We start from the raw sequence: 57,671 nt of genomic DNA, 5'->3' as shown, positions 1-57,671 counted from the left end.
CTGCGAAGTTCTAAGACAGCACAATTTCTCCAATCTTCAGAAAACCGACCCCCAAAATCGCCTAAGTGATCAATCCGAACCTATTCCAGCCAAGTCGGAATAACCAAATCCACCATCTGAACACCGTCAATATCAGTAACATAAACCAGTCCCGCTCCCGGAACAGCCTCGGCCGCCGTGGCAAAAACCTCCGAACTCTTCGATGCAACAAATGGTTGCATTGGATCTTTCACATTTACAACCAAAAGCCCTTCGGGGCCACTGCTAAGGAAGGCATAACCCTCCGCAACAGATATGGAACGAACGTGTGCGCTCGGCATAAGCGATAACAACTCAAGTTCTCTCGAATTCGGAAGCGCGTAAATCGCCATTCCGAAATCGCCAGCGGCATAGAGCCGATTCTGATAAATATGTAAATCCTTGATACCCTCGAGTTTCAAGCGTTTCAATTCTGCGAGGTCTTTGATTCCGTAAACTCTGAATTCCTGATCATCGGCTACAACGGCGAATAATTCTCCAACAGACACCGCCTTCGCGCCCAAAAAAGGGATATCAATAGAATTTACCACATCCCCTTCGGAAATCTGCAACAGAACCGGATTCATTCCCTCAAAAGCCGCTATAACAACCGTACCATAAATATCAACATCCACCGCCGGACCAATAGAATCTTCCAAAATTGAATCGCCCCAACGATTATTTCGCGGCAAGCGATTGTAAACACTCAAACCGTCAACAGCATCAGCAACGGCGAGTAAATCGTTTGCAACCGCCACCTCCTTCGCAAAAGATGACTGAATTACCTGAAACGGCTCTCCAGCTTCACTATTGAAAATCTGAACTCCACCCCTATGGTCTGCAACCACCAATTCCTTCTTTGAAAGGGCCAAACCATACGAATGCCCCTGAGTTTTCCATCCCGAACTCACAAATGAATTCCCAACCAGATAGGTTTGAATCACGACTATCCCTTTGTCAGTACCGGCGTATACATAGTCGTTATTGAATTTCAGATGCTTCAGCCTATCGAGCGAAACGGTCCCAAAAAAGGTTGGTTCGCTTGGATTGTCCACATTGTAAAGATCTAACCCTCCATCTAACTTTGAAACAAGAATATAGTCGTTTCCAATGGTGAGATAACTTGCGCGCGCATTCGCTATCCTGGAGAAACTTCTAAGTGCCCGCGGATTCGAAATATCGAGCAACAGGATATCTCCGACAGAATCAATAAGACAGGCAAGATTATCCCTAACTTCGATAGATTGCACATCACCTGTTTGCACTGTGTTAAGTAGAACAGGGGTTTCGGGATTTTCCAAACTGATAATGCCTAGACCCTTTAAACCGGCAGGAACGAGCATTGTAGTGTCCACAATAGCTAAATCGTAAGCATTAAAACCCTCAAGAATATCAACTCGTTGTGGATTGCGCACATCCGACACATCATATGTACGTACACCGAGTTTTTCATCGGCGATGTACGCATACTCACCCCGAACACCAATCGCACTAGCTTGTCCAGCAAGTCTGGAACCGACAATGAAGGGTTTTGTGGGCGCAATGATATTGGCCACCAGAAGGCCTCTATTTCTATCGGAGATAAAGGCATAATCACCCTTGACAACAACTCCCATTGCTTCCTCGGATTCTATCGACCCAATGGCTACTGGCTTAATCGGATCGTTGATATCAATAATCCTAAGCCCATTGTGCCCGGCGGCTACAAAAGCGTAATCTCCTTGAATAAAAATATCCTCTGGTATCAAACCTTCATAGTCGGCAACCTTCTCCATTCTGAACTTAGGCGCTATTATAGTGCGCGCCGAGGTGGGGTTGCTCAGATTTTCCGGAAACTCCATCGGTGCAATTGCATAGGAATACTGAATTCCATAGCGTGCCATGCTGTCCACAAAGCTTACCTCGTTTATTGGAGGGCCAAGAAGTTCAAAATCACCGGTTCCTTCCGAGCGAAATATAAGATATTCCTGAGTTCCGGGTATGCTCGGCCAATTTAATTGAATCTGTCGATATCCACCCTTGGCAAGAGGCTTCAAAGTTTCCCCCGAAAGAGGGATAGCCCGTACCACATGGGAACTGAAATTACCGCGTTCGCTAATCACGCGCAGTTGAAATTCATATAGTTCGCCGTTAATCAGCGAATCCACCACCAGCTCGCCGTTATTCGCTGCGGCAACTTCTACTTCTGTTTTCTTGTTGTCATTAACTAACTCCACTACCATTCTATCAGCATCAGGAACTGAATCCCAACTAAGTCTGGCTGACTCATTCAAACCAAGAACTTCAAAACTGGGAACATCGCTCTTGCCTCGGGGTATAAGTAATACTGACTCGGCTATCTCGCCATTGCCGCCAGCAACCTTGACATGGAGTTCTACATCTCCCTCGAAAATTTGCATATAAAGCGGAATCGAGAAACTCCCGTCGCGCGCCAACTGAACCGAGCCATCGATTAACTGATCGGTTATTCTGACATCCGCAGGACGTACCGTCCAAGCCAAGTCTCCAATCCCACCATAATCAGAACTATCTTCATATGGATCTGTCACCGTACCCGAAACAAACATGCCAGCGGCCCCATATCTGGTATCCTCGATGGGAAAATCAAGTGTCAAAAGCGGAGGCAACCGGCCATCCCTAAGACGGAAGTTCAACCTGGTCTTATTGTTATTTTTATCTTCGGCTTCGAATTCCAAGGTGATCGAGCCTACTTCATCCGATAAATCTGTGATGAAAGAGAATGCTCCTTCATCATCAAAAAATATCGTCCGACGGTTTTCAGACTTGGAGGCAAGCCACCAACTGAGCGTTTTAATTTCAGAAACTCTGTCTTCCCCATTTGGATTCCTTCCTATCACACCAGTAATTTCTACCTGATCCAGGTAGAAACCACCATCTATAAGGTTTTTCACATCTAAATATGGGCCATCTCCGGCATTTTCCAAACTTATCGAAGTGCTATCCATCCAATTCTCGTATATCGCCCTAATCTCCACAACGATGAGTTCCGAGAATCCCAAGGTTGAAAACGCAAAGTTGAACGTTCCATCAGGATGCAACTTAGCGGGTCCCTGCAAATTCAGGGCATCCACCAGCCATTCAATTCTCAGCGGCGTGCCTCCAAAACTGCCTGTCACTTCAACCGTGGAACCGTAGAACGAACCATCCGCGGGAGATTTGATTCTGATGGGAGCCAGTTCAGACTCAGGCTCGGGTCCAGGCTCAGGTATCAGGACGGGAGGGGGAATCTCGGGTTTAGGCAACTTGGGGTTCATCGAAAAAGTCCATTCATCGATTTTTCCCATTTTATTGGTTAATCGAAGCTTAAGCGTAAGCGGGCCATCATCCTCAGCAATTGGTATCGATTGGACAAAAAAACCAGAGCGATGGAACATGATATATGCCATCTTATCAAGCTCAAGGATATTCCAGGTAAGTGTATCCACGCGTACGTCGCCGACACCAATATCGGGCGAAGGATGTACCCTGCCATGTATCCGCAGAGAATCCCCGTAGCCCACGGTGCCCATCGGCTCAAATATCTCCAGCCACGGGGCAGTCTCCAACGGCCCACCGGTCTCCTCAGCGTAAATCCCAATCATACCCGTGGCAACTAAGAGGGCCAAAACGATGACGCGGGCTAATTCACCTCTTGAGCATTCACACATCAAGGAGCAGGACGGAGTTTAAACGACGAAGTACCGGTGTCAGGATTCCCAACATTCCCCGCCATGTCCGTGAAATTTATGGTATACTCTACTGGCTTTCGCTTACTACCGCTTATATCGTCAGAAACTATAGTATAGGTATATCGATAATCTGGATGACTAACCGTTCCATCCTTGGTTACACTCAAAGCATTGCCACTCAATGTAAGCTCAACAGTCGGTTCGGCTTGTAGCACTCGGTCATTTACAACGCTGAACTCCAGAGCCACTTTGTCTCCAACTTCCGGATCTTTGCCTGAGTTACCAACTCCCTTACTCAAACTTATCTGAGCATTTAGAGTCGGCCTACCAGGATAATACCATGCATTGAGTTGCTCATCTCTTATCCGGTTACGTTGAGAAATTCCGACAACATTTGAGGCTCCTGAGATGCTTATGGCGATTCTGGCGTCGCTGCTTCCTGTAAACGAATTAACAACCACCGTAAACGAGCGACGATCTTGAGCGAATGCTATTGTAGAGCTGTTAGTCGGAGTAATAATGACAGTGGGCTGAGTATCACTTAAGGGTTGATTGGAAGTAACAGACAGAGAGAAACTATTCCCTCTTTGGATGTAAGCCTTATCGACTCTATTTACTTGGCCAATCGTGAGATACGGTCCTTCCGTATACAAAATTACTGATGAACCATCGGTGGTACTGCTAATCGGCGCAGTTCCGGCAGTGCCTATCGCATTACTAAATGCAGTAATCTCAAAGGGTATCGGAGAGGTAGAGTAAGTTGTCGGTATTGTTACCCTGGCGGTTAGAACTTTGGCAGGACTACTCTGATCTACAGAGGCAGCCACGCCCGCGATAGTCGCTTCAAATTGATTCGGATCCAACGGCTGAGTGGAGTTAACACTCAGGATAACAGTATCGTTCCTCTTGGCGATACTGGTGCTGACAGTATTGTTTGATGCTATCCCTATACTGGTTAGCGTGGGTGGTCCCTGAAGGAATTGAACTCTGTCAAAGCTACCCGCATCTATACTCCTGGTATTCCCTATCTTGTCACTCACACTAATACTTATTGATAAATCCTCAATCGATGAGGAGATTGCAGTTGCATCAGTTAAAGAAACTGCCACGCTGCAAACACCCGTATTTCGAGTTATCTGGAAGTGGCGGCTCTCAAGATTGATACCGGCAACCGTTCCGCTTAACTTGGAGAAGTCAACACCAGTTTTCACATCTCGTACCGTAAAACCAAGGGTGACAGTGCTGCTATGTCCAACATACAGATGATTAGTACTGGCAGAAATAGAGAAATTGCTAAACACCGGCGGTGCTGAATCCTCTTGTACGAGCCAAACTTTTTCACTCGTACGGTTAGCGTTGTCCTTTGCAAAAAGGGTAATCGTAGTATCTCCGGCACCGGAGTTCAAATTGTTACTTCCCAAATTGACAGAATGAGCAAAGGAGGAGCTTCTTATAGTAGGATCAGGATTAGTAGGAAGAGATACAACTTGCGTACCTAGAGTATTTGCGAATTCCAACTTGAGCTCGGAGATCCTCTCGGCTCCCGTATTAGCTGTGGCGAGCCCATTAAGCGAAAGAGTATCCACGCGCATCTCAGAAGAAGTATCAGACGTGGCCGGAGCGTAGAATGGTTTGGCGGGACCTCCTGAAGTTGGGGAAAGTGCCGAGAAGTAATAGTCTCTTACAAGGAGATCGGAATGAATTGTGGGATCGAGATTGGATTTCCTGGTTAGTGATTTGTTCAGATAGGTAGTATTACCGCTCTTATCTTCAGCGCTAATACTTATGTTCAAAATTGCTGTCTCTTTCTGAGTTGCAAATAACAGAAGATGAAACGCGAATTTGCGCTTACTGACATCGTAATTCAGATACGATCCCGCTTTGAAGCCTTCCAGAGGACTTTTTTGGATGAGGTCACCATTTCTAGTTCCACCCTCTATATCAAGCTTCGCTTCATTTCCAAGAATTTGCAGAGTAAGCGATTTCAGTTCATCGTAACTATCTTTCTGACTATTCGAATTGGCCAACTTCCCACTTATATCAATCGCTCTATCAATCAAATAATATTTATAATCCTCATCTAACTCCATGAAAGGCCCTTCACTGCGCTGCAATCGGAGGGTTTCCTTAGTTTCATTATCATTTCTATCAATAGCCGTAATGACAATGAACATGGTTTGGGACCAATCGTTGGTATCAATTTTTATTGTAAATCCCTTATTCGCGTGATTATAAATGAAATTATCTCTGGTAATTCCCCCAAAATCAGTATCTACTGTATAGCTACCATCTGAATCAATCTTTATTCTGCCTCGATGGTCTGGGTTGCTGGCGGCCTCTACTGAAAGGGAACTGAGAGCACCCTTGTTATCTCCGGATTCCTGGGAATCATCTTTTACATACCCCTTTATGGTTACCGTGGACATATATATACTGTCCCTCTTCGGAGAGGAGATAACAATTTGCGGATTTCTATTGTCCTCGACAGCAAAAACTATTTCATCATTTATCGGCATGAAGCAAGATATCAGAGCAATGGCCGTAAACACCAGAATAACGCTAAGTTTCTTCATGTCAGTTTTCCTTTAGATATTGTACTTTTGCAGGCTCCAGCAGCTCTTCGGACTCATCATCCTTTATCACGCCCAAATAGTCAAAACGAGCCGCCATGGCAGGATTAATCTCGGCTAGAACTTGGCTGTACTCGGCAGCCAAATCAAAATTTTCAAGCTCGTAGTAGGTTCTTGCGATGTTCAACAACAAACGGGTATATTCTGAAGAGCTGCTATCGCCTTTCTCTTCAAATACTCTCTCGGCATCATGGAAAAGCCTTAATGCATTTTGATATTCCTCTCTCAAATAGTAGACATTCGCGAGGTTTACCTTGGACGAGATATAGTTTCTATCCTGAGCCAGCGCGTTATTGAATGCCTTCTCGGCACGATCAAAGGCTCCGAAACGAGCACTCACAATCCCATAGGTGTTGTAACTGCTTTTATCACCCCTGGTTTTGGCATCATTCTCGAAACTTGTCATTATCAAATTCGTAATCTTACTCAAGTCATTTTCGAAATCTGTGAAAATGCGAGTTCTGTCACCGTATTGAATACCAAGATCGCGTTCCCGGAAACCCACTGGGCGATATACTCTCTGTGCCTCGTCAGTGAAGTACAAACCGAGTGAATCTGAATCGTCTATGTATCGATGGAATTCCTCCGCGCCGGATTTCCACGCTGAGATGAAATCGTTTTCTCCAATGTAAGTTACTTCCAGGGGCACCCAGAGAACACCGTTTATGGGTATGGTCATATCCTTATCTGGATGCACCAGCCGGTAATCCCGTGAAGGAACGCCAGTCGAGAATATCGAGTAGATGTGTCCCGGCGCGGTAATGAATCCGGTTGGGATTCCTGCGGATTCGAGCATGGCATTGAATAGCACTGTAAGATCGTCGCAATCACCGGCCAATTTGATAAGTGTTTCCCTGGGAAGGTTAACCGTATCCACAAAGCTGGTATTCCCCTTGGCATCTTCATAGGAAAGAGTGGGATCTTTCTGGTATACAGAACCGAGTTCGGTTAGGCCATAAAACACTTGTATAGCGGTTTGAACCACCTCACTGTAACCCGAATTTATCGTGTCCTTGGTGGTTTGTCTTAGAAAACTATTATAATTGGCAAGAGCGCTGTCGCCCGAGGTGATGAAAGCGGCTACCTTTCTGTCATCATCCCAAATAAGGGAATTTTTGTCATGGAGATCGTACACTGCTGGCGTTGTCTGGGAAGCCCTGCGGGATCTTAGCGTGTAATCCACCTTTATCTCGCCAGTTAGGGGGGTGACACCCTCCAATGAAAAAATGTTCTGATCGAATGATGCAATCAGAGGTACTGTTTTCGATACGCCCGGTGCAAGTTCGTCAAAACTGGCGACTGCTGTCGCTATATTCATGTAATCCGGCTGAAAGAAGGATATTTCCAGATTTCTAAGCGGATATTTTTCAGTATTCGTTATCGTTATTTCCCCTATCGGGTTTTTCACATAATAGCTCTGCATCGCTGCAAACAAGTTGTCTATATGCGGATTGCTGAATTGTATCGACTCGATTTGTTTTTGAGGATCGTCCGGGTCTAATCCTGCTCTATAATCCAATGTCAAACCTAAGCCCGCCGAAAGGCCATTGAATCTAGCAAGTGGAGAAAATGAGCGGGTATATCTCAAATTCGGATGAAGACTCACCGAGATGTTATACGTGGGGTTAAACACCAATCGTCCGCCTAAGGACACTTGAAAATCCCAAGCTCCGGATGGTTTATCTGAAAACTGGTCCAATTTGGGGAATAGTGAGAGTCCACTTCCCACTTCAATATCGGCTCCCACCTCAAATTGTTTGTTAATCTTGTGCAGATAGCCAAAACCACCTGCTAAATAGATGCGAGTGTTATCAAATCTATACAATGTTTCGTTTCCCGTACCGTATTCTGCTTTAGTTACGACGAAGCCCAGTCGAGTCAGTGGTTGAAGCACGGGGACTTTTACCAGGGGAAACCTTCCTAGAAGCGAAATGTCCACTACCGAAAACTTGCCCTTGTAATCCGTTCCAAACAGAATCAAAGGCGAGACGAACTGAACTTCCGCCCCCAGCGAAGCTGGAAACCGATACACCTGATTATAGTTAATCGACGATTCTTGAGCGAAACCAATTTTGGATAACATGGTGATAAAAGCCGCATAATGCAAAATTTTAACAGATAAAAGCCTTGACACTGATTCTCCCAGTTTCATAGAGGTTTAGACTATTTACAGTATACACCTAAAATCAGATATTGGCAGATGTTTTGGCAGATATAATACTATTGACCCAGATTGCGTTTTGTTTTCCGGCGGTCGATAAGATAACCACGCAATCTTTCGACACAGCGGAATAATCGATATAGAACTGCCCCATATGGATAATCCCAGGCACCCAGATAATGAAGAATAGTGCCGCCAAATCCCATCTTGAAACGCCACAAGCCGTGCATCGGGTGATTTGGACTATTTGAGCGGGGGATTCCAAAAAAGTCGTACTCTGTTGCCCCCTCCGTTTTCGCATCACGAATAGCGGTCCACTGGAGTAAATGGTTGGGCATCATCTCGCGTTTCAACGCGCCTGATGCACCGTACATGTATGTTACACTGCCTCCGAAACGAGCAACGATAATACCGGCCACTGTGTCTCCGTGATGCTCGGCAATATATAACGAAAATTGTGGCTGTGCCGTGATTTCACTAATTTCGAAGAGCCTCTTGTAGTAGACTATGTCGCGTACAGAAATCCTATCTCGAGAGGCGGTTTCCTGGTATAGCCGATACCACTGGCTTAGCCGAGCAATTGCTGACTGGCCAGCATAGCGTGATACCACTACACCCTTTCTAGCTGCAAGCCCAATGTTATACCGGGTTTTTCTGTGCATATTCGTAAGCAGTTGTTTTTCGTCAACGCCTAGATTCAATATCACCGTGCTTTGAGGCTGTACGCGATGGGAGGCACGGCGCAGTGGGCAATTCAATTGAACTACATGGCGATGAAAATCCCTATCTGAACCCATCGGGCGAGGGAGCAATTCGGAATTCTTCCCTGGAATTTGATTGTCCTCTTCAGCCAAATCGAAACGAAGAAAAAAACAGGCTATGCCAAGATAAGCCTTTAACTCAGCGGCCAGCTCACATAAGAAGCGACTTAACACTTCACTTCTCAGATTATCTGGAATTTTGGGGCCGTAGGGTATGTAGGCAAATTTCAGTCCAAGTTGAAAACGACGGAGCAACAAGAGAAATCGACCGCTTGAGGCTTGAAATTCCCAATGAAAAGCGAGAGGAGTCCAATGGGGACCAGCTCGAAATTTGCCCCAAAATTCACTTTGCAGTATGTTTCCTGAGTCCTCTAGTTCCGAAATCGCTATGGTCCTAAGCGACAGGGAATGTGCCCTCCCGGCGCCAGAGGTCATTTAGGCATCAACCATTCCAAAAACATCGAGGGATGAAGTTTGAACGGCAGAATTCATGAGCTTCTGTATCATTATCCAATGTATCCAGATGAGCATCATTACCCAACTCTTCCCCACAACACCTTGCCAGTCCGTAATGGCCTGCCAGCCAACAACAGTTTCTGATTTCCCACATAGAGTTGTCCCGCTTCCACGTGAATCGTGGTTTGGGAGAAGCGATTGATGGAAATCTTTTTAGAGGGAGGAGGGGTTTCCAAACTGCCCTCGAGAAAAACGCGGTCGCCAGGAGTGGCCTGTGGCATCAAAACTTCAAGATTTTTTTTCTCGTCTTCGACCGCCAAGAGCATCCCCTCGCTCATTATTCCCCGCAGCTTGACGGATTTCAAATTGTAAACAAGCATAATTGTTTTACCTTCGAGTTCTTCGGGCCGATAGTAATCCACCAGGCCCGAACAGATTGTGCGCGAATTGCCCGAGCCGTCGTCGAGCGAAATAACATAAAGCTTGTCGGCATTTGGATGGGGGTTAACCGTCAGAATCGTCGCCGCACGCAAATCGATATTCTCGAAATCTTGTCCGTCCGCATCCTCTATGTTTTTGCGCCTGGAACCCTCCGCTTGTTCCATTCCTCCTGCACCACCACGTATTCTCTCATCGTGCCCGGTCTGCGAACCGCGGAAACGCTCCCGAAGATCCCAAATCCTCGCGTCCTCCAGTCTCTCGAAAAGTATCGAGGGTTCGAGAATCTCGAATTCTCCTTCAACGTTACCCAATATATCCCACGAATCAGTTGCCAGGCCAAGCCAATGCCCAATCTTCCGGCCCACCCCCGGCATATAGGGTTTCACAAGAATGGCCAAATCCCGCACTAGGAAACATAGGGTTCTCAGCAATAATTCAGCTTTCCTGGGATTCTCACTGCGTGTGCGCCACGGTGCGCCGGTTTGGAAGGCCCTGTTCCCCAAATCACACAGGGAAAAAATATCGCGAAACGCGCCTCGAATCTCCGCCCGGTTCAGTTTATAACCAATCCGAAGCTCAAAATCCTTCACCTCATCCCAAATTGTCTCATCCACGGCTCCGGGGGGCAGTTTCCCATCGAAAAATCTCCACACAAAAGTAAGAATCCGATTCACGAAATTTCCAAGGTTTCCAATAAGCTCCCCGTTAACTTTCTCCTGGAAATCCAACCAAGTAAATTGGTAATCCGAGTTCTCAGGTCTGCTAAAGAATATATAAAAACGCCAAATTTCCGCTGGTATTCCCGTATCCATGCAATCATTCCCGAAAACCCCCACTCCCTTGCTTTTCGAAAATTTGCCATCCTCGTAATTCAAATACTCCGTTGAACTCATATGATGAAGCATAGTCCAGCGCTCGCCCGAAGCGATCAGAGTTGAAGGAAAGACTATCGTGTGAAAGGGAATATTGTCCTTCCCCACAAACTGAAATAGCTCCGTATTCTGCGGACTTCGCCACCAGCGTTCCCAGTCTTCCGTTAGGTCTGCCGTAATCGAAATATATCCGATGGGCGCATCAAACCAGACATAGAACACCTTATCGCGAAACCCATCTTTCGGAACTGGAATCCCCCATTTCAAGTCCCTGGTAATCGCTCGTTCCTTCAGGCCGTCTTTAATCCAGCCCTCAGTCATCCGTACCGCATTATTGGTCCAAAAACCAGCCTTCTTGATCCCTTTCATCCACTTCTCGAGGCGTGGCCGAATCCTGAGCAAATCAAGATATAGATGCTTCGTCTTCCGCAAAACCGGAACGTTGCCGCAGATTCCGCAGTGCGGCTCCACCAACTCCACCGGTTCTATCAGGGTTCCGCAATTTTCACACTGATCGCCCCGAGCATCCGCATTTCCACAATGTGGACACTCGCCAAATACATAGCGATCGGCCAGGAAACGTTCATCTTTCTCACAGAAGAGCTGTTCTATTGCCCGTTCATTGATGAAGCCGGCCTCGTCCACTTTCAGAAAGAGTCTCTGTACAATTTCAGTCTGGGTTGGCCTGCTCGTTCGGCCGAAGTGATCGAATTCAATTCTGAACCACTTATAGATATCAGCGTGAACTTGAAAATACCTGTCACAAAGTTCCTGAGGGGTTAGGCCCTCTTCAAGGGCCTTGGTTTCCGTGGCCGTGCCGTATTCATCGGTTCCACAGATATACAGGGTTTCATAGCCATATTGCCGGCAAAATCGCGCAAAAACATCGGCCGAAAGAACTTGGATTAAATTCCCCAGATGCGGGATGTTATTAACGTAGGGGAGAGCGGAGGTGATTAGCCGTTTTTTCATATTATGAGATATCTTAGGCTCATATTGCAGCTCGGGTCAACTTTGCCGAAGCGAAGATTAGAAACTATGCTGGAAATTTTTGAGATTTTGAGCCAGCATACCTCATTCACAAACAGCCGCTGTGAGGAGTGGGTTCTGCCGAATGACTGCCTCGCCTGAGCCTGGGAAACTCTATCTACAAAAAGGTGCCTCAAGAAGCCATCACTATGGGGGGAGTGTGTACTGGAAGCATTGCCTGACACTCATTTTCCCGAACCGAATATCTAAGAGCTTGACTCTCGAAAGCCTGCCATTGTATTCTAACTAAGTTGCATATAGTGGAAAGATGATTCTTCAGGAGGGTTTATGACGAAGGGTAAATTTACCCCGCAGGATTCTGGCAGCAGCAAAGTCAGTGGCAGCTTATTGATGACCATAGTCGTAATAGCAGTCGTGGTAATAGCGGCGCTTTCAAGTTTTTACACAGTCAACGCCAACGAGAGAGGGGTTGTTACACGCTTCGGGAAATTCAAGGCCACTGTTGAAGATGGTTTGCACTGGAAGCTCCCCCTGGGCATTGACAACGTTTCAAAGGTTCCCCAAACGGTTCAGGCAAAGCAATTCGGATTTAGAACCCTCCAAGCGGGAGTCTCAACCACTTACGATCAGAGTGATTGGTCGCACGAATCGGAAATGCTCACAGGCGATTTGAACATCGTAGATGTCACCTGGATTATCGAGTATCGAATTATCAATCCGAAAGCCTGGCTGTTCAACGTTGATAGCAGCCGTATTGCCAGAAGTCGAACAGAAGACAATCGAGACAAAACTCTTCGCGATGTAACTCAATCCGCCATCAACCAATTAGTTGGCGATAGGGCAATACTGGAGATAAGCTCCGAAAGGGTAAATATCGAATATGAAGCCAAGCAGATGATTCAAGACACGCTCGACTCTTACAATCTTGGAGTGAGTATAACCGAGGTGAAAATGCAGCAGGTGGTTCCACCAAAAGGCGAAGTTCAGGATGCCTTCGAAGATGTGAACAAGGCCATACAGGATCGTAATCGACTTATAAATGAAGGAGAAAAAGCGTACTACTCCGAAATTCCTAGAATAAAGGGCGAGGCGAAACAGTTGATTGCCGAGGCGGAGGGTTATAGACAAGCGCGCATCAATCGGGCACAGGCCGATGTGGCGCTGTTTAACGCCATCTATCAGGAATATATAAGGTCTCCCAGGGTTACAAGGGAGCGGATGTATTACGAAACTCTTTCCGAGATTTTCGCCGAGTCCGAAAAAACCGACCTTATTGACAAGGAACTTGACAACTTCTTGCCCCTGAAAAATCTAAGCAACGAGGGAGAGGCAACACAGTGAATACGAGATTGAAAGTTATTATAATATTGGTGGTAATCGGCATAGTGATAGCAATTTTCAACCCCTTCTTCGTGCTGCCTGAAGGTGAGCAGGCAGTAGTAACCAGATTCGGAACCATAAGAAATGTACATGTGAACGCCGGGTTGAAAACAAAACTGCCACTCGTTGATCAGGTTATCCGCTACTCCAAGAAAATTCTCTCCTGGGATGGCGATCCCCAACGTCTGCCAACTAGCGAGAATCAATTCATCTGGGTGGACACCACCGCTCGATGGAGGATACTAGACGCCAAAACCTTCTATGAGAGAGTTACCATAATGGATGAAGCATACTCCCGTTTGGACAATGTAATAGAATCGGCAGTAAGAACGGTCGTATCAAAATATCCTCTAAGTGAATCTGTTCGTTCAACCAACATCATATTGGAATCGAACAATGCCATACTGGATTTTCAGGCGGATGAAAGTGAAGAAGGAGAAGCTGCGAGTATAGACAGCGATGAGGAATCGGGTGTTGAGGATTTGCTTGCAACTGCCTTTACCCCTATTGAACTGGGGCGCGAGAGACTTTCAAACGAGATGGTTGAACGTTCGCAAAACTCGATGCCCGAATATGGTGTTGAACTTCTCGATGTCGTAATCCGGCAGATTCGTTATTCAGACGATCTAACCCAATCCGTCTACGACAGAATGATAAGTGAAAGGCAGAAGATAGCCACAGGCTACCGCTCTAACGGAAATGGTTTGAAGGCAGAATGGCTCGGTCGCCTCAATCGCGACAGTGATATCACTCTATCCGAGGCTAACCGTGAGGCCGCCTTCATTCGGGCCGACGGCGATGCACAGGCGGCAAGAATCTATGCCGATAACTACAACGCCGATCCGGAATTCTACAGCTTCTGGAAGGCGCTGGAATCCTACCGGGCCACCTTGCCGAAACAGAACAAAGTGCTCAGCACAGATATGGATTTCTTCAGATATTTATATCAAACTCAGTAGCTCTTAAGTCAAAGTTGCTTAAACCAGATGCTGGAGGGATTGACAAAACGCCTTCGTCCCGAAAGGAACAAATAGGCTACAAAGCAAGCCACAATGTAAAAAGCATAGAGCACCAGCACTTGATAGGTGGGCATCATGCTGCCTCTTAGCGCACCAAGCGCAGGCATGTTCGCAGTAAGAATGATAGGTATTGCAGCCATAAAGGTGATACCTGCCGAGAACATGAAATCCCTGCTGGCCGGAGTTTCGAACTTGGGATCGATAATTCGCAGCAAGGCCAGTCCTGTGGGCAGGGTTCCGGTAGCGGCGCCGTAAACCAAAATCGCCCGCTGAAAAACATGGCTCTGAAATACCCGGCTAGAGAGCCAAATATGACTGAAGGTAGTAGCCAGACCAGTCAATATGCCAACAATTAGAATCGGTATCCAATATTTCGCCACAATCGCCGCGCTAATTGCCGCAATCGAAGATGCAACCATGAAATCAACGCAGAAACCGCTGATTCTAGTCATCCTGTGATTGTCAACCACGAAATCCAGGCGCAAGGCATGCAGAATGCCCTTCACACACATCGCTGTAAGGCCACAGAAAATAAACATGATTCCCCATAGATTAGTGGCAAGCTGCGTACCGCTGCTACCCAGAAAACCCAGTAACCATGAGAGTGCGCTGAGTCCCAGGTAGGCTAGAAGATATGTAGCCAGCACCAAGCCGGAACTGAATGTGAAAGGATCGATTGCCTCAGGATCGGTAATATCAGTAACCTCAGAGGCGCTGGAGGATTCTCCGCGGTGAAGCACCCCCTGGCGCACTTTGCTCTCATCAATGCGAGCTTTTTCATTGCGCGTACCCCAGCCTTTGCTGATTCCATAGTTCACCAGAAAAACTCCACCAAAGCTGGCCCATACAAACCCCAGGGCTCCAAATGTCAGTCCGACGCTGCCAAGCCCTTCAAACCCCATTGCCTCCCAGCCAGACCCGATGGCAAAAGCCTGCCCCGGCCCTAGAGAAAAACCAAGGACGGCAAACAAGCCGAATCCAGGGAAAAGATTGGGGAGAAGGGTTTGTATCAGGATAATTGTAATTATTGTTCCAAGAAAACACTGAATGGCATATTGGCTTAAAACCATCGTGCTCGTCGCAAAAACATCTCGACTCGAATACCTTCTCTCCCTGCTCACTCTGAGTGTCATCGCGATAAAGGAAACATTGAGAAAATGATAGACGATGTTTTCAAGACTAATCGTATCCATACCGAAACGTGGAAACACCCAATTGTAGAGAGGGAATAGCAGAAAGCCAGCAGTAAGCGCATTTGGTATCAGGAATCGTTGGAAAAAACTAATCTTAGACCGCATCCACGTTGCAATCAGCAATGCGCTACCGAGTATGCCCAAATCAATCAAAAACTGCCAACTAAAAGACAACTAAAAACCTCTCTCTCTTATGGTAAGCTCAAAAAACTACTTCTTTCAAGTGCGGAATCAGGGCCTGTGCTTAGCGCGGGATGTGGAAGTCTATTCTGTTGCATCGCTAACTTCAGCTTCAATGCTCCTTCGCGCTTTCTCCTCGGCAGCTTTTCTAGCGGATTCCTCTTCGGCATTTCTTCTTTCCGCCATCCGTTCCTTTATCGCCTTATTCCTCGCATCCCCGGAACTTCTGGCTTTTTCGGATGGCTTCAAGTCTGCCCCCCGCCTGGTTTCAAAATCCTGCTTGCCAAGGTTGTCGGTTTTTATCAATTCCATCAGCTCATCACGCTCTATTGTTTCTTTGTCGAGTAGTCTTACCGTGATTTCATCCAATAGCTTCCGATGCCTTCCAAGTAAAGCCATTACGCGCTTATAAGCATCGCCGATGATTTGAGTTATCTCCTCATCTATGTAGCGCTGCGTTTCCTCTGCGTGTTCACGCCCCTGGCCATATGAATCAGGGCCCAGATACAACGCTGGGCGTTTATCGAGTGATACATGGGCGAATTTTTCACTCATACCGAATCTGGTTACCATCGACCGCGCAATATCAGTGGCTTGGGCGATATCGTTTCCCGCACCGGTAGACATTGTACCATAGATGATTTTCTCTGCCGCCCGTCCACCAAGAGTAACGTCAATGCGGCCAATAAGCTCCTCTCTAGTTTGGAAGGAGCGTTCTTCTTCGGGAACCGGCAGCATGTAGCCCATCACTCCATAACCCCTTGGCACTATCGTAATTTTCTTTACGAGATGCTGGTTTGGCGTGAAAACATTGACTAGAGCATGGCCCGTTTCGTGATAGGCAGTCACCTCCCTCTCATGTGGATTCAGGATCTTGTTCTTCTTCTGAAGTCCTATTGCCGCTTTTTCAATTGCCTCCAAAAAATCATCCCTGGTAACCTTCTCCCTGCCAAAACGAACCGCAAGCAGGGCCGCTTCGTTGACGATGTTTGCAAGATCGGCTCCCGCCAGGCCGGCCGTTGCCTTGGCCACATCGGTTAAATCCAAATCTTCTTCCAATTTCACTCCCACTGAATGAATGCGAAGTATAGCCTCCCGGCCTATCTGATCCGGCTTATCCACCACCACCTGCCTATCGAAGCGGCCCGGGCGTAAGAGCGCGGGGTCCAACACCTCAGGCCGGTTAGTCGCGGCTAGAATAATTACACCGCTGGTTGAATCAAACCCATCCATCTCCACAAGAAGTTGATTCAGGGTTTGCTCTCTTTCATCATTAGTGGTAACCGAACCGGCGCGGCTCTTGCCTATGGCATCCAGCTCATCAATAAAAATAATGCAAGGAGCCTTCGTTCTTGCCTGTTTAAAGAGATCGCGAACTCGAGCCGCGCCCACACCAACAAACATCTCGACAAAATCGGCACCAGACATCCTGAAAAAAATTACTCCCGCCTCACCGGCCACTGCCCGGGCCAGCAAGGTTTTTCCAGTTCCAGGGGATCCAACAAGAAGCGCTCCCTTGGGAATCTTGCCGCCGATACTCGTATATTTAGTGGGGCTTTTAAGAAAGTCAACAATTTCCACAAGCTCATCTTTGGCCTCGTCGCAACCGGCTACGTCCTTGAATCGGGTTGTAAGATCGTTTTCCGCAACAATCTTCGCATTGTTCTGACCAAAACTCATCACGTTCGACCCGCCAATACCTCCCATTCGTCGAGCTATAAAACGCCAGATGAATAGCATCAGAACTATCGGAATAACCATTCGCAATAGCAGATCCAGGAAATAATTGTTGGCCTCGGGAATAGCCTTATAAACCACTCCGCTGTCATCCATCAATGGAATTAGCGTGGGATCGTCCGTTATACGTTCAGATTTCCAGGTTTTCAGCGTACTCGATTCATCGCCCATAACCCCTTGTAGTACCGACTGAGCATCGCCGCGAGTTTCCTGCCTTATGTAGGAATAACCCACCAAAGAAGAACCTGAATAATGCACCTCCTTAATAGATCCGTTAGTAATCAACGCCTTGAATTCGCTATAGGGTATGCCCTGATCGTTGTTTCGGAGCGAAAACATATTGAAAGCAAACACCAGCGCCACTGCCAGAAGCAACGACCAGGGAGAAAACCGAAACTTCCTTTTTGGGTTTTTATCCCTATTGCTCATCTTTCTTTTCGAGTTTTTCAGTAGCTCTCGCCAGTCGCTTCCGTTATCTTCTTTTTCCTGCTCCTCGTTCATCCACTCCCCTATCAATCAGTACTTTAGCATAAGTTAAGAAAAACAGATATCCAAGGCAAAAAGGTTTATGCATAAATACCCAGATCATACAATTGGTTATACTGTATTCCATGAACCTGTTTAACAGGAAAACATGCCGGGACAGAGAAAACGGCGGGAAGAAACTTCGCGTACGAGGCAAATCAACTCCAAACCGATTGATTACCACTGGCGGAGGCGATATGGGCAAAACCAGCCTGGCGGATGGATCGAGACGCCGAAAAGACGATCTGGTAATCGAAGTTCTTGGGGAAATCGACGAGACTCACGCCTTTTTGGGACTCCTGAAGTCTGCCCTGGAAAATTCATCCAAAAGAAATGAGATTGAATGGATAGAACACTGCCTTCTAACGATAGGAGGCATGGTTGCCACGGCCCCAACCTATCCCGGTGCCGGCAAAAGTATACGAGTTCTGGGAGACGCGGAACTTGAAAAACTGGAAAAATGGCAGATGAAGCATATGAAGAAGACGGAAATTTCGGCCGCCTTTGTCATTTACGGCGACAGCGAAGCCGCTGCCCGGGCCGATGTTGCCCGGGCGGTATGCCGTCGAGCCGAACGTCGCCTTGTTACGCTGATAATGAACCGAGGGATGACCGATCTAGTGAGTTCTCAGGTATTCCTAAACCGTCTGTCTGACTATCTTTTTGTTCTCGCCAGAACTCTTTGAAGACTTCTCACCGTCGCATATCATCTCCATCCGATTCAGAGCATTTATATAGGCCAATGCGGATGCTTCGATGATATCTGTTGACGAAGCCTTGCCATCTGTGACGATTCCATCGAAATCCACCTGAATCTTAACCTGGCCCTGTGCATCCTTGCCGCTTCCAACCGCCTGAATTATAAACTCCGCCAAGCGCCCGCTCACTCCCGAACATTCATCTATCGATTTGAAAACTGCATCGATCGGACCATCCCCGGCTTGCGTTCCAAGTCGAACCTCATCACCCTTCCTTATCTGGACGGTGGCAGATGGAATCACTCGGTTGCCTGTCCAGGTTTGAAAGGTTTCCAAACACCAACCAGTTGGAAACTCGCCAAGGACAGAAGACACCAAAGCGAAGAGGTCTTCATCGAAAACCTCTTTTTTCTTGTCAGCAATGGCGATGAACTTCTGATAAAAGGTATCCATCTGGTTCCCATGGAGAACTATGTTATACTGTTTCAGTTTTCTCTTGAGGGCATGCTTGCCGGAGTGGCGCCCCATAACTAAAGTCTGCGTATTACGTCCAATATGGGCTGGATTCATTATCTCGTAGGTTTCGCGGTGCTTCAAAACCCCATGTTGGTGAATCCCAGATTCGTGACTGAAGACATTGTCCCCAAAAACCGGCTTATTCCTTGGGATTAGGAGGCCTGTGATGGTTTGTAAGAGTCTGCTTGTAGGATAGAGGAACTCCGTTCGCACATTGGTTTCCACATTCCAGATATCTTTCCGCACCCGCAAGGACATTACCAATTCCTCAAGCGCGGCGTTTCCTGCCCGTTCACCAATTCCATTTAGAGTTACCTCTATCTGATCGGCGCCGGCCTTCACCGCGGCAAGAGAGTTGGCAAGCGCAACACCGAGATCGTTATGACAGTGAGCGGAAAGCTTTACTCTCTGACTGAGCTCCGGAATGGCTTTTTTGATGTTTGCCATGAGCTCCCCGTACTCGTCGGGCATGGCGTATCCTACGGTATCAGGAATATTCAAGGTATTGGCACCGGCAGAAACAGCCGCCTTGAGCGCCCTGAGTAGGAAGTCCCACTCCGAGCGTGAGGCATCCTCGGGCGAAAATTCAATCTCTTCAAAACCCTGTGCGCGGGCATAAGTGATATGTTTCGCAATCGATTCGATTACCTCATCCTCACTCATTTGCAGTTTATACTTCATATGAAGCGGGCTTGTCGCAATGAATATATGAATCATCCTGTTAGGACAGTTGGCTAGAGAATCACGGACAGCATCTATATCCATTTTCTTGCACCTGGCCAGTCCAGCAACAGTCGCATTCTTAACCGCCTCGCCTATACTTTTTACTCCATTGAATTGCACAGGCGAAGACACTGGAAATCCAGCTTCGATACGATCCACCCCGAGTCTATCCAAAGCCTCCGCTATCTCAATCTTTTGCTCCACAATCATCGAGGCGCCCGGCGATTGTTCTCCGTCCCTCAGTGTTGTATCAAATATCACAATCTTGCGAGTCATTATCAAGCTTCCTTATGCTTCTTCAGTTTGAACTCAATCGATTCAACCAAGGCTCTCCACGAGGCCTCGATAATATTTTGGGAAACTCCAACAGTGCTCCAGCGCAAATGTCCATCGGTACTGCTTATCAATACCCTGGTAACAGCTTTGGTACCTGCTTCCTCGTCCAGAATCCTGACTTTGAAGTCTGTCAAACGAATATCCCGTATCGATGGATAAAAGTTTTCAAGAGCCTTATGCAGGGCCCGGTCCATGGCTTCCACAGGTCCGGATCCCTCCGCTGCGGTATGTTCAAAGGTTGAATTGTGACCACCCCCACCTGCAACCGCTTCGGGGACCGAGACTCTTATAGTGGCCTCAGACCAAATTTCCCCTTTGTCATTTTCCCAGGTATGCACTCTAAATCCATGAACCTTGAAAAATTCCCTACGTCTGCCGGTTAAATCGTCACTTAGAAGTTCAAACGAGGCATCGGCACCTTCGAAATGATAGCCCTGAGACTCTAGCTCCTTAACTTTCGCAACAATGGTTTTGGCGTGAGCATCCTCAATTTTCATACCCAAATCGCTCGCCTTTTGCAATACATTCGATTTACCCGCCTGATCGCTAACTGGTACTCTACGTTCGTTTCCGACTAGTTCCGGGTTAAGATGCTCGTAAAGCTTGGGATTTTTGCGCACGGCTGAAACATGGATTCCGCCCTTATGTGTGTAGGCTCTATCGCCAACATAGGGAAGGTTCTCTTGGTGCGGTTTATTCGACAGCTCCGATACCAACCAGCTGAGGCGCGTCAACTCCACAATTTTCTCTGGAGCCAGAGTTTCATATCCCAGTTTCAAACTGAGGGTTGGAATAATGCTGCACAGATTGGCATTCCCACAGCGCTCCCCGAGTCCATTAATGGTGCCCTGAACCATTTTTGCGCCGAGTTCAACTGCGACAAGCGTATTCGCTAGAGACAGGTCTCCGTCATCATGCGTATGGATGCCAATAGGCTTATCGACTGCAGCAAAAGCCGCCTTGGAGGCAAAGTGAATCTCCTCGGGGAGAGCACCGCCATTTGTATCAGCCAAAACAATCCAGTCCGCCCCCGCAGAAGCCGCGGCTTTGAGGGTTTGAATGGCGTACTTGGGATTGGCCTTGAAACCATCGAAAAAATGCTCGGCATCGTATACAATCTCGTCGCAGCGCGGTTTTAAAAACGCTATCGTGGAATGAATCATCTCCAAGTTCTCTTCGAGAGAGGTTTCCAGGGATTCCTTAACATGCAAATCCCAGGACTTGCCGAAAATCGTGAACACCGGAGTTTCAACACGCAGGAGTTCAGCTAGAATTTTGTCTTTCTCCGGCCTGGTATCCTTCAAACGAGTAGACGAAAACGAAGAAAGCTTTGAATGCTTCAGCTTCACCTTCTTCATCTCTTCGAAATAACGAATATCCTTTGGGTTCGATCCGGGCCAGCCTCCCTCAATGTATTCAAAACCCATTTCATCCAGCTCCCGGCTGAGTTTAATCTTGTCCTCTACCGAAAAATGCACACCGCCGGTTTGACCCCCGTCGCGAAGGGTTGTATCAAAAAGTATAATCTTCCCTTTCTTAGACATAAATAGCTCTTTCCATCTAACATAATCCAGAACCCGATAATGAGCCACAGGTTTCCAGTAACTTTCGTGAATCCGGCTTCAAACAGCATGCGATATTTGGCTATTTCGAGCTAAAGCGAGTCATCAGATGCCCTCGGACGCAGTTTTCTCCTATTTTTGTAAGGCAAGCTTCTTGGTGTTTCGACACTTCGGAAATCCGGTACATGCCAAAAAAGGGCCCCGTTTGCTTAAACGGACTATCATCGCACTGCCACATTTCTCACACTTGACTCCATTGGCCTTGGGCAGGGAGACGGGTTTGCCATCTCGGATTGGAAGCTCCCTTCGACAATCGGGATTTGGGCACACCATCGCCGGTCCACGCATCTTGGATTTGACTTCCATCGGAGTATCACACTCGTCGCAGTCCAGCTTTATGTCTGGCAAAAAAACGGGCCGTCCTTCCGCGCTTAAATTTGCAGTCGTTTTACACTCTGGGTATCCGCTGCAAGAATAGAATTTCCCGAAACGGTTCGACTTGAGAAACATCAATCGCCCGCATTTCGGGCATGTCACAGGTTCCTCATCAATCTCGCCGTCATCATCGCCCTCTCCCGGAAAAGACATGACACCCTTGCACTTGGGATATCCCGAACAGCCCAGAAAGGCTCCAGATTTAGAGTAGCGAAGTACAAGCGACTTCCCACATGCCGGGCATTTCTGTTCACCCTCCCAAGTCCTGCCCTTCAGTGGTTCGGATTTTTCAATAGCCTCCTCCACTCGAATCGCGAAGGGCTTGTAGAAATTGTCCACCAATTCCCGCCAGTCAATCTCACCTCTTTCAACGGCATCGAGATTGGTCTCCATCTCAGCAGTGAAACGATAGTTTAAAATATTCGGGAATTCCTTGAAAAGGATATCGTTTACGGCAATACCCAACTCGCTCGCATGAAAGGCCCGCTTTTCTAAGCGGACATAGCCCCTCTCTCGAATCGTTTGAATAATTGCTGCATATGTGGAAGGTCTCCCTATGCCTTGTTTTTCAAGTGCTTTAACTAAGGATGCCTCGTTATAGCGATAGGGAGGATTTGTCCAGTTCTGTTCGTTCCTCAAAGCATCCAAAACCAAAGTTTCACCTTTAACCAGGGATGGCAAATCTTGATATTCTTCCTTCACTTTTCGAATCTCAGGGGCTAATACTGTGAAACCATCAAAAAGTGTAACTCTGCCCTTGGCTTCAAATTCTCCCTTAGCTGCCGTTAGTTTAATCGTGGTAACAGAATAACGTGCATTCTGCATCTGACTCGCGATGGTTCGCCTCCAGATAAGTTCATATAGTTTAAACTGCTCGTTGCTGAGAAAAGATTTCATCAGTTCGGGTGTACGATGCACCGAAGTAGGTCGGATAGCCTCGTGCGCATCCTGCGCCTTCACACCGCCCTTCGGCTTAGTTCCATATATCAATTCCGACTTGCGCAAATACTGGGGGTATTCCCGAGCAATCCAATTGCGAATTTCACTCACTGCCTCGTGATCGAGTCGATGTGAATCGGTTCGCATATAAGTAATCAAACCCACGGGGCCCTCATTGATTTCAATACCCTCGTAGAGCTTCTGGGCAACTTGCATAGTTTTGCGTATGCTAAATCGCAACTGACTCGAAGCTGTCTGCTGCAGGGTGCTTGTAATGAATGGCGGGGCAGGACGGGAGGAAGTTTCCTTGTTCTGCACCTCGAACACTGTATAATCGGCTCCTCGAAGAGCCTCCTCCACCCGCCTTGCCTCGCTCTCTGTTGAAGAAAATTTTCCCCCCAAACCAAAATTCTCACCCTCCCAAGTTGTAAGCGTCGCCACAAATGGACTCGCATCCTCCTTAGTCGAATGCAAGTCGGCCTCGATTTTCCAATACTCCTGGGGTACAAAAGCTCCAATCTCCCGTTCCTTCTCAACAATCATCCTCACCGCAACCGACTGGACTCGCCCAGCCGAAAGTTTCTTGGCAACCTTCTTCCACAAGAAGGGAGATAGATTGAATCCCACAATTCTATCCAGCACCCGCCGTCCTTTTTGAGCATCCACAAGCCTCATATCAATCTGTCGCGGATTGCCTAGCGCTGCGGTTACTGCCTTCTTGGTAACGGCCTGGTAAGTAATCCGCATAGCTCTTCTATCATCCAGCTCAAGGGCTTCCTTTAAATGCCAAGCAATCGCCTCACCTTCACGATCCGGATCCGGAGCCAGATAAATCTCATCGGCTTTCGCCACTGCCTTCAACAGCACGGCTACATTTTTCTTTTTGGCCGGAATAATTGTGTAACGCGGCTCATAACCATTCTCAAAATCTATACCGAAAGCCTTCTTCCCTCTGCCCTTGGATTCAATATCCCGTATATGTCCCACAGAAGCATGTACGGCATAGCTATGACCAAGAAGCTTACTGATCGTATTTGCCTTCGCCGGGCTCTCAACAATAATCAGCCTACGCTTGGAGATCGATTTCCCACTATATTTCTCAGTCATTTTTTTAACTGGCATCCGCCTCTCCTAATAATCTGAAATAATCATGCCGAATATACAGCAATTTTGCCAGAAATCAATCCCCCACCGTCCCTGCTGAATAATCAACTGTGAGAATGAAACAGCAGCACTGGCCTGCTAATCCTTAAACCAACGTGCTGACTCAGTCAACAGGACTGCCGTTAGTCTATGACAACCAGGAACTCCGTCCTCGCTGTGACGTTATCGAAATATTGCAAGACATCACAGTCCGGTGTTAGATTGCATCCTATGGGAAGAATGCCACTTGAATACTTGATACCAGTGCTAAGCCCCTTAAATATTCGCGGTGATACAAAGAAAACAATCTCCTCAATAGCTTTCAACTCCAAACAAGCCAGTTCAGGTACGCTCTTTTTCGCACTCAGCGGCATCCACGTTGACGGACACCAGTACATCGATAGCGCCATCGAAAAGGGTGCTCAGGCAATTATGCATTCCAAGGCTCTGGCCACCTATCAGCCAGGGATTACGTACATACAAGTGAAGAATGCCAAAAGGGCTTTATCCCGAGTTTCGTCGGCCTTCTACCAGCACCCCTCACAAGAGCTCACGACAATCGGAGTAACCGGAACCGATGGCAAAAGCACTACTGTCAGTCTGATAAGACAGCTACTGGAATATGCCGGCATCCCTACTGGTATCATATCCTCCACCACATTCAAAACTGGTGGTGAAGAGAAAATGAATTATCTTCGTCAGTCAACTCCTGAGGCGCCCTACATACATGCCATGCTTCGAGAGATGTTGAACAGAAATCAAAGTCACGTTGTAATAGAAGCTACAAGTCACGGTCTTTCTCCCATCAATTGTCGCCTGGATGATGTGAAATTTGACGTGGCGGTGTTTACGAACCTCAGTCGCGAACATCTTGAGTTTCACGGGAACATCGAGAACTACCGGGAAGACAAGACAAGACTTTTTCGAATGATGGCAAAGTCCAGAAATCCCAGAGCCTTTGGGGTGGTGAACGCAGATGATGAGGCAAGCGAATACTTTGTTCGAGCAGCCGGTAAGAGAACAGTTCTTCGCTACAGCATTAGAAATCAAAACGTCGATATTTTTGCCACAAGGCCTGTAGTCACACCTGACGGCACAGAATTCCTGCTCCATACGCCAGAACAAACCTCACAATGCAGAATCAGGCTCCCCGGCCTGTTTAACGTTGAAAACACCCTGGCAGCACTCTGCACCGCCGCTGAGTTAAAAGGCATAAACGTACATGAATTCACTTCCAAACTGCCCGAGCTGCGAGGTGTAAAGGGTAGAATGGAAACCATTAGGGGCAATATGGATTTTCACGTGTTTGTGGACTATGCACACTCTCTTGGAGGTTTCAAAAAAGTACTCCCCCTCCTGAAAACCTTCTGCACAGGCAGATTAATACTCATTTTTGGAACTGCCGGTGAGCGAGACCCGGAGAAACGACCCCATCAAGGCGCGGTTGCAGCTAAATATGCAGATATGGTTTTCCTTAGCGATGACGATCCTCACAGTGAAAACCCCGAGAAGATATTGACGGACATTGCCAGAGGCGTCGCCACCATGACTCTGGGAGAAAATCTTTTTCTGATTCCGGATAGAAGGCAGGCAATATTTGAGGCAATGAAGCGAGCGCGGAAAGGCGACGTAGTGGCGGCGCTGGGCAAGGGACATGAAAGCTCGATTATTTACGCAAACCACGTTCTGCCCTGGGATGAGGCAGAGGTATGCAGGGAGGCACTGCGCAGTTTGAATTTTGAAGCCTAAGAGAGTGAATCGGATGCAGGGTTCACTCCTGGATGTAGCGAACCAGGAACCCCATTGCGATTCCTATGCCGGAGCCAACCAATATCTGCGGATAGGTGTGCCCCAGCAGGGTTTTCAATGCCCTGGGTCTCTCCTCATCATTGAAGAGATGAGAGAATTGCTTTACCAGTTCGTTGAGAATCTCGGCATGTTTGCCCGCCGCCCTGCGCACACCGGCCGTATCGTAGACAACAATGACGCCGAACACAAGCGCAATGGCAAAATAAGCGCTTCCGACACCATGGTTCAGCCCGACTGAAGTGCAAAGAGCCGCCATTGTGGCTGAATGTGAAGAAGGCATGCCTCCTGTTTCAGTCAGGCGCTTAATCACCCAGCGCCGCTCGGTTGACAGAATAAACAGAACCTTCAAAATCTGTGCAACCAGAATCGCCAGAATAGGTGAAAGAATCATGGGATTGTTCAACAATATTGAATTCCTCAAAGATACTTGGCTTACTTGTTGCAAGACTTGTAACCTGGCGTTATGAGAAAGCTCTCCATATTCACTACGTTTGCTCTTGCACTGCCATCCCTTGTAGCCACCTTAGACAGCAAAACGATTATAACTGAATGGACTGGTGTTTTCTATACAGTAAATTTGGCTCATTTTGCCGATTGGCCGGACTTGGATGGGAGCATACCGATGGATGTTTCTGCTGTGGCTAATAGGATTTGGCTGATTTGGCCTCACACAGTAATCAATCTAAGCGCTGGTGGGATGTTAGATACTAAATCTCTGCTTTCGCTTTTTTCGAGCCAAACTGCAAACTGGAACGAAGGAAGGTGGTCTCCGGAAAATGGGATACTTTCCTCCAAAGGCGATTGGTTAGGATACCTTGAAGACAGATTCTACAGACTGGATTTGCTAAGCGCGAAGGTGTGGAGTACCGATTGGAAGGGGGGGCCGGTGGAATCCCTTTTAGCGGCTCCGGATGGAAACCTGATAGCGCTTATCGACGCAAAGGCATACTATGTGAACTTATCCAACCATAAACATATCTTAGTAAGCGCTTTGGATTTCAATGTCCCTCCGATATTAGCCGTGTCCACCCAAGAGCCTGAGCTTGCCTGGTTGGATAAAAAGGAAATCCACCTAGTCTCTTTAAAGGATGGAAGTGAAGAAATCATCCCGCTGGCAGCCGGTGCCCTGCCATCAGGAAATCCATGGGGCGCTTCCTGGTTTGGCGGCAGTCTCGTGCTCGCCTATCCCAGCACACTCTGCGCCGTGGATTTATCACTCGAAAGGCCGCCCCGAATATCCAAATTCGAAGCCGGGTGGCTGCCAAGGCGTTGGTACAGACTCCGCGGGGGAGGAAGCCTTTTGCTGGTTCACTCTCCGGAAAACGAGAAACTTCGGATATATGGAGCCGGGGAGCCCACCGCACCACTCCCCAGTTATAAGGATTTTCTCGCTGAGCATGCCATCCCTGCCGGTCGGCTCCTGGAGGAAAAGGAAGAATTCGAGGCCGCGGTGCAGTATTACAACTGGACACTGCCCCAAATTCGAGACTTCCGCTCCAAATACCCCCTTGAAAAAGTGTGGGCGGAACTTGAACACGAACTGGTTGAACGGCGATCAGTTTTACTTCAGATAGATTAATCTGCAGGTAACTTGGTTTACATCCCAGTCTTGCCACACTTGCTAGGAAGAAAACCTCATGCAATGATAATCACCATGGCCAAAATTGCACTTCTATATGGCGGACGCTCCAGTGAGCACGAGGTGTCTTGCTGTTCGGCGGCATCGGCACTTCGAAACCTGCAACCCAATCATAAACCGCTATTAATTGGCATAGACCGGGACGGAGGATGGTACTTCCAGAATACGCCATCACAAATTCCACGGGCCTTGGAGGTGAAGATTGATGCCGCTCGGCAGATATTGGTTAAACCCGGCAGTGGTTTCACCCTGCCGACCGGACAGGAATTGCCTGTCGACGTAGTAATCCCCCTGCTGCATGGTAAATTCGGAGAAGATGGCATCGTGCAAGGTGTCCTGGAAACAGCCAGACTACCCTATGCGGGTTCGGGCGTGCTTGCCAGCGCCATCGGGATGTGCAAGGAAACCACTAAGCGAATTTGGAGGGATGCGGGGCTGCCTGTAATCCCCTGGGAAACACTTCACAAAAATGCTTCTAAGCAGGGTATTGACGAGCTCAAGACAAACTTGTTCACGAAATTGGGTTCAAGGCTATTTGTCAAACCAGCCGCATCTGGCTCCTCACTGGGTGTCAGCCTGGTTGCGAACCCTCCGCAATTGGAAACGGCTTTGGAAAACGCCTGGAAGTACGATGAGAAAGCATTGGTGGAGAAGGCAATTCAAGGCCGCGAGTTAGAGTGCTCGGTGAGTGGCTACATGCATCCGAAGTCCTACCCGCCAGGCGAAATAATCCCAACGAACCAACACGGTTTTTACGATTATGATAGCAAATATATCGATCCCGACGGCGCGACGCTCATGGTTCCGGCAAAGCTGGATGCCGTCATGACAAGAAGAATAAAAGAAATCGCAATTCTTGCCTTTGAGGCCATCGGGGCAGGAGGTTTGGCGCGGGTGGATTTCCTATTGGAGGAGAAAGGCTCAACGCTCTACTTAAATGAGATAAACACCATGCCAGGCCTAACCCCAATAAGCCTATTTCCGCGCATGCTGGAAAAAGGGGGAGTGGATTTCACGAGCGCGCTGGAAAAACTAATCGATGGCGCGCTTGCCGAACACGTGCGAAAAGAAGTGCTGCTTTAGATATTAGAAATCCCAGTTATAGACAATCGCTAAACGTTCAAGCTCCACATACTTGTCACCCGTGGCATCAAAGCGTCTAAACCATCTGGCATATACTGTCTTCTCTGTATAGTGTAAACCGTTTCGGAATTGAAGTAGAAAAGCAAGATTGTGGCCCTCCTCAAATTCCAGATTGAGAATCGGGCCAAAACGCCAGTTATGTAAGTCCGAACCCCAAGCCTCCACCTCGGGTAAAGCAGACTTAGGCGGTTCTGCTGTCTGATAATCGGCGTTCATCGGAGCAAGCTCGCGAATACCCCTGGATAACCAGAACCAATGCTCCGCCATAAAACCGATGAAATTCACTTGCCAGGGAGGTTGATATCCAACGATGTAGTTTCCCCGATACTCCCAACCATTGAAATTCTCGCCCCTGTCAGCTCTCCAGTACCAGGCCTCCAGGGTGTTCGCCCGGGAATAGTGCATGTACCTAGTCTTTGCGTTCGCCGAAAACACGACGTGGTTCCATTTACCCGGCACCAGCGCCGCCAAATCGAATTGTATGGTTCCGCCAACAAAATAGAAACCCGCCCAGCCTAGCCTCTTCGTATTCGTAATATCATCTCTATCATTCAGAGCGAGCCCCTCCAAATTCAGGAAGTGCAAGGGCCAACCGAAACCTCCCGCCACTCCACCCGTTAACTTGAAAAACGCTATGGGGGTGAACTGTATTTCGGTTTCCAAATGCAGACTGACAGGGGATAAAATGGGCCTAACCGTGAAGGCGATATTGTTGTCTTTCATGAGGGGGCCTTCAGCAGCAAATACTTTCTGCTTCATCCGAAGCTGATAATAAAATTCAAATTCAACAGCACCCCAGCCATTTCCCAGCCTTCGTGAAGCAGGATTTGAATTTGACCAACCATAGTATCCACCGTTCCACTGGGTGCTGTCTCCGGGAGATTTTGGATTATATGAAGGCGGCAAAAAACCGGATGCACTGAAGGCGTCGCTCTTATTATCATCCAGATAATAGGCGAATTTAGAACCGAAGCCGTGGCTGAACTCCCATCCTGCAAGATCTGCCAAAAGGAATAGATGCATCGTAAGCACAAGACTTCGAAATACTATATGCCCTCTTTTCATAGGCTATGTTACAATTACATCCCCATCTGAAACAAGACTCAAATCCAAGTTATTCCAGTCTCCGTCGACTATTTTGGCCAGAGTTTCCAACCAGATAGGTAAATGGGGCCTCCCAGCATCGAGAATTACATCACCCTGATAATCCAAGCCATTCAAGAATTCTGTCTCTGGCGTGAAGCCTTGCGTCAAACCAGAAAACACGGCGGAAAAAATTCGTCCACTTCGAATTTCAAGCTCCAATGGAAAACCTTCAGGCAGGCCATCGTAGGCGAAACGCTCTCGAAATGCGGGCGTTTTACGCCAAATCCAAGTCGTCGATTCATGCTTCTCCAGTGCGGATTCAAATACCGGTTCGCCCAGAAAAGTTAGTGGATCTATCGTAATTGGGCCAATCTCTGTTTCCCACTGGGCCGCCAGGGCGTCTATCACCATCGAAACTGTTATTTCAGGCATCAGCTGCGCGAGGTTCATTACAGGTGAAGGGAGCGACTGTACTCCGCGAACCTCCAGTCCTCGGGGTGAACGCATCAGAAGCCGCTTGATTTGCTGCGTACCGGCGTTTACAAGCAGGGTACCATGATGCATGGTGCGCCCGCCGCTTTGACGAAACGCGCTGCCGCTCACTTTGAATTCCGTGCCGTAATAAGAAGCGGGCCTAGCTATTAAATCGTAGCGGCTATTTATGCTCAGCTCGAAACCAAGCCCATACAACGCGGCCACAATATCATTCAGATTTTCCTCTCGACGCAAATCTGGAGATCCGCTTAGAATCGAAAAGTTAAGATTGCCAGGTCCGTGGACTACGGTCCCCCCGCCGGAAATCCTGCGATAGACGCCAATTCCTTCCCTCCGCGCCAAACCGGTTCTGCATTCGTTCCAGGGATTTTGGAAACGTCCCACCACTATGCATGGTTCGTTTTGATAGAAAAACAGTAGTCGATCGCCGTCCTCCACTTTGGACAGCAAGCACTCCTCCAAGGCGAAGTTCAAGGCCGGTTTTCTGCTTAAGGAAGTATATATTTCACCCATCCGAAGCACTCAACTCCAGCCGGTTTAAAGGCGGGGAACCCATGATAAGGATAAGCTTTCCGGCCTTAACGATCCTTACTTCGAGATTAGCCGTTAGAGCCGGCCTTGCTCATACAGCAGAGGCAAGGAGGACGGCATTTATGAGAAACAGCCTTTTCCCCTCTCACCTGGTGGCGGCGCATCCCAGGGCGCCGTCTCTTACACGGACAAATTCGCATGGACGACATCTTCATCGAGGCCGTGACATGCCTTTCGGACACTGCCGGTATCTGCCACACGGCGTAAGAGCGGGATGCCGGATGTTCCGACACCGTCAAGGACATCCAGCCTGGTGTTTCGAGCACAGCACTCTTAGCGGAAAAAACAGGTTTCCATCACAGGCAACACAGTGAAACAGAATGCTGTGCAAGCTACCAGGTATTCCAGCATAGCTCAAATCTTCTCACCTGGACGCCGCAGGCTCATAGCCCTTGCGATATTAGTGACAATCGCCAAAAGGCTCAATACCTGATAGCCGCCAGTCCTTTGCCTGGGCGCCTTCTTTCCCATCCACCCGGTTGTGTCACACCATCTTCGGTGGAGCGGATTCATCCAGGCTCTGCCTGAAAATTCCCTGCGGGAGGAAACAGCACAAACCTCAAGGACAACGAAAAACGGCTATGCAATCCTGAAGTTGCGCAATTTCATGGAGTTTTTGAACACCAAGTGAAGAAAAAACTACTTCCATGCTAAGAATTTTGTGAAGTTGGGCTGTTATAAGCTGTATGAAAACTTTTGCGTATAAGGACATCGCCGATATGCCCGTAAACGAGCGGCCCAGGGAGAGGTTTGCGGCGCGGGGCGTAAATGTTCTTTCCGATGTTGAACTCCTCGCACTGATGCTGGGTTCGGGTTCGGGCAAGAAAAATGTGAATCGACTGGCGGTGGAACTCCTCAGAGTTGTCGAAAATTCGGGAGATGATGTTAACCTGGATGACCTTGTTGCGATTAATGGAATCGGGCTCGCTCGGGCGGCGATGATTTCGGCCTCCCTGGAATTCGCCAGACGAAGACTGCGGCCCGCTAGAAGAAAAATTGGCCAACCAAGCGATGTGATACCACTTCTTACTCATTGGGCCGATAGACCTCAGGAACATTTCCTTGTACTCAGCTTGAACGGCGCACACGAGGTGATTAGAATCAGGGTTATCAGTCAGGGTATTCTGGATCGTACCGTGGTGCATCCCAGAGAGGTTTTTGTCGACCCTTTGCGCGACAGGGCAGCGGCGATTGTTTGTGCACATAATCATCCTTCCGGCAATAAGGATCCAAGTTCAGAGGATAAGAAACTAACCAAGCAACTTCGACAATCTGGAGATCTGCTTGGAATTCCCTTGCTGGATCACATTATCTTCACTGAGGAAGGGTATTTCAGTTTTCTCGAGAGCGGTATCGTATAGGATGCTGAACCTTGTTGGAGGCCAGTCTGGGCAAAACTAGTTTTATCATCTAAGCTCTGGAATTATGGGAAAAACTTGGGAGCGCAGCCTGGTTCTGGTTAAACCTGATGGTGTAAAAAGAGCGCTTATTGGCGCTATTCTTAGCAAGTTTGAAAACGTTGGACTGACTGTTACCGGTATTAAGCTGATATGGCCCGACTCATCAAGAGCGGAGAAACACTGTGAGAGCCATCGGGACAAACCTTTCTTTGAGGGCCTCGTTGGACTTCTAACCTCGGGACCTGTCGTTGCCCTCGTTTTGGAAGGTGCGCATGCTGTTTCTGTTATAAGGAAAATTGTCGGGGCGACAGAACCCAAAGAGGCGATTCCCGGGACCATCCGTGGGGATTACTGTCATATGAGTTACGAACGGAGCAGGGAGCGCCTGGGTGTTATCCCGAACTTGATTCATGCTTCTGAAAATTCGACCAGCGCGACTGCTGAAATTGCTGTTTGGTTTACTGAAGACGAAATAGTGGAAGGCTATGCGCGTTTTGATGAAGGGGTTATGTGACTCAGTCTTAACTGGTTTCTTCCCGGAAGTTTTCATAAGGTCTTTCCCGACTATGGATTTTTCCGGTCTGCCAATATCCTTGTTCTTCCAGGTTTGCAATTGCTTCTTCCAAGCCGGGCAACCTTGGAGAAAGTTCATGGGCTTCAAAAAGTTTTTTGGCGGCCTCCTGGTAGCGACCAATCGATAGTAGCAATTCTGATAGAAGCTTACGCAAGCGGGCCGCCTCTTTGGGGGGGTAGGAAAGGTGTATCATGTCATTGAGGAAGGTAATCCTCAGGTGATTATCTTGATCTCCCGGGAGTTGGTGTTTCACGATTAATGACATTCTCTCCAGCACTTCCACAAAGAAGTGTCTAAAATATGGGCGTTCCTCTTCCAGCCGCGCTATTCCCCTTAACAATCTGTAGGCTTTTACAAAGGAATTCTGTTCAAGGTATACTTCGGCCAGCAGGAAGGCGTAGTCCATGAAATCCTCTCTGCCAATATGCTGCAATAGGGAGAAGCATCCGCTGCTTTGAGCCTCTTCAAATAGTTTGACGGCTTGAGTGCCCTCATCATGCAGCAAATCGAAGCAGATTAACCGGGCCAGGCTTTCGGGATTATCCTTTCGGGCGTTTAGAAAGCTTCTATAATCCCAATCCCACTTCGAGCTGGTTTTTTGGCTACTTCGACGGCTTTGATTGTAGGCATCTCGGGTTATTTGGTTGGAAAGAACCTCATAGGCCTCCTTGAGGGCGAGAAATTTCGCTGTTTGATCGTTGTTGCAAAGGTCGGGATGTACCTCTTTGGCTTTGAGCCGATATGACCTGTGAATTTCCGCTTTGCTGCAGTTTGGGCATAGCCCTAGGATGTTATAGTAGTCTTTCATGTTGTTTTGACGCTTTGTCTTGCCCAAGGAACCGAGTCATTGAGTTGCTTGATCAGATTTGATTCCTCTTGGTTGCATAGACTGGCGAAATGGCTGAAGTACTCACGCACTGCCTTGTTCGTATAATCATGGTAGCTGTTGAAGCAGTAGCTCCGGAATCCTCTTCTTGCCTTATGGCGTGAGCCCATGCCAGGGTCGTAATCGCTTATCCGCTGTGTTATCGCGTATTCGATCGGCGTGTAATAGCAAAGTTCAAAATGAAGATTCGGGATATAGAACATATCTCCCCAGTAACGACCGTAAAGATGCCGATTTTTACGAATCAACATACTCATTGCAATAGGTATTTCGTACTTAGGCATGTAGGCGGCTATAAGAACGATGCGGTGAGCCCAAACCTTGGCTATGTAACAAAACCATTCCTCGTTTAGGAAGAATGCGCCCCAGAGACCAAAATTCCGATTTGTATTGTGGTAGAATTTGAACATCAAACTCATCAGATAGCTATCGATTTCTTCGCCTGTATATATGCGAACTGTAATGCCTTGATTTCGAATGGATGCACGCTCTCGGACTATGTTGCGGCGCTGATTTTTGTTGAAAGAACATAGATAATCGTCAAAGGTTTCGTAATCCTGGTTTAGCCAGAGGAAGTATTGATGACTCCATGAATTTAGATTTTCCACTTCCTGAAGTCTTTTGTCAAAACATGAGCTCGGAAAGAGGATAGAGGCCGAACCGTATTTGCTCTGGTAGGTGAATTCTCTCATTCCCTCCATAATGCATGAGTTCTGTTCCTCGATGTCGGCTTTGTCGCTGGTTAGGAATTGATATCCAGGACAGGGAGTAAACGGCAGGGTTGCTACGAGCTTCGGGTAGTAATTAAGCCCTGCTCCAATTACCTGGGCGGCTATAGCGTGATCGAAGATAAACTCGCCGCTGCTGTTTGTTTTCACATAGGCAGGGGCGGCGCCAATTAGTCCATCTGGGCCATTTAGAACGAAATGATTTGGATGCCAACCAGCGTTCGGGGCTGCGCAACCTGCTAATTCGACAGAATGAAGAAACTGATATTCAAGGAAGGGCGAATACTCATCCTGTTCCGCAATCTGGTTCCACTCCTGCTGTTTTATGGAATCAATGCGGTCCGCTATGGAAAGTTGCATGCTCCTTTTCGCATCAGAGGTCAACTGGAACTCCTAATGGCTCGGTGGAAAACATTATCATTCATATACTGTTGACAGACTAGTCGTCTAATCATGTCCGAATTAAAAAAAGTCAGTTTGGGGATTGTTGAGGGGGGATTAATTGTAGACATAATAATTGCATGGATGCGGAAATTGCGGATCGGCATGGTTTTTCACTGAGATATCAGGACGGGATGGCTGTGCTCATTGTGTCACCCAGGAGAGAGGGACAACGGCAAATCTATGTGGACGACGTTATGGCCCGTATGAAGCTACTGGGCATTCCTTCGGTGCCTGCAAAAAGAATTCGAGAGATTGTCGATAGAGGCAGCGGAATACCGGAGAAATTGGTTGAATGGCCGGCGGGGAAAAGGCTCTGTGCGAAGGTAGAGATTTGGGTGAGTGAGGATGGGATGGAGGCGGTTGCGAAAACTGAGGAAGCAAAATCGGGGGGAGCCGGTATCGATGCTCGAATGATGGATGAGGCTTTGAAATCGGCTGGAGTTGTGCGAGGCGTAGATGAGGCCGCGATGCGAGTTCTGCTGGAGGGGAAGACAGGGGGGAGAAGCATTGTTATCGCAAGGGGAAAAGAGAAGGTGCCGGGAAGCATGGAAACCATGAAATGCCTTTTCATTACCGATAGGGGCAAACCCTGGAAACAACTTGACGGCGGACAGATAGATCTTAAAGAGCTCAATTACATTCAAAATCGTAAGGTGGGAGATCTATTGGCTCATATAGTAAAGGCTATCCCATCAAAGAATGGTTTTGACGTGTACGGCAGGGTAATCGAGGCTGAACCAATAACACCGGGTAGACTTTTCAGCGCCGGATATGGCGTGAGCGAGACGGATGAGGGACTGGTGGCGAATATAGACGGCAATGTACGACTGCTGCAGAATTCCATAGTGATGGAGAGATCCATCCAAATTGAAAATGTCGACTATTCGGTTGGAAATATCGATTTTGACGGTTCGGTGACGATTACTGGAAAAGTAGCTGACGGCTTCTCAGTTCGCGCAAGCGGGGATTTGTATATTCGCAAAACCGTGAGTCGTGCCTATCTGGAAACAGAGAGAAACTTGATTATCAGAGGCGGCCTCGTGGGAGGCGATGGAGAGAGTTGTCATGTTGGCGGAAATTTGTTCACCGGCTTTCTTGAGAATTCGACCGTCAGAGTAGGGGGTGATTTGTTTGTCACCGAGGCTATTCTTCATTCCAACATCGAGGTGGATGGCAATGTTTACCTCAATCGAGGACGCGGGGAAATCATTGGAGGCGTTGCGATAGTGGGAGGCAGTATCAGTTGCCGGCACATCGGCGGTTTACGCGCGGGCCTAACGCGCATATACGTGGGCTGCCAACCAAAACAGCTAAAAACCTTTCGAATTCAGGGCGTTGAACTCAAAGCGCTTCAGGAAAAGATGGAAAATTTGAGCAAGCAGATTAAATACTTGCGTTCCAAACGCAATCCGGATTTGCAAGAGATTTTCGGCCTAACCTCATTAATTACCCAACACCGAAAAAGCTTGAGGAATAAGGCCTTGGAATTCAAGAAAACGCAAAGGAGTTTGAAGGCACCGCCGGAAACGATATTGGCGGTTAGAGGGGGAATAAATTCGGACACTATCATATCTTTCGCACTGGATGAATACCACCTCGCGGGCAAGAATCTGGAGTATGTAATCTTCAAACGGGAAAATGGTCAAACGATAGTGCAGAAACTGCGCCACGGTGAGGATGTGACACTGCCTGAGGCGCCAGGGCATGAAGGGTAAGGGGGCAAGTTTTTCTAATCGACATCACTTTCCTGAACGACGATATTCGAATCAGGTATGCAAGCTCTGTTTCCATCAGGCAGTTCGAAGATATGGAAGCTTACGAAATATCTTCTCTAGTTGTTTGGCTTCCTTTTTACTGAGCTGCGAACGAGCCAGTATGTCCCTGAAAAAGATTCGCGTGTGCTGCCTATCGGCAGATTTGAAATAGTTTAGAGCTTCCAGCGCATCATGAATTGCGGCAACAAGTATCTCAATTTGATCCCGCGTGATGGGCGTGAAAGAACCGACATAATCCCCAATTGACTCACGATAGAGATATGCGGCGACTATCTGAACCGCATGTGATAAATTCAATGATGGAAAATCCGGCGAGCTGGGTATGTGGCAGGCGATATCACACTGATTGAGTTCCTTGTCGCTTAAGCCGGATTGTTCATTTCCGAATACAATCGCACACTTCCCACTAGCGGTTGATGCAATCTTCTTCGCTAAAACTTCAGGTGGCACGCTAGACCATTTTCGTCTGACGCCACGCCTGCGTGTGATTCCGGCTGCAAGCGTGACGCTTCTGAGGGCCTCTTCAAGGCTGGCATATACAAGCGAGCCATCATAGACATCCCTGGCGTGGATAGCCATCTTGTAGACTTCATCTTCATCGAACTCAGCGGGATTAACTAGAGCCAGCTCCAAAATGCCCATTGACTTCATTGAACGGCATACCGCACCGACGTTGAGTGCTCCTTCGGGACGGCAAAGTATTATTCTCAATCTATCGAGGAAGCTGTTCATAAACGGTGATTTCCTGGAGCATAGTCTCCATAACCCTTGCTGCGCCGTCTTGGTCTGCGCTTAAGGTGATGCGGTTTGGAGGAAATTTCGCCATTAGTGCCTGAGGTGCTCCTCCCATTATCCAGGCATCTCCGGTTGCTTCCAACATGGCAAGATCGTTCCAGCCATCGCCGATGGCAGCAGTAGCCTCCCTGGCAATATTGAGAATTCCACATACTTCCATCAGCCCCTTACCCTTATCAATTTCGCCGGCCATCAGTTCCAGAAACCGCGAGTTCGAAAAGGTGATGCTTAACACTTCGTTCGAAAATTGGTTTCCCAATAAAAGTTTGAGTCGCGCCAGTGTATTCTGATTCGACAGCACAATTATTTTCGTGAACTCAAGCGTATGCAGGCTGTCAAAATCGACAATCTTGCCTGGTAGTTTTGTACGAACATTGTAGGCCTTTATCTCCGGCCCCCTTCTCTCGAAGATGAGTTCCCTATGACGATAGGCTATCATCTCACAGCCGCTTGTTCGCACCTCGGCTATCACGAAACTGGCAACGGCTTCGTTCATTGTACTCTCGAAGACGCAGTCACCCACGGGGTTGCCGATTACTACGGCTCCGTTGTAGCATATTGTTGGACCACTTAGCTCCAGAATATCGTAGATTGGTTTGACTGATTCCCAACTCCTACCCGTGGCCAGGCAAACAATGCACCCAGTGCTGCTGATGGACTTCACGGCTCTGATAGTTCTTGGCGCCAAACTGTGATCGGACCTTAGAATAGTTCCGTCCATGTCCAGAAACAATGCCTTTGGCAAATTCATACACTATTTGATATACGCCTGTATCTCCGACTCCGCATTTTCTGTCGTAAATAGAGTAGTCCAAACATGGTTAATAAAATCGCCCCTACCAATATGGTTCCACTCCTGTTCTCTCCGAACCGCGGGATAAGCGGACTAAGCAAATTCTCAGCAATAAACGACGGCATTAAAAGACCAAAACTTATACCCGCCATCAAAACGTATTCCCACCACTTAAGCGATGTTATCATCCAACCCTGTGTAAGTACCGCAAAGGCGAACATAGCGAACATGGCAGTGATGAAAACCCACGTAGCATAAAGCGGATTGTTTATTTCGTATAATAAAAGATCTGTATTGAACATAAAAATAAACGGGAGAATGGCCGTTCTGATGTCGTAGCTGAAACCCTGAACACCGGTTTTTATTGGGTTTGACTTTGCAATGGCGGCAGCCGCATAGGCGGCCAAACCCACCGGGGGTGTATCATCGGCCAAAATGCCGAAAAAGAACACAAAGAGGTGCGCAGCTATCAAGGGAAAAACAACGCCGCTTTTGGCTCCAAGTGCCACTATTACCGGAGCTGTCAGTGTTGCCATAACTATATAGGTGGCCGTGGTGGGCAAGCCCATTCCCAGTAATAAGGATGCAAATGCGGTAATAATCAAAATTAGAAAAAATCTTCCGCCTGAGAGTATTTCTATGGCTTCGGTTATGATTCCGCCAAGTCCAAAAGTAACCACGCCAACGATAATACCGGCCGCGGCCACCGCAACGCTGATTCCCATCATGTTCATTCCGCCGCTAATCAGCGCATCTCGAATTTGAAAAAAGGTTTTCCTGAGCACACCCTTCCATCCAGTCCTTAAGCTCCTTCCGTCTCGATGCACTCTCCAAAGATTTTCAAGCGGAATCAAGATGGCCTGGGCGATTATTGCTCGAAAGGCCGCAAGCGCCGGGGATGTGCGGAACACCACCAGGGATACAACCAGAAAAGTTATAGGAATCAGATAATGGAAGCCACCACTCAGAGTAGACCAAAAACCTGGAATTTCGGACTTGACCATACCCCTTATCCCAAGCTTCAAAGCCTCCAGATGAACTATGCAGAACAGGGCGATATAACTGATAATCGCTGGAATGAAAGCAGCGCGAATAACCTCCACATAGGATATGTTCACGGTTTCGGCAATAATGAAGGCGGCTGCTCCCATAATTGGGGGCATTAACTGCCCGTTCGTCGAAACTGCCACCTCAACAGCGCCTGCCTTATAATCGGGATACCCCACCTTCTTCATCAGGGGGATGGTAAATGTTCCAGTAGTTACGGTATTCGCAATGCTGGAGCCCGATACCATGCCTGTCAGGCCGCTCGCTAAAACCGCGGCTTTTGCCGGCCCCCCTCGAAATCGCCCCGTCAGACTAAAAGCCAAATCGACAAAGTATTTTCCTGCACCCGCCTTCTCCAACAAAGCGCCAAACAGCACAAACAAAAATACTATATTTGCCGATACATGCAGCGGAATTCCGTATATTCCCTCGGTCGACATAGTTATTTTGCTGACAAATTTTGAGAGTGTTACGCTGCGAAAATCCAACCCCGCGGGCATATACTCCGCAAAAAAGCTATAGAAAACAAAAAACAAGACCACCAACATCAACGCCGGGCCCAGGGAACGACGTGCGGCCTCCAAGAGCATAAGTGTCAGTGTAACTCCGAATACTATATCGCGGACAATGGGGCGACCTTGTCTTGAAAAAATCCCATAATAATCCGGATTGATTTTCAATATAAGCAATTCAAATGCTATGTAGAATGCGGCAAGGCCGGCTATCAGGGCCATCACATAGTCTAGAATGGTAACTCTGTTCCTGGTTCCAAGATAGGCCCACAACTTACCCTTCCTTGGTTTCTTTAACATCGGGTGCGTAAGAAAAACCAGAACTATGGCAAAAGTAAGATGTATCGATCGAACGATAGTGCTATTCAGGAGAATAGCACTTGGCAATAAAAGCTGAAAAACCGACCAGAGAACGGCGATAGTCGGCACTAACCATCGCCCCGAGCCTATCTCAATCTTCCGAGCGCTCCCCTCTGCCTCTTCGGCGATACGTCTCGCCTCTGTGAGTTTCTTTTCTTGCATCCCGGCCTTGTCCTCATCATATATAAAAGAGGGCGATTGATTCCCGACTCCCCGGAATTAATCAAATCCTAAGTTATTCGATTAGGCCAACTTCCCGGTAGTATTTCAATGCTCCGGGGTGGATGGGTGCAGAGAGACCTTCAAGCATGCTTTCGTCTGACAATATAGCAAACGCAGGATGAAGTTCCTTAAACTCAGCAAGGTTCTCGAAAACTTCCTTTACGAGCGAATAGACGATTTCTTCGGACACCTTGGCCGAAGTACACAGGGTTGCCTTGACACCGAAAGTCCGGATATCTCCAGTATTGTTTGCGGCAGGATAGTTCGCTTTCACCGGAATCACCGACTTGGCATAAAATGGACGGGAAGCAACAAAATCGTCAACGGCAGGGCCGTGTATCGAAACAAAATGTACCTTTTTGGCACCGGCAGTGGCTTCCTTAAACGAGCCATTGGGATGGCCAACTGTATAAAAGTATGCGTCAATTCGACCGTCCTGAATCATTGCGGCAGCTTCAACCGCCTGCAAACCCTCGGCCTGAATATCCCTGTCGGGGTCAATCCCAGCTAGCATGAGAACATCGATTGCGTTTTTGCGATTCCCTGAACCGGGATTGCCGATATTCACCACCTTACCCCTTAAATCAGCAAGTGTCCAAATCCCGGACTCGTCAGAAGCCAGTAATGATATAGATTCAGGGTGAATCGCAAAGACGGCTCGTAAATCTTCTTGAGGTTCCCCTTCCCACTCTTCCAGGCCTTTGTAGGCCTGATATTGAAGATCGGACTGTACAATGCCAAATTCAAGATCACCTGACATTATCGCGTTTACATTGTACACTGATCCACCAGTCGTTTCTACGGTCGCCTTCAGGTTATACTCATCGCTCTTCCTGTTAACCATTTTGGAGATTGCGCCGCCAGTGGGGTAATAAACCCCGGTGACCCCACCTGTGCCGATAGTAACATAACTGCGCTCTTTCTCGCCATCCCCGTTGCCAAAGACAGCAGCAGAGGCTAAAATCCCCACAATTAAGAATAAGAACACTCGCTTCATAAACTCTCCTTGTATCTTTTTATTTTCTAAATATATATCAGATATCGACGGAGTGCAATACTTTTGCGGAATGCCTTTTGAATGAATTCACCTCATCGGCAGGGTTTTCAAGTTCGATGCAAAGTCATCGGTCGCTACTACGCTATGAATCGGGGAAACGCCGACGAATATCCTGAAGTGTTGGCAGTATACGCAGAAAAACATCGAATAACTCCGGATCGAACTTCCTTCCCCTATCCTTCTTCATTGTTTCAATCACCTTCTCTTCAGCCCAGGCATTCTTATACGCGCGATTCGAGTGAAGGGCATCATAGACATCGGCTATGGCCACTATTCGGGCAAAAAGAGGGATTGCATTCCCCTTTAATCCAGGGTGCTTCTTCTCTTTATCACCAGCAGAACTTCCCGTTAGATTGGTAATCCTTCCCGGATAACCGGACCCATCCCAGTTTTCATGGTGGGAAAGGGCAACCTCCTTGGCAGTGAGATCCAAGTCACTATTGCCCAGAAACTGTCTCGCACCCAGCCAAGTGTGGGATTCCATAGTTTTTCTTTCACTGGAATCGAAAGCGGATTCCTTCTTGAGTATCGTATCGCTGATGCCAACCTTCCCAACATCGTGAAGCATGGCCGCAATTCGCAGATTATCTTTATTCTTATCTATGCTGCCGGATGCTATTCCCCTTTGATTTGCCCAGGCCTCATATATCTCAGTAGCATAGGTTCCAACCCGATTCACATGTGCCGCAGTTTCCTTAGGGTCGCGCAAGCAGGCAAAACCAGTGATGGTGATAAGGAGGTTGCGGGTCATTTGTGCACGTTGAATAGCATTAGTTCCGATTAGGCATAACATCTTGTAGAACGACTCATCTTCTCTGCTAAATGGGATGAACTTCCCATCATCGTCGCATGCATTTAGCAATTGCATAATTCCCAGCAGTTTTCCATCACTGGAAATCAGCGGAATCGTTAGACTGGAAACAGTCTTATAACCTATGCGCCTGTCAAAGGATGGATCGAAATGATAGGGTGCCTCCTTATCGATTGCATACATATTCGGAATATTGAGTGTCTTCTTGTGTTTGGCAGCAAATCCCGCGATGGATTTTTCGTTGATGGGAATTGAAAAAGCAGAATACGGTAGTTTTCGACCATTTCTGAGTTTCGCCTCAAGAGTATTATTTTGAGTGTATTTGAATTCCAGTTCATCATCTTTACGAATATAGATAGTCCCGGCATCGGCGCTGGATTCTCGACGCGCCCGGTATAGAAAGCGTTCCAGAAGCAAATCCAAATCCTTGATACGGCTTAGTTCGTTGTTTACTCCAAGTATTTTGTCGACCAGGAGTTCTAATTGCCTCTCAGTCTTAATTAACCCCTTCATTTGTGTAGAATATTAAGGGAAAAATTCAATTAGTTCTACAGATTGTGTATGTTTAGTTATTTAAGTGTTTCCCTCCCAAGCAACGATCGTTGTAAAATAATCATTAATTCTACATGTCAAACAATGAGCTGGATATTGAGAGTTTTCTGGAGCTCTCATATGAAAAACCAACGAAAATAATAGAAACAGCCCAACGCTTGCTACCGAGAATTATTGTCGCGAAGATGGTTAAAGAACAGAGCCTGGTTTTCTACCGACTTGCCCGCGCCAGAATTCAAAGATGCGAATACGAACCAGCCTTCCTTGCGTTGAGGGAAGCTAGAAAGATTAGAGAGGAACTCAGTGATGCCGCGGGTGTTCTTGAATGTCAACTGGCCTTTGGGCACATCTACAGTCTGACAGAACGTCCGGAGGCGGCCTTTGAACTCTTCCTATCCATACGCGAAAGGGCTCAAAATCTGGGCCTAATAGAAATTGAAGTTGTGGTTAACTCTTACTTGGCTCGAATCTGCATCAATCAGGGTCAGTACAAAGAAGCCCGAGCCTTTCTCGAAGAAGCTCTCGCACTGAATTCCAGTAATAAAACCCATCTGGCACGCCTGTGGCATGAGATGGGGTACATCGAGTTAAAAGAAGGCAATCTGAATAAGGCTGAGGATTGGCTTGAGCGAGCCAATGAACCTCCATACTACGAGTATCAGATTACCCAGGCTGAACTGGATATTCGCCGAGGGGAGTTTGAGACAGCCGAAACGTTACTTGATAAGACACTTGAAACCTGCAGCGAAAACGAGATTGTCTACGGTGAAATCTTAGCGTATTACCAACTTGGAATGTTTTATAACAAAACTGAGAATGCCGAAAAAGCTTTTGATTCCTGGGAAAAATGCTACAAGTTGTGTGAATCCGCGGGGGTTAGATATTTTCGGATTCTTAGTGGAGAAGGTTTGGTGGAGCTCTACCGCGCCAAGGAAGACAACCTAAAGGCTCTAACCTATCTGCTCGCCATCCGCAGGGAGGAGCATCGCTATCTTGCCGAGGGGCTTCATCATCTGATAAGCACATACGACCACGGCAACAGAATTGGCCAACTGAAAAAACAGATGGGAAGCTGGCGCCGGCGGACCGGCGAATTAGAAAAAATTCGCAGTAGCAAAGACAAATCCATACTGGATCTTGAAACGATAAGAAAGATCGGTCAGGAAATCACCTCTTCTTTGGATCCCGATGAGATAGTAAAAGTGATTTATAAGCGCCTAACCCAGCTCATGACCGTAGACGAACTTATTATAGCATTCTGCTTAAACGAAGAAGAGATAGATCTTCGTTATATGATAAAGAATGGAGTTTATGCGGAACCCTCCCGTGCCCCTGTCGATCCCGAGGATTCGCTGATTTCATGGGTTGCTCTAAATGACAAAGACCTTCTGATAAATTCGAGAGAAGAAAGCTATAATTATATCAAGAGCGAGTCTGCGGTTGGGGAAACAAATGAATCTTGCCTGGTTGTACGGTTGAAAATCGAAAGACGAATCATCGGTGTTCTCTCAATCCAGGGGAAAGGGGCCCATTGCTATGTGAATAGACACCTAAGAGTATTGGAAGCCCTTGCGGGATTTATTGCAATCGCTCTTTCCAATTCGAATTCTCATCAGAGTTTGGTTCTAGCCAATGAGAAGATATCCTATATGGCTACCCACGATCCCTTAACCCATCTGCCGAATCGCCTGCAGACCATGGAGCGATTGGATTTAGAGATTAAGAGATGTCAGCGCTATGGCAAGACACTCACCGTTTTGTTTGTCGATTTGGACGGATTTAAGCAGATAAATGACAACTATGGACATATGATTGGTGACAAGATTTTAACGGAAACTGGGAAACGACTCAAAAGGGATATACGATCCATTGATGCCGTCGGGCGCCTAGCCGGCGATGAGTTTTTTTTGATCATCACGGACGATTGTACGCCGGAGAATGGGTTTCAGTTGGCCGAGCAACTGCGATTGAATTTAGCGGAACCAATCGAGCTGGAGTCTGGAAAGCCACTAAGCATTACGGGCAGTATTGGCTTGGCGTTTTATCCGATGGACGGCGAGAATTCCGCAGCTCTGGTTAGTGCGGCCGATACAGCCATGTATGATGCGAAGTCATCGGGAAAGAATAGGACAGCATCGTATTCCCGGCATAATGAGTCCTAGGCCGCACCGAGTTGAACATCTGTATCAGTGTTTTCTTGGCTCGCACTCACTCGGTGTTTTTCGACAATGTGGTAAAGAGTCGGAATCAGGAAAAGTGTTACCAGCGTGGAAGTTATAAGTCCGCCGGCGATGCTTTGCCCCAGCGGCGCGTATAACTGCGCGCCGGGACCTTTGGCTAATGCAAGAGGCAAGATGCCGAAGAAAGTTGTCAGCGTGGTCATCAGGATAGGACGCAGTCTTGACACCGACCCCTTTATCAACGCCTCGTTCAGTCTCATGCCATCCTTGCGCAGTTGATTGATTCGATCAACTTGCACAATGGCGTTGTTCACCACCATTCCCGACAGTGCTATAATTCCAAGGAAGGAAATCAGCGAGACGTCCGAACCGAATATTGCTAAGCCAAGCACCACTCCAATGAAGCAAAAAGGAACCGATACCATAATAATCAGTGGCTGAATGAGTTTCTCGAACTGGATGGCCATAACTACATATACAAGCAGCAAGGATATTATCAGAACTATCACAAGATTCACTATGGACTGGCTGATTAACCCCATAATCCCTTGTTGACGCCACTCGACGCCTTCCTTCAATGGTGAGTCGGCAAGAGCTTCCTTCATCTGGCGGTTGATGTTTCTGAAATCTTCGGTTTTTGTATAACCTATAACTGTGAGCATGCGAGCTCTATTATGCCGCTGGTACTGAGAGAAGCCCCTGTTCTCTTCCACGAAGGTAAAAGCGTGTAAATCGGTTATATGGCCACCGGCACCGCGCATTGGAATTGAACTTAGAGACTGTGAATTAGGAGTAGATGATTCAAAATCGGAGCTCAGTCTGATATTTCTGTTTTCGCCTTTCGGAGGGCGATAAACACCGACATCAATTCCTTCGAAAGCAATTCTGGCGTTTCGAGCGGCATTGCCAGCGCTGATACCAAGGGTCCCCATGGTTTCTTGATCGAACTGAGCATTTACGAAACGTCGATTGGCTCTTACATCGCGAGTCGTACTGATAATCTCGGGATTCTCCAGCAGTATAGCCTCAACTCTATCTGCTTCGCTTCTCAAATCCTCAAGCGATTCGGAAAATAACTCAACACGATATCCGGCCCCCTCAGTGCTCAGACTCAGCATCCTGTCGAAACCGCCATTGAATATCGTAACGGCAATTCCCGGCAATTCCGGAGGGAGAGCTTCGTTGAGGTTCACCATCAGTTCTCGGAAGTCTCTCTTCCGCTTATTACGATTCTTCAGCAGTATGTGTCCCCAAACTGTCTCTCGTTTTTTGAAGGAACTCGAGATATTATCCTCCATCCCCACAAAGAAAATCAAATTCTCAAGTTCTGGAATCTCTTCTCTGATAATCGCCTCTGCCATATCGGCTGCATCGACGCCATCCTCGATCGATGCACCTGGTCTAAGCTCAAGCGAGACGAACAGCTCATTGTAATCTGCCGCGGGCAGGAAGGATACTCCCATTAAATCGGCGGCAATAACGCTGATACACAACACCGCCGCGGCCGCTATTAGACAGATATCGCTCAAACGAAGCACCTGTTTAAGACTTGATTCATAACTCTTTTCGATTTTGGTCATTAAGCGACTGCGAAACTTGCGCTTTGAACTGCCGAATTCATCCCGGTGAGCCAGAAGAGGAACCAGGAAGAGCGCCGCACATATAGAGGCGGCGAGGCATAGCACAATCGTTGCGGAAAGATCTTTTAAAATGATACCCACTATACCGGCAAGAAATATCATAGGAACAAAAACACTCACCGAAGTTGTGACAGACGCCGTAACCGCCCCGGCAACCGCGGTTGAGCCGCTAAGTGCTGCATTGTGCATGCTCTCTCCCATCAATCGCCGTCTATGGATACTCTCCAACACTACAATCGAGGCATCAACCACCATACCTAGAGAAACCGTTATACCCGCCAGCGTGAGTACATTCAGGGAAAGTCCCGCTAATTTCATGCCGGCAAAGGCGATAAATAGTGAGATTGGAAGAGATACTGCAATAACAAGGGTATATTTCCAACTCCGAAGGAAAAGGAAAATAACCGCGATAGCCATACAAATTCCCAGAATGGCCGAGCGCATCACCGTGTTCAAGGCGAGTTTGACAGTCTCGCTATCATCGTGCAGAACAGCGAAGCGATAATCTCCCACTTCTTCCAGGTAGGCCAGGCGCTTGCGAATCTCCCTGCTAATCTTGATAGCATCTCCCGATCCTCGTTTCATAACCTGAACCACCAGCATATCCTGCAATTCGGAACGAACCCTTAGATCGGTGGACTCATAGTCCAGGGACACTGTACTAATATCCCTCAAACGAATCGGAACACGAGCATTGCTGCCCACAACAAGATTTTCGATTTCATTTATTCTGGTGAATTCACCGCTCATCCGCAGAGACCACTCCTCGCCACCCCAGTCAACCAGTCCGGCAGGCAGGGTGACATTGCGATTTTTGATGGCAGCGGCAATTTCAAGTGGGGTAAGATTGCTGTTGGCAATCGCCTGGGGATTCAAACTTATTCTGATTTCCTTCTTCCTTCCGCCGAGGATGTCGGCTTTGGCAACATCCTCAATCTCATATATCTCCTGTAGCACCACATCCTCGGCATAACGAGTTATTTCATCTGAATCCCATGGACCGGATATGGCGAAACTAAACACGGGAATGTCGGATGCTCCCCATGTTGAAACAATCGGCGCACTGGCCAAATTGTCGGGTAGTTCCGGGGAAGCTATTTCCACCCTGTTTCGCACCTCCTGAATCAACTCATTTGCATTAGCCTTCTCGTCGAAATCGAGTTTGATTATGCTGATGCCCTCCCTGCTCTCGGAATAAATATCGTTTACACCCGAAAGGGACGCTAACTGTTCCTCCAGAATCTCTGTTACATCCTCATCAACATTTTCAGCGCTAACACCCGGCCAGAGAGTTATCACTCTGATGCTTGGCATGATAATGGAAGGAATGAATTCTCTTTTCAGAAAGATTAGAGCGAGAATGCCGAAGACTAGGATGGCCATCGTAATGACAAATACCGGAATCGGATGGCGAATCGCCAGGGCACTCGGTTTCATTTCTCACTCCCAGAATATTCGACGATCCGGCCTTCTCTCAATAGATGCCGCCCCCCCAGAACAAATATCTCAGACGCCCAGGTTTCAGGAACCGAAAACCGCGCGGCATCCCTATACATTGCCGGCGCCTCCACGCGACTGACAGTGTTGTCGTTTGGATTGACTCGCCAGAGTCCGTTGTCATTGTCCAGAACACGAAGGGGCAAACTCAGTGTATCCAGCCTCTCACTCAGAACAAACTCCACCTGCAGACTTGCGCCAATTGGCCAGAACGGTTCAGACTGCTTTAGCAGGCAAACTACCTCGAATTTTTTTTTCTCCGGACTGATACTCGGGTTGATTCTGATTATTTCTCCTAGACGCACGGAATCATCACCACCTGCTGGAAACGACAAGAATACTTTAATCGCTTCCAATCTCTGAAACTGACTCCAGTATTTCTCTGGAACTTGCACCTTTAGCTGCGGAGCTTCCGTATTTCCGATAGTTAATAAAGCCGATTGAGGCATTACTATATTTCCAGGATCCAAATAACGGTAGAGCACCGATCCAGAAACGGGAGTGGTAATATCAGTGTAACCAAATTTCATTTTGGCCAGCTCATAGTCAGAATAAGCCAAATCCCGCTGGGTTTGTGCCTCGTCAAGTTGGTGCATGGATGTTCCGGAGCTTTCAAACACCTGCTTTGTCCTTGTTAAACTCGCCTCAGCGAGGCGCCATAGTGATTCAGCGGCCTCCATTTCCAATCGGTATGGCTCAGAATCAATGCGAGCCAACAAATCCCCTTTTGAGACTACCGAGCCTTCCACAACTAGGATTTCCTGCACACTCCCCCCTACTTTAGGCGAAATTACCACTGTACGCCCTGCTTCCAAGAAAGCTGAAACAACCAAGGTTTCTCTCAAATCACTGATTTGAGGACTTATCACAGAAACCGATGTGTTACGCGTCTCTGAAAACTCATCACCACCAAATCTGGAGCGCAGCCAAAACAGCATAAACACAATTAAAATGGCAAAAACTATGGAGAGAATCGTTACTCTATCTCTGGTTGACGCAATCATAGTCATATTCTCGGAGAAAGCAGACACAAGCGCCAGTTACAGCAGTAATAAAAGCCCCTGAAAATGTTCACTATTTTTCGTTGATATTTGTAAGTTTGTTTAGGCGTACTTCATTACACAAATCATGTTAAACTTAGTTGAATGTCTCTGATATCTATCTTCCGAACCGATAGCGGGCTTATTAGAAATTTTCGCTTTTTTTCCGGTGGGGGTTCTCTTGTCTTCTTCTTCCTGCTGATAGACCCCCTTTCACCTGGAATAAACGATCCAAGCACAAAAAGAACCATATTGCTATTTGCGGTGACATACGGATTGATATTTGTCTATCTAATGATCCCCAGGCTGGAAACCTGGCTTAAGAAGTACCACCTACCTCCCGTATTAATTGCTGCCAGTGTAATCCCCATTGCGATTATTAACGCCAAGTATCGCGCTCTTCTTGAAATCGGGAAGCCAATCAACACCCTGGATGATACGATGACATTGACTATTCTTCTTATCTTCCCGCTCATCACAACAGCCTGGCGTTATAGTTTTCCAATTGTATTCCTGTTCTTTGTCGTACTTGGTTTTCTGGATCCACTTCTGATTATCCTGATAAATGAAAGTGTTACTCCAGAGCTTCTCAACGCGATTGACGCATCATTTGTTAGAATTCTAGCTCTTGGCGCGGTTGGTTTCATGATTACGGAACTGCGAAATCAGCAGAGGACTGAAAGGCAAGCATTGCAGGAAGCAAACAAGAAACTCGAGAAATATACGTTGGACAAGGAGAAACTCGCGGCAAGCAGAGAAAGAAATCGCATCGCTCGCGATCTTCACGACACGCTTGCCCACACTCTGAGCGGGCTTTCGATTCAACTCGAAGCGGCTGTAACTATTGTCGATAAGGAGAACAAACAATTAAGAACTCTGCTGGATAAGGCGCGCAAGACGATTCGGATTGGATTGAACGAAACTCGCCGCTCGCTGGAGGCTCTGCGAGCGAGCCCACTTGAAGATTTTGGGCTTTTCCTTGCACTCCAGCGCTTAATTGAAAATGCACACGATAGAACCGATATTCCGATGAGTTTTTCCTTGCCAGCGAAAAAACTTGACTGGAGCAAGCCACTGGAGGAAGTCGCTTATCGTATCGCCCAGGAAGCATTGGAGAACACGATTAGACATTCGAATGCCACCGAGGTTAAATTGGAACTGAAGGGTGATAGCGAAAACCTGTACATGGAAATTGAGGATAACGGTAAAGGCTTCAATGCTGATTTTTTTGAGGACGGGAGCCATTTCGGATTAAAAGGCATGCGGGAGAGGGCGCTTGCAATTGACGGAAAGCTCGTGATACACAGTCAACCTGACAGAGGTTGCGTGATTCGATTTACATGGAAGACTCAGAATGAAAACGGGAATTAAGCTAATCATCTGCGACGATCAGGAAATCGTCCGGGAAGGATTGAAAACTATTTTTGAGAGTGACGATTCCTTTGAGATGGTTACTACGGCTGAAGATGGTGTGGACTTATTTTACAAGATTGATTCGTTGGGTATCCCCGACTTGGTGCTGATGGATTTGAAGATGCCTCATAGAAACGGAATTCAGGCAACCAGACAACTGCGGTCTACATATCCAGAATCCAAGGTTCTGATTCTCACTACCTATGACGACGATCATTGGGTGATAGACGCGATAAAGGCCGGAGCCTCTGGCTACCTGTTGAAAGATACCACGAGGATAAATTTGATAGATGCCGTCAAGGGCACCATATTGATGGATCAGACTTTCATCGATCCCTCGGTAGCCGGAAAGGTGCTGGCCATGGCAGCGAACACAATGTCTCGTCCCATTGAATCTTCCACACCCGATATTAAACCTAGAGACAGGCAATTGCTGACACTGATTGCCCGAGGATTGTCGAACGCTGATATCGCTGGCAAGCTTTATCTTTCGGAAGGGACTGTGCGCAACTATGCAAGCGCGCTGTTTAATAGAATTGGCGTGGCAGATCGAACTCAGGCGGCAGTTACCGCTCTTAGGTGCGGCATTATCAATCTGAATGACATCTAAATCGGATAACTCCTGCCCTGTTTTGGCTGTGGCTTCGGGTAAGGGCGGAGTTGGTAAAACTCTTTGCGCAGTGAATCTGGCTCTTTGCTCAACTAGGGATGGTTTACGCACCGCGCTCATCGATGCCGATCCACTTTCCAATACTCTTGTCATGCTTGATTATACACTTCCGAAACGGACCTTACTTGATGCCACCCCCGAGAATTCGACTTTCAGAGTGGCTCCAAATTTTGAGGTTATTTTTCCTCAAAAGAAAAAATCCGAAGAACAGGCGGCTCAACTCGTAACTGACTTGATGCGTTCACACCGCGACTGGCTAAACAGCAGGTACGATTTAGCTATTATTGATATGCCGGCCAACGTCGAGGAAGACTCATTTCTCTCCTATCTGCCGGACGCAGATTTTCTCCTGCTGGTAACTAATCCTGAACCGACTGCCCATGTCGCGGCCGGCGCCCTGCTTAGGAGGATTCAAGGGTTATGGCGGGAAAAACCCATTTATCTTTGGCACAATAAGTACATCCCTCATCCGGAGAAAGAATTCAATCCGGACGATCTAATCGGTAATTACAACAGAAACGTGAATGAATCAGAGCGGATTAGTGGGAAAAAACTGATTTCGATTGCCTATGTCCCACACGATCCCTCGCTGGATTTGACAAAAGTGAATCCACCACTGCTTATAAACCTTCATCGCGACCTTATCGAAACACTCAGAGCTCTATTTGACGACTCCATTCCAAAAATTGAAGGGCTTACAGATTCGCAGTCCAAATCGGAGGCGCTGCTGCGATATTTCCTTCATAAGAGCTCAGGAAAGGAGGATGCCGAGGAATTTCTTGCGCACTTTGAAAAATTCCTTGCAACCAGCGCAACGAGGGTAGCGATGCCTTCAGAAAAGATGAGGAGTGAGCTGCGAAAATGGTTAATTTCCAGTTTGAATGCCCCGCTAAGGAGGCAAATCCAGCAAGTTATTGAAGCTGTAGATGAGCATATTGTGAGTTTGGAGGCCGAAGCAAATACATTTAGTTCGAAGTATCGGAAGGTTTCAGCAGGTTCTGTCGAAAGAGAAATAACGCTCCTGCTAAAGAATCTCGCTCATCTGTCTACCCGTTCTTTTTCTCTCCAGATGTCAGGTTTACTGCTGTTTCACTTTGCCCTGATTCGATTTTTCTCGAGCGAGGTGGTACAGAAGATAGTGAATGCATTCATTCCCAGTCGCCAGGAGTCCGGTGTTTCAATTCGGGATAGACGGCGGCAGATTGCAAGACTGCTGGGAAAGGAAGCGATTTATCAAGAACAGTTCTTCGCGATGGTAAAAAAATTGTACCCCGTGATGAGCCGTCAACTGGACTATCTGGTGCATACTTTCAAGTTACGAAAACTCTTATTTCGAGATGCCTCCGGAGATGTGGCCAAGAGTGCCTATGTCCGACTGTTTCACGCCGCAATTTACGAAATTGTCAACAGCGGCTTGGGAGTTGTGGCTGGTTTTCGCTTCCGACCGGCCTCCAGAGAGTTCAACCTAGGTTATCAGAAGTTGAGAAGTCTATTATTATAAAAATATGCATCTCATCGACCGAGCCAGGAAGGCTAAGAAGGCGAGCCGTGAGATTTTATCTCAGAAAGGCGAAACCCGCACGGCTGCTCTGAAAAATGTGCGTTTGGCCTTAAAAGCCAGTGGCAGCGAAATTTTCGAGGCCAACAAGGCAGATGTGAAACGCTCCGCCAGAGCGGGTGTTTCCGATGCACTTCTTGCACGGCTGAAGTTTGATGATGCTAAGCTGCTCCGTGTCTGCGATGGAATCAAAACTCTGGAACGCAGATCGGATCCGATAGGGCGGGTTCTGGAAAAGCGTGAACTAGATAGGAAATTGATTTTAAGCCGTGTTGCCGGTCCTATTGGTGTGATTGGCATGATTTTCGAATCGCGACCGGATGCCCTCATTCAAATGGCCACTCTCTGCATACGCTCAGGCAATGCGGTGATTCTAAAGGGTGGCTCGGAGGCCTTGGAAACAAATCGTATCCTGGCAAGGATTATAGCGAAGGCTTCGGCGTCGCAACTGCCGGAAGGTTGGATTGGATTGGTGGAAACCAGAGAAGATGTTGGCAAAATGCTTACACTTAATTCTTTGATAGACCTTTTGGTGCCACGAGGTTCTAGCAAATTTGTCGCAAATATTATGAAGAATTCCTCAATACCCGTTCTTGGTCACGCTGATGGTATTTGCCACATCTACTTGGATGAGTCGGCGAGTGCAGCCAAGGCAATCCCCATCGTCTTAGATTCAAAGATGCAGTATCAGGCGGTCTGCAACGCGGCCGAAACGCTGCTGATTCATCAGAATTCCACTGAAGCTCTACTTCCGCTCATTAAAGACGCGCTCCAAGCCGCTGGCTGTGAGATTCGTGGCTGCACTCGCACTCGAACAATTATCAATGCCGTCCGAGCCACGGATGAAGACTGGGACAGCGAATATCTCGATGCAATAATTTCGATCAAAGTGGTAGACGATATCGAACAGGCAATCGAGCATATTCACGTTCATGGCTCCGGACACACAGAGGCAATAGTTAGCGAGGATACGCAAGCTGCTGAGATATTCCTGGCCCGGGTGGATGCCGCGAATGTTTTTCACAACTGCTCAACTCGCTTCTCAGATGGTTTTGTATTCGGCCTTGGCGCCGAGGTTGGAATTTCAACCTCAAAAATTCATGCACGGGGACCAGTAGGAGTGGAGGGACTTCTGAGTTACAGATGGCAATTGCGCGGTTCAGGACAGATTATCGCAGACTATAGCGAAGGTAGAAAATCCTTCACCCATAAGAATTTGTGAACCACCGCAGGCATACCGTTTTGGTCGGAATCGGTGTGAGCTTGTCGCCGTGAAGGAAGCTGCTGAGTCTCAAAAACGCCTGGATTGGCGAGGCTAAGAACGATGAGAGATCTAAGCAACATCGGAAGAGTCGTAATCAAGGTTGGCACAAATGTGCTAGCCTCCGGAGACAACATCCCCCGAAGAATCAAAACCATCGCTGAAGGCTTGGCAGACTTGCGTGCCAAAGGCCTTAGTCCCCTTTTGGTAAGCTCTGGCGCAATCGGATTTGGGGCAATGGCTCTCAATTTGGAAGGCCGGCCCAAAAAGATAGAGATGCGTCAGGCCTGTGCCGCCCTGGGGCAACCGATACTGATGGAACATTGGCGCAGGGCGCTTGAAAAACATCGAATCAAGGCGGCTCAGATTCTGCTTAGCAGAGAGAGTTTTGACGATAGGCGTTCGTATTTAAATTTACGCAATGTCGTGGAAAATTTGCTTGCCATCGGCGCAGTGCCTGTTTTGAACGAGAACGATAGCGTTTCAACCACGGAAATTGGAGATTTGTTTGGCGATAATGATTCCCTTAGCGCCCATGTCGCCAGCAAACTGGATGCTGGACTGCTTGTCCTTCTTACAGACACTGACGCCTTCTATGAGAGCGATCCGAAACTAAATCCGAATGCTCGACCAATGTCAATTGTCGAGCAGGTTACGAAGGAAATCAAAGCGGCCGCGGGTAAGTCCGGAAGTGAACATTCCAGTGGCGGGATGATCACCAAGCTTCAGGCCATTGAAGTGGCCTATAGGGCCGGATGTAAAACCATCCTCGCCGATGGACGCCGCGATGACATTCTTAGACGCATCTTCGAGGGTGAAGATGTAGGTACGCTCTTTCTCGCCGGCCCAAAAATGGGCGCAAAGGCAAGATGGATACTAGGCGCCAGACCCAAAGGAAATGTCAGTATCGATGCCGGCGCTTTCGAAGCCCTGGCGAAGCGCAAGAGTCTTCTGCCAAAAGGTGTTACAGCTGTGGATGGAATTTTTGGCATAGGCGATGTTATTCTTATTGATTCGTTTTATCAGGCACAAAGCTCGATGGCCAGTGAGGAAATTCGACAAATCATGGGACTGCACTCGAAAGAAGTTCGAGCTTTGCTGGGTAGGGGGCGACGGACAGAGGTGGCACGGGCAGAGGATATCGTAGCTCTGCGAGGAGTAGATGCAGGATAGATAATGGGGAATGCTATATGTAAGATAATACCGCAAAAGACTGTGCCTGAATTGAGGAAATGAATCGGGTGATTCATGCGAAAGTAAGGGAGGTGTTTCATGAGAAACAAAATCAATCTGGATAGAACGCAACTTGCCACAATATGCGGAAAAGGCATAATATTACATGTCTTAACAGACGAGAAAGATCGGGTTTTGATTCGAGCTGAATCGGAAGATGGAGGCCGCCGGATTCGAGTCAGGCTTCACGAAAACTATCCTGGCGTAATAGTCTACTCCCTGGATGAACCAGTCGAACCAAAAAAGTCACATCTCAAACTTGTGAAATAGCAGGAGGTTAAACATGAGATACAGGATGCTGATCCTGCTAATCTGCGTAACGGGCTTTGCATGGGGTCAGAGTGACTGGTTAAAAACCACTTATGTGGGAATTGCGGTGGAGGACGTGGAAAACGCTTCATTGCTGAACATGGCAGCGCTTGGGGTGAAGAATGCATCCGGCATTGGTCTTAGCGGACATTGGCAAGGTGTTCATTTTGAAACCGGCATGGCTCACCTCGCACTGGGTCCCTTCGCATACAACTTCCGAAGCTTTTCGAAGGATGAAACTTTTATTAGTGATCACGAAGTTGGGCTTGGCTTTCGAATTAATAATGGTATTTACGCAGGCACCAGTTTCCGTTGGAACAACGAGAAGATTTTTGGATGGAATATTCACACACTTTTTCGGCCCACAAAGTGGGTTTCCTTGGCGATAAACACCAATTCGCTAGTTTCCAAATTGCCCTACTCCTTAGATCTGGGTGTTGGGTTTCGTCCGTTCTCTTCTAACGATTACTGGGGAACGCGCCTAACTCTTTTCTACGACGGGGCAGTTAGTGGCACTTCCTATCAAAACGGCGCTGTCGGACTGCGCAGCTCACCAATCGACGGCTTGGATATCTACGGACATTGGAATTTCCGTTCCGAGAATTTTGTTGTTGGTGTGAAACTCTCCTGGAATCGCCTTCTAATCGGCGCGGAAATGCCGATGACCGGCAACATGCTTGGGAAGAGCGCTACAACACAGATTTTTGTATCCGCGAACCAATTGCGTTCCTTGCCGCTGAAATCAAAACCTAAGATGATAATCTACGATTGGGCACAAATGCTTAAGGACACACCAACATCTTCTTCTTTCGCCAACTCATTCAGGAGTGGGAAAACGCTCTCTGTTTACGACTTCCTTGTTGATATGGATGAATTATCGTCCATGCGCAATGTCGATGCGGTTTTATTCAGGAATCAGGATTTTGAAACCTCATTCTCGAATCTTTATGAGATTGAAATGGCCATTAAACGCGTAAAGGAATCGGGCAAGAAAATTTATTTTTACTCTGACAATTACAAGCCTCTGCAATACGCGCTAGCGGCCGGAGTTGCAGATGAGATTATTATCAATCCTCACGGTTCGCTCTCAGTGCAAGGTTTTGCGCAAAACAAGCTATACTTCAAGAACTTCCTCGCCAAATACGGAATAGCTTTCCACAACTTTCAATCGCACGAGTACAAAACCACTTTCAATGCGCTCTCGGAATCATCGATGACCAACGCAGAAAGGGAATCCCTGGAATATGTCTATGAAGCTCTTCAAAACGAAATGGACCGAATGATAGAAGAAGGACGGGAAGATAAACTGAACGAGGAACTCGAGGACATTTATGCAAAGGGATTTTGGATGAACGCAAACCGGGCCCAACAGGCGGGACTTGTTGATTCACAGATGTATCCGGATGAGCTGGATAAGATGATAGAAGATGATTTCAGACTCTCCTCATACCATGAAAGGGGCGTTGTGCAATATGACTGGGAACCTGCAGTTATACCAGTAATAGCTGTTATCTATGCAAATGGATATATTTATCAGGGTGAGGGCTGGAAGGGTAAGAACATTGGCGCAGAAAGCCTGGTGGAGGCAATAAGAGCGGCGCGAAAGAATCCTCTCATAAAGGCGATTGTTCTCAGGATTAATTCGGGCGGTGGCTCTGCCCTGGCATCAAATCTGATAGCACGTGAGATCGCACTGTGCGTAAGCGACGAGAAAAATAGAAAACCTGTTGTGATTTCTATGGCGGGG

General features: G+C 47.6%; 40 protein-coding genes (1 of these 40 running past the window's edge). 18 read left to right on the top strand and 22 right to left on the bottom strand.

Features of this window, described 5'->3' with window-relative positions:
- Nucleotides 1-103, top strand: partial view of a tRNA (cytidine(34)-2'-O)-methyltransferase gene (locus S1OALGB6SA_RS00475; RefSeq protein WP_124032193.1) — the end only. 422 nt of this gene lie to the left of the window's left edge; only the last 103 of its 525 coding nucleotides appear in the window; its start codon lies beyond the left edge, outside the window; the stop codon is at nt 101-103.
- On the opposite strand, the gene S1OALGB6SA_RS00470 is transcribed toward S1OALGB6SA_RS00475, so the two are convergent.
- The 5 genes from S1OALGB6SA_RS00470 to metG all read right to left on the bottom strand — a co-directional run bounded on the left by S1OALGB6SA_RS00470 (nt 81) and on the right by metG (nt 12,000).
- Entirely contained in the window at nt 81-3,686 is a 3,606-nt protein-coding gene (locus tag S1OALGB6SA_RS00470) for an LVIVD repeat-containing protein (RefSeq protein WP_124032192.1), read from the bottom strand. The genes S1OALGB6SA_RS00475 and S1OALGB6SA_RS00470 overlap by 23 nt on opposite strands.
- Nucleotides 3,686-6,280: a hypothetical protein gene (locus S1OALGB6SA_RS00465; protein WP_124032191.1), complete on the bottom strand. Its 2,595-nt coding sequence runs from the start codon at nt 6,278-6,280 to the stop codon at nt 3,686-3,688. Before S1OALGB6SA_RS00465 ends, S1OALGB6SA_RS00470 begins: the two co-directional genes overlap by 1 nt.
- A gap of 1 nt (nt 6,281) precedes the next feature.
- Complete coding sequence (locus S1OALGB6SA_RS00460; RefSeq protein ID WP_161786805.1) at nt 6,282-8,471, bottom strand: tetratricopeptide repeat protein; 2,190 nt, start codon at nt 8,469-8,471, stop codon at nt 6,282-6,284.
- An 86-nt stretch (nt 8,472-8,557) separates the two neighbouring features.
- The gene (locus S1OALGB6SA_RS00455; protein WP_124032190.1) at nt 8,558-9,694 is read right to left on the bottom strand and encodes a lipid II:glycine glycyltransferase FemX; all 1,137 of its coding nucleotides are present in this window, start codon (nt 9,692-9,694) and stop codon (nt 8,558-8,560) included.
- 98 nt (nt 9,695-9,792) lie between these two features.
- Nucleotides 9,793-12,000: a methionine--tRNA ligase gene (gene metG / locus S1OALGB6SA_RS00450; protein WP_124032189.1), complete on the bottom strand. Its 2,208-nt coding sequence runs from the start codon at nt 11,998-12,000 to the stop codon at nt 9,793-9,795.
- Between the two features lie 345 nt (nt 12,001-12,345).
- On the opposite strand from metG, the gene hflK reads away from it, so the two are divergent.
- Nucleotides 12,346-13,359 carry an FtsH protease activity modulator HflK gene (hflK, locus tag S1OALGB6SA_RS00445; RefSeq protein ID WP_018113684.1) on the top strand — a complete coding sequence of 338 codons (1,014 nt, stop codon included), beginning with the start codon at nt 12,346-12,348 and terminating at the stop codon, nt 13,357-13,359.
- 8 nt (nt 13,360-13,367) lie between these two features.
- Nucleotides 13,368-14,357 (top strand): protease modulator HflC, encoded by a 990-nt coding sequence (gene hflC, locus S1OALGB6SA_RS00440; RefSeq protein ID WP_503465856.1) that lies wholly within the window; start codon nt 13,368-13,370, stop codon nt 14,355-14,357.
- Nucleotides 14,358-14,365: 8 nt separating this feature from the next.
- Here hflC and S1OALGB6SA_RS00435 read toward each other — a convergent pair whose 3' ends face one another.
- On the bottom strand, nt 14,366-15,784 hold the full coding sequence (locus S1OALGB6SA_RS00435; RefSeq protein ID WP_230204324.1) for a sodium/glutamate symporter family protein: 1,419 nt from the start codon (nt 15,782-15,784) through the stop codon (nt 14,366-14,368).
- A gap of 90 nt (nt 15,785-15,874) precedes the next feature.
- Complete coding sequence (gene ftsH / locus S1OALGB6SA_RS00430; RefSeq protein WP_018113687.1) at nt 15,875-18,028, bottom strand: ATP-dependent zinc metalloprotease FtsH; 2,154 nt, start codon at nt 18,026-18,028, stop codon at nt 15,875-15,877.
- A gap of 92 nt (nt 18,029-18,120) precedes the next feature.
- Between ftsH and S1OALGB6SA_RS00425 the strand changes: the two genes are divergently transcribed.
- Nucleotides 18,121-18,738: a cob(I)yrinic acid a,c-diamide adenosyltransferase gene (locus S1OALGB6SA_RS00425; protein ID WP_230204323.1), complete on the top strand. Its 618-nt coding sequence runs from the start codon at nt 18,121-18,123 to the stop codon at nt 18,736-18,738.
- Here the strand turns inward: S1OALGB6SA_RS00425 and S1OALGB6SA_RS00420 are convergent.
- From S1OALGB6SA_RS00420 to topA, 3 genes are all read right to left on the bottom strand, one after another.
- A complete protein-coding gene (locus tag S1OALGB6SA_RS00420) occupies nt 18,691-20,265 on the bottom strand; it encodes a 2-isopropylmalate synthase (protein WP_018113689.1) in 1,575 nt (524 codons plus the stop codon). The genes S1OALGB6SA_RS00425 and S1OALGB6SA_RS00420 overlap by 48 nt on opposite strands.
- Before the next feature lie 2 nt (nt 20,266-20,267).
- Nucleotides 20,268-21,869 carry a citramalate synthase gene (gene cimA, locus S1OALGB6SA_RS00415; protein ID WP_018113690.1) on the bottom strand — a complete coding sequence of 534 codons (1,602 nt, stop codon included), beginning with the start codon at nt 21,867-21,869 and terminating at the stop codon, nt 20,268-20,270.
- Between the two features lie 150 nt (nt 21,870-22,019).
- Entirely contained in the window at nt 22,020-24,383 is a 2,364-nt protein-coding gene (topA, locus tag S1OALGB6SA_RS00410; protein ID WP_052080146.1) for a type I DNA topoisomerase, read from the bottom strand.
- A 252-nt stretch (nt 24,384-24,635) separates the two neighbouring features.
- Between topA and S1OALGB6SA_RS00405 the strand changes: the two genes are divergently transcribed.
- On the top strand, nt 24,636-26,153 hold the full coding sequence (locus S1OALGB6SA_RS00405) for a UDP-N-acetylmuramoyl-L-alanyl-D-glutamate--2,6-diaminopimelate ligase (RefSeq protein ID WP_195910208.1): 1,518 nt from the start codon (nt 24,636-24,638) through the stop codon (nt 26,151-26,153).
- Nucleotides 26,154-26,175: 22 nt separating this feature from the next.
- Here S1OALGB6SA_RS00405 and S1OALGB6SA_RS00400 read toward each other — a convergent pair whose 3' ends face one another.
- Nucleotides 26,176-26,619 carry a divergent PAP2 family protein gene (locus S1OALGB6SA_RS00400; RefSeq protein WP_230204322.1) on the bottom strand — a complete coding sequence of 148 codons (444 nt, stop codon included), beginning with the start codon at nt 26,617-26,619 and terminating at the stop codon, nt 26,176-26,178.
- A gap of 57 nt (nt 26,620-26,676) precedes the next feature.
- Between S1OALGB6SA_RS00400 and S1OALGB6SA_RS00395 the strand changes: the two genes are divergently transcribed.
- Both S1OALGB6SA_RS00395 and S1OALGB6SA_RS00390 read left to right on the top strand, forming a co-directional pair.
- Complete coding sequence (locus S1OALGB6SA_RS00395) at nt 26,677-27,792, top strand: hypothetical protein (RefSeq protein WP_037563167.1); 1,116 nt, start codon at nt 26,677-26,679, stop codon at nt 27,790-27,792.
- 75 nt (nt 27,793-27,867) lie between these two features.
- Complete coding sequence (locus S1OALGB6SA_RS00390) at nt 27,868-28,935, top strand: D-alanine--D-alanine ligase family protein (protein ID WP_195910207.1); 1,068 nt, start codon at nt 27,868-27,870, stop codon at nt 28,933-28,935.
- Between the two features lie 3 nt (nt 28,936-28,938).
- On the opposite strand, the gene S1OALGB6SA_RS00385 is transcribed toward S1OALGB6SA_RS00390, so the two are convergent.
- Both S1OALGB6SA_RS00385 and S1OALGB6SA_RS00380 read right to left on the bottom strand, forming a co-directional pair.
- The gene (locus tag S1OALGB6SA_RS00385; protein ID WP_037563169.1) at nt 28,939-30,060 is read right to left on the bottom strand and encodes a hypothetical protein; all 1,122 of its coding nucleotides are present in this window, start codon (nt 30,058-30,060) and stop codon (nt 28,939-28,941) included.
- 3 nt (nt 30,061-30,063) lie between these two features.
- Nucleotides 30,064-31,089 (bottom strand): lipoate--protein ligase family protein, encoded by a 1,026-nt coding sequence (locus S1OALGB6SA_RS00380; RefSeq protein WP_037563170.1) that lies wholly within the window; start codon nt 31,087-31,089, stop codon nt 30,064-30,066.
- Between the two features lie 764 nt (nt 31,090-31,853).
- Here S1OALGB6SA_RS00380 and radC point away from each other — a divergent pair.
- A complete protein-coding gene (gene radC, locus S1OALGB6SA_RS00375; protein WP_124032186.1) occupies nt 31,854-32,528 on the top strand; it encodes a RadC family protein in 675 nt (224 codons plus the stop codon).
- 64 nt (nt 32,529-32,592) lie between these two features.
- A complete protein-coding gene (ndk, locus tag S1OALGB6SA_RS00370) occupies nt 32,593-33,081 on the top strand; it encodes a nucleoside-diphosphate kinase (RefSeq protein WP_124032185.1) in 489 nt (162 codons plus the stop codon).
- A 7-nt stretch (nt 33,082-33,088) separates the two neighbouring features.
- On the opposite strand, the gene S1OALGB6SA_RS00365 is transcribed toward ndk, so the two are convergent.
- Together S1OALGB6SA_RS00365 and S1OALGB6SA_RS00360 are read right to left on the bottom strand one after the other, a co-directional pair.
- Nucleotides 33,089-33,949 (bottom strand): J domain-containing protein, encoded by an 861-nt coding sequence (locus tag S1OALGB6SA_RS00365; RefSeq protein WP_124032184.1) that lies wholly within the window; start codon nt 33,947-33,949, stop codon nt 33,089-33,091.
- Nucleotides 33,946-35,139, bottom strand: coding sequence for a peptidogalycan biosysnthesis protein (locus S1OALGB6SA_RS00360; protein ID WP_124032183.1), 1,194 nt, complete (start codon nt 35,137-35,139; stop codon nt 33,946-33,948). Before S1OALGB6SA_RS00360 ends, S1OALGB6SA_RS00365 begins: the two co-directional genes overlap by 4 nt.
- Before the next feature lie 137 nt (nt 35,140-35,276).
- Here S1OALGB6SA_RS00360 and S1OALGB6SA_RS00355 point away from each other — a divergent pair, with 137 nt between their 5' ends.
- Nucleotides 35,277-36,914: a flagellar assembly protein A gene (locus S1OALGB6SA_RS00355; protein WP_124032182.1), complete on the top strand. Its 1,638-nt coding sequence runs from the start codon at nt 35,277-35,279 to the stop codon at nt 36,912-36,914.
- 75 nt (nt 36,915-36,989) lie between these two features.
- Here the strand turns inward: S1OALGB6SA_RS00355 and S1OALGB6SA_RS00350 are convergent, their stop codons facing one another.
- From S1OALGB6SA_RS00350 to S1OALGB6SA_RS00330, 5 genes are all read right to left on the bottom strand, one after another.
- Nucleotides 36,990-37,706, bottom strand: coding sequence for an RNA methyltransferase (locus tag S1OALGB6SA_RS00350; protein ID WP_124032181.1), 717 nt, complete (start codon nt 37,704-37,706; stop codon nt 36,990-36,992).
- Nucleotides 37,687-38,520, bottom strand: coding sequence for a Cof-type HAD-IIB family hydrolase (locus S1OALGB6SA_RS00345; protein ID WP_124032180.1), 834 nt, complete (start codon nt 38,518-38,520; stop codon nt 37,687-37,689). The genes S1OALGB6SA_RS00350 and S1OALGB6SA_RS00345 overlap by 20 nt, the downstream gene beginning before the upstream one ends.
- Nucleotides 38,517-40,643 carry a TRAP transporter permease gene (locus S1OALGB6SA_RS00340; RefSeq protein ID WP_124032179.1) on the bottom strand — a complete coding sequence of 709 codons (2,127 nt, stop codon included), beginning with the start codon at nt 40,641-40,643 and terminating at the stop codon, nt 38,517-38,519. Before S1OALGB6SA_RS00340 ends, S1OALGB6SA_RS00345 begins: the two co-directional genes overlap by 4 nt.
- Nucleotides 40,644-40,716: 73 nt before the next feature.
- Nucleotides 40,717-41,700: a TAXI family TRAP transporter solute-binding subunit gene (locus S1OALGB6SA_RS00335; RefSeq protein ID WP_124032178.1), complete on the bottom strand. Its 984-nt coding sequence runs from the start codon at nt 41,698-41,700 to the stop codon at nt 40,717-40,719.
- A gap of 142 nt (nt 41,701-41,842) precedes the next feature.
- The gene (locus S1OALGB6SA_RS00330; protein WP_124032177.1) at nt 41,843-43,084 is read right to left on the bottom strand and encodes a GAF and HD-GYP domain-containing protein; all 1,242 of its coding nucleotides are present in this window, start codon (nt 43,082-43,084) and stop codon (nt 41,843-41,845) included.
- A gap of 113 nt (nt 43,085-43,197) precedes the next feature.
- Between S1OALGB6SA_RS00330 and S1OALGB6SA_RS00325 the strand changes: the two genes are divergently transcribed.
- Nucleotides 43,198-45,285, top strand: coding sequence for a GGDEF domain-containing protein (locus S1OALGB6SA_RS00325; RefSeq protein ID WP_052079979.1), 2,088 nt, complete (start codon nt 43,198-43,200; stop codon nt 45,283-45,285).
- On the opposite strand, the gene S1OALGB6SA_RS00320 is transcribed toward S1OALGB6SA_RS00325, so the two are convergent.
- Both S1OALGB6SA_RS00320 and S1OALGB6SA_RS00315 read right to left on the bottom strand, forming a co-directional pair.
- A complete protein-coding gene (locus S1OALGB6SA_RS00320) occupies nt 45,282-48,380 on the bottom strand; it encodes an efflux RND transporter permease subunit (RefSeq protein WP_124032176.1) in 3,099 nt (1,032 codons plus the stop codon). The genes S1OALGB6SA_RS00325 and S1OALGB6SA_RS00320 overlap by 4 nt on opposite strands.
- A complete protein-coding gene (locus tag S1OALGB6SA_RS00315; protein ID WP_161786771.1) occupies nt 48,377-49,444 on the bottom strand; it encodes an efflux RND transporter periplasmic adaptor subunit in 1,068 nt (355 codons plus the stop codon). Before S1OALGB6SA_RS00315 ends, S1OALGB6SA_RS00320 begins: the two co-directional genes overlap by 4 nt.
- 141 nt (nt 49,445-49,585) lie before the next feature.
- Between S1OALGB6SA_RS00315 and S1OALGB6SA_RS00310 the strand changes: the two genes are divergently transcribed.
- The 7 genes from S1OALGB6SA_RS00310 to S1OALGB6SA_RS00280 form a co-directional block, all read left to right on the top strand.
- Nucleotides 49,586-50,851, top strand: coding sequence for a sensor histidine kinase (locus S1OALGB6SA_RS00310; protein ID WP_124032175.1), 1,266 nt, complete (start codon nt 49,586-49,588; stop codon nt 50,849-50,851).
- Nucleotides 50,835-51,503 carry a response regulator transcription factor gene (locus S1OALGB6SA_RS00305; RefSeq protein ID WP_037561789.1) on the top strand — a complete coding sequence of 223 codons (669 nt, stop codon included), beginning with the start codon at nt 50,835-50,837 and terminating at the stop codon, nt 51,501-51,503. Before S1OALGB6SA_RS00310 ends, S1OALGB6SA_RS00305 begins: the two co-directional genes overlap by 17 nt.
- Nucleotides 51,493-53,064 (top strand): nucleotide-binding protein, encoded by a 1,572-nt coding sequence (locus S1OALGB6SA_RS00300; RefSeq protein ID WP_037561788.1) that lies wholly within the window; start codon nt 51,493-51,495, stop codon nt 53,062-53,064. The genes S1OALGB6SA_RS00305 and S1OALGB6SA_RS00300 overlap by 11 nt, the downstream gene beginning before the upstream one ends.
- A 4-nt stretch (nt 53,065-53,068) precedes the next feature.
- The gene (locus S1OALGB6SA_RS00295; protein WP_037561786.1) at nt 53,069-54,343 is read left to right on the top strand and encodes a glutamate-5-semialdehyde dehydrogenase; all 1,275 of its coding nucleotides are present in this window, start codon (nt 53,069-53,071) and stop codon (nt 54,341-54,343) included.
- Between the two features lie 102 nt (nt 54,344-54,445).
- Nucleotides 54,446-55,555, top strand: a complete 1,110-nt coding sequence (gene proB / locus S1OALGB6SA_RS00290) for a glutamate 5-kinase (protein WP_037561784.1) — start codon at nt 54,446-54,448, stop codon at nt 55,553-55,555.
- 99 nt (nt 55,556-55,654) lie between these two features.
- A complete protein-coding gene (locus S1OALGB6SA_RS00285) occupies nt 55,655-55,885 on the top strand; it encodes a hypothetical protein (RefSeq protein ID WP_037561782.1) in 231 nt (76 codons plus the stop codon).
- A 13-nt stretch (nt 55,886-55,898) separates the two neighbouring features.
- On the top strand, nt 55,899-57,671 hold a 1,773-nt coding region (locus S1OALGB6SA_RS00280; RefSeq protein ID WP_195910206.1), incomplete at its 3' end, for a S49 family peptidase.

It is taken from the genome of Olavius algarvensis spirochete endosymbiont (assembly GCA_900608495.1).
Classification (GTDB): domain Bacteria; phylum Spirochaetota; class Spirochaetia; order DSM-2461; family DSM-2461; genus UBA2779.
The sequence above is the reverse complement of the archived record's forward strand: the minus strand, read 5'-3'. Positions and strand labels throughout refer to the sequence as shown.

Bases quoted from the DNA above. Each gene is read 5' to 3' on its own strand.
- S1OALGB6SA_RS00470 (WP_124032192.1), bottom strand. From the start codon at position 3,686: ATGTGTGAATGCTCAAGAGGTGAATTAGCCCGCGTCATCGTTTTGGCC.
- S1OALGB6SA_RS00465 (WP_124032191.1), bottom strand. From the start codon at position 6,280: ATGAAGAAACTTAGCGTTATTCTGGTGTTTACGGCCATTGCTCTGATA.
- S1OALGB6SA_RS00455 (WP_124032190.1), bottom strand. From the start codon at position 9,694: ATGACCTCTGGCGCCGGGAGGGCACATTCCCTGTCGCTTAGGACCATA.
- metG (WP_124032189.1), bottom strand. From the start codon at position 12,000: ATGAAAAAACGGCTAATCACCTCCGCTCTCCCCTACGTTAATAACATC.
- hflK (WP_018113684.1), top strand. From the start codon at position 12,346: ATGACGAAGGGTAAATTTACCCCGCAGGATTCTGGCAGCAGCAAAGTC.
- ftsH (WP_018113687.1), bottom strand. From the start codon at position 18,028: ATGAACGAGGAGCAGGAAAAAGAAGATAACGGAAGCGACTGGCGAGAG.
- S1OALGB6SA_RS00420 (WP_018113689.1), bottom strand. From the start codon at position 20,265: ATGACTCGCAAGATTGTGATATTTGATACAACACTGAGGGACGGAGAA.
- cimA (WP_018113690.1), bottom strand. From the start codon at position 21,869: ATGTCTAAGAAAGGGAAGATTATACTTTTTGATACAACCCTTCGCGAC.
- topA (WP_052080146.1), bottom strand. From the start codon at position 24,383: ATGCCAGTTAAAAAAATGACTGAGAAATATAGTGGGAAATCGATCTCC.
- S1OALGB6SA_RS00405 (WP_195910208.1), top strand. From the start codon at position 24,636: ATGGGAAGAATGCCACTTGAATACTTGATACCAGTGCTAAGCCCCTTA.
- S1OALGB6SA_RS00395 (WP_037563167.1), top strand. From the start codon at position 26,677: ATGAGAAAGCTCTCCATATTCACTACGTTTGCTCTTGCACTGCCATCC.
- S1OALGB6SA_RS00390 (WP_195910207.1), top strand. From the start codon at position 27,868: ATGGCCAAAATTGCACTTCTATATGGCGGACGCTCCAGTGAGCACGAG.
- S1OALGB6SA_RS00385 (WP_037563169.1), bottom strand. From the start codon at position 30,060: ATGAAAAGAGGGCATATAGTATTTCGAAGTCTTGTGCTTACGATGCAT.
- S1OALGB6SA_RS00380 (WP_037563170.1), bottom strand. From the start codon at position 31,089: ATGGGTGAAATATATACTTCCTTAAGCAGAAAACCGGCCTTGAACTTC.
- radC (WP_124032186.1), top strand. From the start codon at position 31,854: ATGAAAACTTTTGCGTATAAGGACATCGCCGATATGCCCGTAAACGAG.
- ndk (WP_124032185.1), top strand. From the start codon at position 32,593: ATGGGAAAAACTTGGGAGCGCAGCCTGGTTCTGGTTAAACCTGATGGT.
- S1OALGB6SA_RS00365 (WP_124032184.1), bottom strand. From the start codon at position 33,949: ATGAAAGACTACTATAACATCCTAGGGCTATGCCCAAACTGCAGCAAA.
- S1OALGB6SA_RS00355 (WP_124032182.1), top strand. From the start codon at position 35,277: ATGGATGCGGAAATTGCGGATCGGCATGGTTTTTCACTGAGATATCAG.
- S1OALGB6SA_RS00350 (WP_124032181.1), bottom strand. From the start codon at position 37,706: ATGAACAGCTTCCTCGATAGATTGAGAATAATACTTTGCCGTCCCGAA.
- S1OALGB6SA_RS00345 (WP_124032180.1), bottom strand. From the start codon at position 38,520: ATGAATTTGCCAAAGGCATTGTTTCTGGACATGGACGGAACTATTCTA.
- S1OALGB6SA_RS00340 (WP_124032179.1), bottom strand. From the start codon at position 40,643: ATGCAAGAAAAGAAACTCACAGAGGCGAGACGTATCGCCGAAGAGGCA.
- S1OALGB6SA_RS00335 (WP_124032178.1), bottom strand. From the start codon at position 41,700: ATGAAGCGAGTGTTCTTATTCTTAATTGTGGGGATTTTAGCCTCTGCT.
- S1OALGB6SA_RS00330 (WP_124032177.1), bottom strand. From the start codon at position 43,084: ATGAAGGGGTTAATTAAGACTGAGAGGCAATTAGAACTCCTGGTCGAC.
- S1OALGB6SA_RS00325 (WP_052079979.1), top strand. From the start codon at position 43,198: ATGTCAAACAATGAGCTGGATATTGAGAGTTTTCTGGAGCTCTCATAT.
- S1OALGB6SA_RS00320 (WP_124032176.1), bottom strand. From the start codon at position 48,380: ATGAAACCGAGTGCCCTGGCGATTCGCCATCCGATTCCGGTATTTGTC.
- S1OALGB6SA_RS00315 (WP_161786771.1), bottom strand. From the start codon at position 49,444: ATGATTGCGTCAACCAGAGATAGAGTAACGATTCTCTCCATAGTTTTT.
- S1OALGB6SA_RS00310 (WP_124032175.1), top strand. From the start codon at position 49,586: ATGTCTCTGATATCTATCTTCCGAACCGATAGCGGGCTTATTAGAAAT.
- S1OALGB6SA_RS00305 (WP_037561789.1), top strand. From the start codon at position 50,835: ATGAAAACGGGAATTAAGCTAATCATCTGCGACGATCAGGAAATCGTC.
- S1OALGB6SA_RS00300 (WP_037561788.1), top strand. From the start codon at position 51,493: ATGACATCTAAATCGGATAACTCCTGCCCTGTTTTGGCTGTGGCTTCG.
- S1OALGB6SA_RS00295 (WP_037561786.1), top strand. From the start codon at position 53,069: ATGCATCTCATCGACCGAGCCAGGAAGGCTAAGAAGGCGAGCCGTGAG.
- proB (WP_037561784.1), top strand. From the start codon at position 54,446: ATGAGAGATCTAAGCAACATCGGAAGAGTCGTAATCAAGGTTGGCACA.
- S1OALGB6SA_RS00285 (WP_037561782.1), top strand. From the start codon at position 55,655: ATGAGAAACAAAATCAATCTGGATAGAACGCAACTTGCCACAATATGC.